The following is a 57,671-nucleotide window of genomic DNA, read 5'->3' on the forward strand; positions in this document are numbered from 1 at the left end:
CAAATGGTGTGTTTTCAGGAATGCGAGTTTCCATGTTTTATCTCCTTGAATATGCTGGAGATACAATGCCTTTTTGCAAATTATGTTCCAAAAGTGAATAGATATGCGCCAAAAAGGAATAGGAAAAATCTAAAGCTAAGATCGAGATCATCATGGTGGGGCATTTTCTTTTGAAACTTTTGTTTAAAGCGCGTTCATAGAGAGTTTTTGTTGATCATAAAAAAGGGGGGTGAAAACGACAAGGCATGCCTATAGGGCTTTATGAGGTCATTATAATATAGATGCTGTTTTGTTTATATTCTTTCATAAATTTGAATTTTTATCTCATGACAACGTCTTGGTCGATAAACATATGATAAGCGTTACGAATGGGAATATATTTATGTTTCATAAATAAAAGCACATTTTGTATAGAGAGCTCTTTCTTTGTGTTTGCGCTATTGTATTCTTTTGACAAATGCTTTTCTTTTTGATTGTATCAAAAAGTTTAAAGAGAGACCTTGTTAGGATATAAAATGTTTCGTTCAACTTTTTTTAAAAATCGTGAAATCTATGGACCTCTTTGTATTGGATTTGATCCGAGCCATAAAGTTTTGCAATCGTGGAAACTAAGCTTTGATTATAAAGGTCTAAAAGATTTTTGTGATATTCTCTTAACAGCAGTTGTTGGTAAAGTAGGTATTATAAAGCCGCAAGTCGCATTTTTTGAATTATATGGTGTGGAAGGTCTTCAAGCTCTCAAAGAACTGATTGAAAATGCACACGAACAAGGCATATTGGTTCTGGCGGATGCAAAAAGGGGGGATATTGGCTCTACTGCTGAAGCCTATGGTAAGGCTTGGCTTGGTCCAAGTAGTGCGTTCAAGGTGGATGCCATGACAGTTAATCCTTTTTTGGGTTTTGATGCTCTTATTCCTCTGATAAAGGTTGCAGAAGAAACAGGAGCAGGGGTTTTTGTGGTTGTTCAGTCTTCTAATCCAGAGGGGAAACAAATACGAAATGCCCTTATTGGTGATCAGACACTCTCTCTTCATCTTGCACAGTGTATTTGTGATTATAATAGTCAGTCTTCGGTTATTCATCATAATATTGGCCCCATAGGTGCGGTTATAGGAGCGACATTAGGATCTGAATCAAAAGACACAATCGAGCAGTTAAAAAATAGTCTGTTTCTCGTTCCGGGTATTGGCGCTCAAGGTGGAACAATGACACAACTAGCAAATCAATTTCCACAAAGACTTTTGCAGAATGTTATTCCCTCTGTATCACGCTCTATTACAGATGCTGGACGAAATATTGTTGATTTAAAAAATGTTATCAATCATTTTGCAGAACAAGCGCAAAGCACACTGATGTCTTGAAGATTTTTGCATCTGTAATAAATCTGAAGAATTCTGAGAGGGAGGGGTTTTGAGGGGGATGCTTTCGATTTATCAAGAATCAACTGTCGCTTTGAGGTTTCTTTCAACAAGCACAGATGTCTTTTCATTGAATGTTAAGCGGGCATTTCATGTTGAGCGGGAGGCTATGTTCCTATTGAAAGTACAAATATTTTCAGTAGATTGCCTTAAGGGTAAAGGTTTGCATCTTTTAAAAGCAAAAGCTTATGCATATTGTTACCAGTTTCCAGTTGATAAAGTTATTGCAGCGTTTGTTTCTATAAGATAGACACACGTTATCGGTGAATATATATTGTTGTTAGAGAAAAACATGTCATCAAAACAAGAAAAAACCAAAGCCCGTTTACCCCGTGGGTTTGTTGATCGTACAAGTGCACAGTTGTATGCAACTGAAACAATGATTGCGCAAATTCGTGAAGTTTATGAACTTTACGGTTTTGAAGCGCTAGAAACTCCAATTTTTGAATATACAGATGTGCTGGGTAAGTTTTTACCGGATTCAGATCGTCCAAATGCGGGCGTTTTTTCGCTACAAGATGATGATGAGCAATGGATGTCTTTGCGCTATGATCTTACCGCGCCTCTTGCTCGTTATTTTGCCGAGAATTTTGAAATTTTGCCAAAGCCTTATCGCAGTTATCGTCTTGGCTTTGTTTTTCGCAATGAAAAACCAGGTCCAGGGCGGTTTCGGCAATTTATGCAGTTTGATGCGGATATTGTTGGAACACCAATGGTAGCAGCTGATGCCGAAATTTGTATGATGGCAGCTGATAGTTTGGAAAAACTAGGGTTTCAGCATCATGAATATGCCATTCGTCTGAACAACAGAAAAATTCTCGATTGCGTTTTAGAGAAAATTGGTTTGGGGGGAAATGAGCAGGTTGAAAAGCGCTTAACTGTCTTAAGAGCAATTGATAAACTGGATAAATTTGGTTCTGAAGGGGTGTGTTTGCTTTTGGGAAAAGGGCGTTTGGATGAAAGTGGTGACTTTACAAAAGGGGCGGAGCTTAAGGATAAAGAGATTGAGTGTATTCTTACCTTAACTGCTGCTGGAGCTGAAACAGCAGAAGAAACGCTTGAGGCTCTTAAAGAAGTGGTTGGTGATCATGTTCAAGGGCGTGAGGGAATTCGTGAGCTTGAGGAAATGCAAGCAATTTTTGCCGCAAATGGCTTTCAGAATCGTATCAAGATTGATCCATCGGTGGTGCGTGGACTGGATTATTATACAGGTCCTGTTTTTGAGGCTACGTTGCTGTTTGATGTTTTCAATGATGATGGGCAGAAAGTTGTTTTTGGCTCCGTTGGTGGTGGTGGGCGCTATGATGGATTGGTGGCACGCTTTCGTGGTGAAAACATTCCAGCAACAGGTTTTTCAATCGGGGTCTCGCGCTTGATCGCTGCTTTGCAAAATCTTGAAAAGTTGCCTATGAAGGAGACAACAGGGCCGGTTGTGGTGCTGATGATGGATAAAGAGCCAGAGGCGGTTGCTGGTTATCAAAAAATGGTGATGCAGTTGCGTAGTGCGGGAATTCGTGCTGAGCTCTATTTGGGGGCATCGGGGATAAAAGCGCAGATGAAATATGCAGATCGACGCCAAGCGCCTTGTGTGGTTATCCAAGGCTCACAAGAACGTGAGAGCGGAAAAATACAGATTAAAGATTTGATTGAAGGGGCGCGTTTGTCTCATGAAATTAAGGATAATCAAACATGGCGTGAAAGTCGACCAGCACAAGTGACGGTTGATGAAGATCAATTGGTCAAAACAGTACAGGATATTTTAGCCGCCCAAAAATGATAATGGTAAAAGTCTTTATCGAAGTGATTGTTTGAAATATTTTGGAAATTTGAAATTCAATTTTTAAAATTTGTGCTTTGCTCGTTTATACGTGTTGGTGCACGCGTTCAAAAGCGCGGTTTTGAAGTGTGTGCGGCATAAAAGAGAGATTTTTTAAGAGATAAATAAGCGCTATTTGCTATAAAACGTGCCCTTCTGAGGATGCGATGGTAATGCGTTAAAATGAGCAAAAAAAATTGTAACGAACAAAAACTCTGAGAAAATTAAAGGGTTTCACGTAACGCTTCTGAAAAAGTTTATAAAAATATTGACAAGTTCATATTGGCTTCATCTTTGAATTCTCATCTATGAGTATCAAATCCTTTGATGTTCTCTTCTTGGACATTACAAAATCTAGCCTTATTGCAAAAGGAGGGAGAACTAGAGCGTTTTATCCTAAAAGACTTTTTAAGCTTCAAAAAACAATGGAATGACTTAAATCGAACAATTTTTTACAGGAGCATGTTTGGATGAATTGTAAGCTGCCATAATGGTAACTTACTGATAATATGCATTTTTCATAAAGTCAATTCTTTAACGGAGAAATGAAAATGGTCCAATATGATTTTACTCTGCTCTATGAACGAAATCCCTTTATTCTTGAAAGACCTGAGAATATTGGAAAATCATTTAAACTTCCTCCTTCAAATTTCGGATTTGAAGATCTTCCGCAAATTACCTTTTCAGGCGCCTCGTCGTGTCGGCGTATGATTTTTGGGCTATCATTTAGTGGTATGAAAGCATTTTTTGTGATGTTGTGGCAGGTAGGGAAAATGTTAGATGAGGGGGATGATGTGGATTTATGGTTTGATCAGATAACATTGGATCATGATATTCTTGAAGAATTTTTGACTTGCGATCTTTCAATTCAAGAACCAGAATATCTTAATTTTGAAAGTTTTAAAGAAGGTATCAAAGAATTAGAAAAGAATAAAATTGTAGCGAAGGGGACAAAAAAAGATTGTTATTTCATCAATCCAGATATTTTTGGTCTTCCTGAATGTGATGAAGATTTTGAGTTCGATGAAGAGGAAGAGATAGAAGCACACTTTACGATAGAATACCCGAATAAACAACTCCTTTAACCGTTTTTCTCTTAGAGAAAAATAAAAGCTTAGAATAAATGGCTATGAGAACAGCAATGAGTCTGTTTATGGTATGTGAATTGGAATGTTTGCGGGATTTTTTTTGATTTAATATTCTCTATGAATGGTTCTTTATGCAGGGCGGTTTTTATGCCATATTTTCTTCTTTTTATGAGACATAAGTTAATTTGAACTGTGCACCTCTTCAAACAAATGTTTGATCTGTATTTTCTTTCTTGGTACTTTTGTGAACTTTGCAGTAATGATGTTCATAGCTCTTGTATTTTGGCGCGTTTACGAGAGGTATTTTTACTCTTTTTAATCGTTTATTCATATGCCAATCCCACTTGCTAATGAGCAAGAAAATAGTTTTAAGGGATTCAATATAAGAAGGGATAAAATAAAACAATCTTATGATATTCGGCTCCTCTCATTCAATATGCAAAATTATAAATTATCTTTATAAATCAAAGTATTGTTCGATACAAAGTTTTTCTCAGTATGAGAAATTTAGCATTGATCTTGCATATTTCATCAATACGTTAGTCCTTGATGTTTCTGAGAGAGTTTTGCATGAATTTGCGCATTTGGCAATTGCAATCCCATTTTTTGATAGCGTGCAACAGCTTTTAACTCTTTGATTTTTTAGCGCTACAACGGGATTTTTCATCAGCAATTTTCCAAGCTTTTGCAAAGCCATTAAAACATGAAAGATTTATTGAAAAATTATTGTTGGAATATTTTCTCACAGAAGGCGCACAATCAACTTATCGTGTCTGTTTTCACGAATAGATGTTGTAAAAAGTAAACGACACAAATCTTCCTCCTCAGAAAATTTGTGTCGTAAAGTTTTATTTAAATGGACGATTGGGGAAATTAGCTTTTCAAGGCTTTTAAAACATGTTGTGGTGAAGAAACTTCGTAAGGATCTGTTGCACAATTATCTGAAAAACCCGCTTCTTCGAACCATTGTTCAACCACACCATCATCAATAACAGCAGCATAGCGCCATGATCGCATGCCGAAACCAACATTGTCTTTTGCAACCAGCATACCCATTTTGCGCGTGAATTCACCAGAGCCATCGGGAATTAATTTCACATTTTTGATATTTTGTGCTTTTCCCCAAGCATTCATGACAAAAGCATCATTGACGGAAAGACAATAAATTTCATCAATACCCGCTTGTTTAAATTCATCATAGAGTTTTTCAAAATCAGGCAGCTGAAAGGTTGAGCAAGTAGGGGTAAAAGCTCCAGGAAGAGAAAAAAGAATAACACGCTTTCCTTTAAAGTAAGCATCGCTGTTAACTTCTTGCCACCGATAAGGATTGTCTCCAGCCATTGATTCATCGCGTACACGTGTGTGGAATGTTACATTGGGAACTGTTTTTTTCATCATCATGATGCTCCTGTATTCTTTTACGAAAATTTTGTTTTAAAACAGCCTTCGTATTTAAAAACATATGGGAAAGATTGTTTTAAATAAAAGGGCTTCTTAAAAAATTCTTACTTCTAACGAGTGTGCAAATATTTCACACTTCCGTCAAGTAGAATTAATGGTCGACTTTGGATACTCTTCACCTTAAAATTATAGGAAATCATATAAAGGTATTGATATGACCATAAAGACAGTTTTAACCACGGCTTTTGAGGGGCAAAAACCGGGAACGTCTGGTTTGCGCAAAAAAGTGTCTGTTTTTCAACAACCCCATTATGTAGAAAACTTTATACAGTCTCTTTTTGATAACATTGGGCCTCTTGAAGGAAAACTGTTGATTCTTGGGGGGGATGGGCGCACTTTTAATCGTACTCTTCTTCAGATTGTGTTGAAGATGGCGGCGGCGCATGGTGTTTCTTGTATTAAAATGGGAAGGGGCGGTATTCTTTCTACACCTGCTGTTTCGCATCTTATTCGTAAAACTCATGCCCATGGTGGACTTATTCTTTCTGCAAGCCATAATCCTGGTGGTCCAGAGGGAGATTGTGGTATCAAATACAATGTTTCCAATGGTGGACCGGCTCCTAATTCTTTATGTGATGCTATTTTTGCAACATCGCAACGTCTTTCCTTTTATAAAATTCTTGAAGCACCAGATATTGATTTAGATAGGCAAGGTACGGTCTTTATGGGAGCCATGCGGATTGATATTATCGATCCTGTCGCTGATTATGTTGCTTTGATGCAAGAGCTTTTTGATTTTGACTGTATTGCTAAGGCCGTTGCTCGAGGTCTTACTTTACGGTTTGATGCCATGCATGCGGTAACAGGGCCTTATGCCCATGAAATTTTTGAAAAATGCTTAGGATTTTCTGAAGGGACGGTGGTTAATGGTATTCCTTTGCCAGATTTTGGAGGCGGTCATCCAGATCCCAATTTGGTTTATGCCAAGGCTCTTTATGATTTATTGATGTCAGAGCAAGGACCAGATCTTGGCGCAGCCTCTGATGGTGATGGAGATCGTAACCTCATTATTGGTCGTGGGCAATTTGTCTCGCCTTCGGATTCTTTGGCTATTATGGCTGAACATGCACACCTCATTAAAGGATATCGAAAAGGTGTTGTGGGGATAGCGCGTTCTATGCCAACGGGGCGTGCTGCTGATTTAGTTGCGGAAAAACACGGATTAAACTTTTTTGAAACGCCAACGGGATGGAAGTTTTTTGGAACCCTTTTGGATGCGGGGAAAGTAACCTTTTGTGGTGAAGAAAGCTTTGGAACTGGCTCTCATCACATCCGCGAAAAAGATGGTTTATGGGCTGTCCTATTTTGGTTAAATCTTTTAGCGGTAACAGAAAAAACTGTCGCACAGATTGTTCAACAGCATTGGTTCACCTATGGGCGTTTTTACACGTTACGGCATGATTATGAAGAAGTCGAAGCAGACAAAGCCTTGGCACTTATAGAGTATTTGCGTGCGCACTTACCACATGCAGGAACTGAAATTGCTGGATTTTTCGTCAAAAAAGCAGATGATTTTACATATCATGATCCCGTTGATCAGAGCGTTAGCACGCGGCAAGGTATACGTATTTTTTTCGAGAATGGCGCACGGTTGGTGGTTCGTTTGTCGGGAACAGGGACGCTAGGTGCTACTTTACGACTTTATTTTGAACAGTATGAAAGTGATCCGCGCAAACACAATTTTAATCCGCAAGAAGTTCTCCAACCTTTGCAACAGGTGGCACTAAAACTGTTAAACATACAACAAGCATTGGGGAGAGATCACCCTGATATTATCACCTAAGATCATTGGAATGTTTTTTTGTAAAGGTATGATGATTGATTACATGGGTGTGATTTTAGGGGTGTGATTTTATGTGCATAAGGGAGATCTTCCATTTTCAAGCTCTCTTTGTTTTTTCCTCCCTTACATATCAATCGGATTCCTCAAACTGCCGGATTCTTAAAACTAAATGCTGTAGGAAATTATAATCGAGCATAATCGGATCATTTATGTCCAATGGGTTTGCTCAATGGCTTGATAGCAATTTTTGTTTAATAGGGGAATGTTTCTCATGCAAAATAAAATACGATCATTGTTGCACATTTCATATGTTTGTTTTAAAGAAGCTTCTCTCTCAAGACGCTAAAAACGCATCTTATGCGTGTTGCTTTGAAAGGTATAACCGGCCATCCATTGAGCAGCAGCATTTTTACGCTTATGAGAGAGTAAGACGGCACCATCATTCACTTTGCCCGCTTTCAATGTTGGCTCTTATATTTGAGAGTGTTTAGTATTTTGGATAATCGTTTTACACGGATTTTCCTACTTGTAACATGCAAACAAAAGGCTTTGGTTGTTTCAATGTAAAAGGGGTTGAGAGAATCTCAGCTTATTTATCGGCTCTCATTCAATATACAAAACCATTAACTATGATCATAAATCAGTCTGTTCTCTAACATTATGACTGTTATCTTTACTTAAATAAAAGGTTAAGTTGGGGACATCATTTTCTTGTTTCTCAATGCTGCAATAGTTTTTAGCTCTCTGAGAACGTTTTATTCAGAGATGTTCCTTTTCTAATTGTTTTGTTATCCATTCGTTAATTGCATTGGTGATGTATAAGAAAATGATTTTGATTAATTTATTAGAGAGAATGCAGTGAGTAAATTTTATGATATGCGGGGGGCTTATTTGAGTTGTATAATGATCAATCATTTTTATAAACTTGTGTATAGTATGTGATGATAGCATTCATGAATACAGTTGGCAGATGAGGATTGAAACAAAGGGAAACATTTTTCTAAAATAATGGACAATAAGCACTTCTTGCTTTATGACCAGTCATAATGAATGTTTTTTCTAAAAAAGGGAAATTTATGACCCAATATCCCAAATGTCCTCGTTGTGATTGTCTTTATACTTATGAAGATGGTGAAAATTTTGTGTGTCCTGAATGCGCGCATGAATGGCCACAAAAAAACGATGATACGGTTCTTGCCAATACTGTTTATGATGCCAATGGTCAGATTTTAACAAACGGAGATACCGTTATGGTGATAAAAGATCTGAAAGTAAAAGGCGCTTCATCTGTTTTAAAAGGGGGGACGAAGGTAAAGAATATTCGCTTGGTGGATGGGGATCATAATATCGATTGCAAAATTCCTGGGATCGGTCAGATGAGTTTAAAGTCGGAGTTTGTGAAAAAAGTTTAGGCATTTATCTTCTTGCAATTGTTTTTGCATTTCGTTGGTTTTCTATTTTTACATTCTTCTCTAATTGGGCATATTTTTCTCCAATGGGCTTCTTTTCTTGTTTCATAGATTACACCAATCAGATAGGAGCAATATGTTTTCCTTTATTGCAAAGCCATGTATCGCAAAGAAATAGCGACTCTTTCTTTTCTTTTAATATGCGGTTATGAGGGGACTGGATGTTGACTCATAAGCAACAATAAAAGTGTGCGTTTTATGAGAAAAACAACGCCGTAAAGTAGACAAACTTATTCCTGCTGAATTGAAAAAATATTCTCATTTTTTTTATCAGATAATTTCTCAAACAACCATAATAGATCTGGCTTCAATGTATTTATTTCTTATGGGTAGTTACACCTTTTGCGTCATATTTATGGAAATGAGATTGAAAATGATAGAGGAAATTCTTGATTTTAAGAATGGAAAAAGGACGCTATGATCTTGATAAGGTCTTATTGCCATGCATTTTCCAGCTCTTAGTACTGCAACAGTCTCTTATAAAAGTGTACATAAGAGCTATTAAAAATAGTTTTTGTTATTATCCAGTTTGTGCTGTGTAAGCGGACGATTTTGATTGATGCAATAAAAACATAATTGAAATAAGAAGAATGTCAGAATTCTCATTGCAAGTTGCAAAATGTGATCTTTGTCGAGTGTCTGAAACAACATATTGATTTATAATAATAAATTAGCGTTATTCATATTGAATTAGAACCCCGAATAACGTGGGATTCTCTCATTTCAAATCTGTTCCATGTTGAATCAATTAAAATCACTTGCTTGCACACCACACGCGGGGCTGGCGTGTGGGTAAAAATGAGGAAAGAAAGGATTAAAAATGACTCTTATGAATCGTCTTAATGAAAGAGCTGTCGCATCATTAGGGGCTGGCAGATATGATGATGGTGCCGGCTTGCTACAAGAAGTATTTTGCGTGATTTGTCGTTGGAAGCACTGAGAAAGATAGAGCAAATGAGCACTCTATCTTACAATGTTTTCTTTTTTGGGTTTTCTTTTTTTAACGAGGTCGTGTTTTCCTCGTTAAAATTGCATGACAAGATTATAAAACAAAATAAATTTAAAGTGCACACCCATGCATTGTACTTCTGTGTACGATTGGTTTGTTGAAATAACTTATGCTTCTTAAAGGGGGCTTTGAAATCTTTTTAAGGCATATGTGGAGGTGAAAGGTGAGTGAAGGTATCATTATTGGACAGATTTTTTTAACAGTACTCTATTTTTATGACTGCATGGCTTACTTCGAAAATTTCAGGAATAAAATGACGTAAGATTTTTGCACTCCATGTTTGAGCGCTGTTGAAGAGGGGCAATCGGTGTGGTTATTTTACCTATTGAGGTCAATATTTATTGTGGCATGGCTTCAACATTTATTGTGGCATGGCTTCAACGCCTAAAACTTCAGGGATAAAATGGCGTAAAAGATTTTCAATACCATGTTTGAGTGTTGCTGTTGAAGAGGGACATCCAGCGCAGGAGCCGCGCATATTGAGATAAACAATACCATTTTCAAATCCACGAAAAGTAATGTCTCCACCATCGTTGGCAACTGCGGGGCGGATACGTGTTTCAAGGAGCTCTTTAATGGTTAAGACAATATCAGCATCTTTTTCGTCATAAAATTCTTCGTTAAGGGCATGGGTTTGTGCTTGTGTTGTGGCGTTGGTGGTGATCACTGGCTCATTGGATAGAAAATGTTCCATAATTGTGCCTAAAATGACGGGCTTAAGATGTTGCCATTCCCCTTCTTTTTTGCTTACGGTGATAAAATCATAACCTAAAAAGACACCATTGATATTGGGAATATTAAACAGTTTAGCCGCTAAAGGTGAGTTTTTAGCTGCTTCTTCACGGTCACGAAATTCTAATACGCCCTCAGAAAGAACCACGCGTCCTGGCAGGAATTTAAGTGTTGCAGGGTTTGGGGTGGTTTCAGTTTGAATAAACATAGATTCTCCTTTTATAATGAAGGCTTGGGAAGATCTTACATTGTAGAATATTATATTTTTTAGGCAATAGATCTAATATCTTCATCGGCAAGATTGCTAGGAATAACAATGACAGGGATTGAAAAAGCTGTTCCTTTATTCCCGATTAATTGAACAAGGGGTCCTGGTCCTTCTGTATGTCCACTGGCTGCTAAAACAATCAGTGCAATCCTTTTATCTTCGTCGATCAGTTTAGAAATCTCATCAATTTTTTTTCCTTCACGCACTACTATTTCTGTTTCAAGCGCATGGGTGGTGCGGACTTCACTGGCAATGTCTCCTAATATTTTATGAGCACTTTGCTTTGATTCTGTACGCATAACGTTGTTTACACCCAGAAAATGTTGAAATTCTACACTATCAACGACACAAAGTAATACCAATGTTCTACTGGTATTTTGGGCATGCTGTGCGGCAAACGCAACGGCACGCCGACACTCTGGTGTTTCATCGATAATAACTAAGTTTTTTTTCTTTGGTTCTTTTTTCGGATTTTGGGGTTTGGAAATCATGCACTTTCTCTATTTTGTACAAACGATTTTTTTGCTCTCTACAGTTTTTAGTTTTATTATTTTTATGTATCTTGCAAAAATCCAATAATTTCACGAATTTTTTTCATATTTTCTTCTGCGAGCATACTAGCACGTTTAGCGCCATCATGCAAAACAGAGTCGATATAACCGCTTTCTTGATGAAGGCGACGTAATTCTTCTGTTATAGGGGCAAGCTTATGGACAACAAGGTCGGCTAGAGCTGTTTTAAAATGCGAAAATTGTTGACCAGAAAATTCTAAAAGAATCTTTTCTTTGCTAACTTTGGCAAAGGCGGCATAAATACCAAGCAGGTTATCTACTTCTGGTCGTTCTTTTAAAGCGGCAAGGGTATCGGGAAGTGGAGCTGAATCCGTTTTGGCTTTGCGTATTTTTTTTGCGATAAGATCAGCGTCATCGGTCAAATTAATGCGTGAAAAATCTGAAGGATCTGATTTTGACATTTTTTTCGTCCCATCGCGCAAAGACATAACGCGTGTGGCTGTTGTTCCAATCAGTGCTTCTGGAAGAGGAAAAAAGCCTTGTCTTTTTTCTTCATCTGTTTGCATAGAGATGCCAAAATTTAATTCGGCAATACGCTGTGCATAGTCGTTGTTAAATTTTTGTGCAATATCGCGTGTGAGTTCAACATGCTGTTTTTGATCTTCGCCTACTGGAACATGCGTTGCACGATAGACTAAAATATCAGCAGCCATCAAAGTGGGATAGGCAAAAAGCCCGAGGGATGCTTTTTCACGATCTTTTCCCGCTTTATCTTTAAATTGTGTCATGCGTTGAAGCCAGCCAATGCGGGCAACACAATTTAAAATCCAGGCGAGTTCAGCATGTTGAAAAACACGTGATTGATTAAAAATAATATGTTTTTGAGGATCAATACCGGCGGCTAAAAAGGCTGCTGTCACTGTTCTGGTGGATTCGCGTAAAGTAAGGGGATCTGGGTTGACGGTGAGCGCATGCATATCCACAACACAATAGAGACAGTGATGAGAGTTTTGTAGTTCAACCCAATGCTGAATGGCTCCAAGATAATTGCCAAGATGTAAGTGACCACTCGGTTGTATGCCGGAAAAGACAAGTGGTGTGAAGGTATCCATAGGAGTGCTCTTTCTTCAATTAAGGTTATTCATTTTATTGTTTTTGACAAAGTATAGATATTATGAGCGTTTTTTCAAATTTTTAAGCGTGTGAAAAAAGGAACGGGTGTTGAATAAAAAATAGGCACTAAAATAGATCAAGAATATGCCGAGCATAATCCCTACTAAGGTGATCGCGCGCAAGAAAAAGGATGCTTGTGAGGATAAAGGAAAAGACAAAAAACCAAGCACATTCAATCCGTAATAGAGGGCTAGTGCACTCAAAAGAGTTGCCATCATGAGACATAATGTTCGCTTTATCAGTTGGAAGTCGTATTTCCAATAACCGCGTTTGATAAGGACCCCCCAAAGCAACAGTGTGTTGACCCATCCAGAGGTAATTTCAGCAATAACAATGCCTCGTGCAGATAGAATAGGAAATAATGTTAAGGCGAGACCGATATTGATAAAAACGCAAATACCTGTAAAAATCATCGGTGTTTTGGTATCTTCATGGGCAAAAAAATTAGGAATAAAGACCTTAATAAGAACAAAAGCTGGAAGTCCTAGTCCATAAAGCTCTAGTAATTGTGCAACATGGTGTGTTGATTGACTGGTAAATTGTCCTCGCTCAAAGAGTAAACTGACTATGGGAGTGGAGAGCAGCAAAAAAGCGATGGATGCTGGAAGTGTTAAAAATAGCGTTAATTCAATAGAGCGGTTTTGTAAATGGTGGGTTTCTTCATGCTTTTTACTTCGCAAAGCGCGTGTTAATTCTGGTAAAAGAACGGTTGCAACGGCAATGGCGATTACGCCTAAAGGCAATTGATAAAGACGATCAGCATACATCAAAGAAGAGACAGCACCCGATTGACTAGAAGCAATATTGGTATTAATAAGCAAATTAATTTGCGTGATGCCACCCGTAATGGCTGCGGGGAATGCTAAAGTTAATAGCTTACGAACATTAGGACTTAAATGGGGCTGGCGGAAGGAAATTTTCATGCCACTTTGACGCAAAGCAAGGGCAATTAAGGTGAGTTGAATAAGACCTGCTGCCAATACACCCCAAGAGAGATTTAAGCCGATATGCCAAGCGTCAAGTTTATAGATCCAAGCATAGGCAAGCACACCAATCAGAATAATGTTTAAAAAGAGTGGGGCAATGGCGGCAATAAAATAGCGTCGCAGCGCATTAAGCATGCCCCCCATCATGGCAGCAAGCGACATGCAGGTTAAATAGGGAAACATGATCGCCGTAAAATGAATTGTGGCGTTAAGCTTTGTTGCATCTTCGGTAAAACCTGGGGCAATAATGGTTCGTACCAAAAAAGGCATACTGAGTTCCATCGCAATCGTTAACAGTAAGAGCAGTGAAAAGAGAACGCCAAACACCTCTTCTGCAAACTTGCATGCCGTTTCGTGACCATCTTCAGTGATTTTTTTGGCAAAAAGAGGAATGAAAGCAGCATTAAAGGCACCTTCAGCAAAAAAACGGCGGAATGTGTTGGGAAAACGGAAAGCAGCATTAAACGCATCAGAAACAGGACCAGTTCCTAGTGCTGCTGCCATAAGCATTTCGCGTACGAAGCCAAAAATACGGCTCACGAGGGTTCCGGAAGCAACTGTTGCAATTTTTTTAATCAATGTCATAAAGATATATCAACTTTGTTGTAAAAGAGAAGCGATGACAGGAGAAATAAACCGTTTTAAATCGTAAAAATCTGATCTCTATCCTAATCAAGGATACTTTTTGAAAGCGTTTTACGACGGTGTTTATCTTTCTGTCAACAATGGTGCTTGAAGACTTTTTTATGTTCCTTGTTTACTGTTGCATTAAAATTTTTATTGTTGCCATAAAATAATTAAAATTTCTTTTTCAAACTGAAATATGGGAGTGATATCATAACAGTTTGAAGAGACATGTAGGGATATATAATGATAATTTCTCTTTATGGTGTGATGTCGTGAATAGTGCAACCCAATGCCGTTCTGTTTTATGTGAGGGGTGTGACCCTATTAAAAGAATGCAAATAAAATAAAAGCGTGGAGCAATACGTAATTTCCATTATTTATTCATTATTTAAAAAAAAAACAGCGCTTTAGATGTTTTAAAAAGTCGTAAGGCTAAGCTAAAAGGTGATGGTAAAACTGGTGATTACTTTTCACTTTTACGGCTTTATGTTCTCCCCAAATGTGGCTGCCTTCCCATTTTAGAGATTACATAAACAAGAGGATAGGAAGACATGATCTTTCAACAGCATTTTTCTTGTTCAGGTTTCTTTTCACAGTTGATGAGGATAAAATCTGAGAAAATAAGATAAAGTTGCTCTCTCATGGTTTCCATTCTCGTTGAGGTGCGATTGATTTGCCGATGAAGGCAAGGGGATAAAGGCTATCATTTTTACCAGAGGGGGCGAAAAAGTTAAAGTTTATGAACCTTTTAGACATTCATTGCCATTGCTTTTGCGTGCGCCGTTTTGTGAGGTTGAATATTTTCTTGTCTTTTGGGACTTTGATTGACGTTTTCTGTCATTTTTTGCACTTTAATTGCTTCTTTATCAGGCGTGTTGGAACATTTTTTTTCATTGTTTTTCTTTATAGATTGATGCTGGTTTGGTGCGAAGCGCTCATCGAATTTATGGTTATAAAAATACATGGGTTGTATATGCGGTTCTATCTCTTTTATCTGCTTGATTATTTCCATAATCTCTTTTGCTTTAATGGTTGATGTGCCAAGACTCTTCGCAAGGTTTTCAGGATTATTTTCTTTTATAACTTCATGCTCGTTTGAAGATAAGCGCTCATTGATTTTTTTGATATAAGTCCTTATCTCCCCCCTTAATTCAGGAGAGTTTGATAACATTTCTTGCTGTTGTGCTTTTGACAAGGAAAGGAGATTTTTCATCCAAGCCTTAGGCATTTCTACCGACTGTTCACACCGCCTTTGTTTTACATGATGGGTATGGAGAATGTCTCTTTCTGTTTGTTTAGAAATATTGATATAACGATCAATGGCTCTACAGAGGGGCAAAATATTTTCTTCAGCATGGGCGCGTGCGTTGTTTTTTATGCCAAATACATTGCTACCAGAAAGCTTAGAAATCGATTGGGGAGAGGTGGCAATTTGATAGGTGAGCTGTTCTCCCACAGTATGATTTTCATGGATCATCTCAATTCTTTCCCGCAAAATATGACGATTGCCATAAATGATTTGGCACAAAGTTTCTATTTCTTTTCTTCTTGCTTGAATGGAAACGTTGTTTTTTATCCTTGTGGCAATTTCATTGTTGGTAAGGGGGGCTATTGTTTGTGCGGGGATAAGCACTTCTTGCTGGTTTTGAATTTTTGGTGCTGTAAAGGAGAGGGCGTCACCGATTTTTAATGTCTGTATTTGCTCTGGGGTGAGATCTTTTTTATTTCCCAAGATGAAAGTTCCGTTAGCATCAAGCATAAAGCCATTGGGTCCACTGCCTCTGTAAAAGCCTTTATAGGTATGACCTTCTTTTGCTGTTATAATAAGATGATGATGAATACTCTCAAGCCCGATATGTTTCATACTGTCCATGAATTCTTTTAAAATAAGTATTTTTTCTGGATTTGAGATATCCTCAAGCAGATGTTTCATTTCTTCTTTATCTTTATGTTTTAGCGATGCAATGCTGGCAAGATTCATGCGTTTTTCTGTTACAAGAGAAAAGTCGAGTGTGTGGCCAGCAACTTGCCCAAGTTTTTCAAAAAACATTCGTTGTGTGCGTCCATTACCTTCTCTGAAAGGATGCGTATAGTTGAGTTGTATCAACATTTCAGTGACATGTTCAATAAATGTTTCGCGGGTTAAGCCTTTTAAACTATTCGTTTCAGCAAGTGTTTTATCTAAATTTTCTAGACCCTCCTGTATCTGTTTTGCTGAGGCAAAAGAAATACCAGCTTTTTTCATCATTGGCATATAAGCAACGGTACCATCTTCAAATGTAAATGGTTTTTCGCGTGTTTGTCCGGCCCATTCAAAAGTATTTTTAAATAGGGTGTGATGAATATATTGGAGATATGTGGAGGTTAGTTTTTGTGGTGGTGCTTCTTGGCGCAGATGAATGATTGCTTTTGTTGTATCATGGGCACATTGCACTTTTAATTTTCCGTAGTCTTTTATTCCATATTTATTCTTTAAGGTGATACTATTGGGGTAAAAGAAATTACGGTGTATTGTCTTATTTTCTTCGGTTTCAGGTGGTGATGATAATTTCTCCTGTAAGGTGAGAGGGATGGTGTCCGTTTTTCTTGTACCAGTATCCCAGTATGCCATTGCTTTTTTGATAGGCTGTTTTTCTATTTCTGGATGATCAGAGCGTGTTTCCTTTGTCATTTTGACAGATATTGGATCATTTGTCGCTGTATTACTGCTCTGTAAAATATTTTTTTGAAAATCTTTTTGCATTTGCCTCATAGCGGAAGCCGATTGAACAATTGGTTGTGCCATTTGTTCTTTTTCTTGTGCTTGCAAACTTTTGGGCATAACTTCAACGCTGTCATGTAAAACATGAGAGGCAATCCATGGTGAAAAATAGGATTTTCCCTTTTTCTTTGTTTGAATGGATGTTTTGTCTTTGCTCTTTTCAGTTATTTCATCGTTTTTAAGAGTGGCTCTTTTTTCTTCTTTTTCTTCTGGAAGCAATGTTTTTTTCTGGGTTTTTTCTGGTTTTTGAACTTTTGGTGCTGTAAAGGAGAGGGCGTCACCGATTTTTAATGTCTGTATTTGCTCTGGGGTGAGATCTTTTTTATTTCCCAAGATGAAAATGCCGTTGGCATCAAGCATGAAGCCATTGGGTCCACTGCCTCTATAGGTACCATGATAGGTTTCTCCTTCTTTTGCAACGACAGCGAGATGATAATTTTTTTCATCTAATCCAAGCTCTCTCATAGAGTTGGTGAATTCTCGTAATAGGAGCAATTTTTCTGGATTTGAGATATCCTCAAGAAGATGCTTCATAGGCTCTGGGTTGCCATGTTCCATGGCAGCGGCGCGGACAAAGTCTTTACGTTTTTTGCTCACAAGAGAAAAGTCTAGCTCATGTCCTGCTGCTTGAGAGAGTTTTTCAACAAACAGTCTCTTTGTGCGCCTATTGCCCTCTCTGAAAGGATGCAAGTGGTGCAAATCTATCATTATACCAGCTGCTTGTTCAACGAATTCTTCGCGCGTTAAGCCTTGTAAATTATTCTTTTCAGCAAGCGTTTTATCTAACTTTTCTAGTCCCTCCTGTATTTTTCTGCCAATCGCAAAAGTTTTTGTAAACTCTTTTCTTTTCAAAATGGGCATAGAAGCAACAGTGCCATCTTCAAATGTAAAAGGCTTTTCGCGTGTTTGTCCGGCCCATTCAAATGCATGGGAAAAGAGGCGTTGATGAAGGTATTTTAGATAAGAGGCATTAAACTGCTCTGGTAGAGGTTCTTGGTGCAGTTTTATCATTTCTTTTTTTACATCATTAGAACAGCATTCTTTTAATATTTCGTTATCTTTGATGCGGTATTTATTTTTAAGCACTTTGCTATTGGGGTAGAAAAAATTTTGCGCTTCTTCATTGATTTGCTTTGAAATGGCTGCATTAATTGCAGAGTGTTGTTCTTGCAATTCTTCCTGTGTAGAGGAGGCACAATGTTCTGTGTTTTCTTTCATGCATATTTCCTTTCAAATGGTAACATTATTTTTGAAATCTTCTTTGTTTACATTTTTTGCCTTATATTATTTTCATAGCGTTTTCTTCAAAGAAGAATGCCTATTTGAATGATTGAAAAAATTGATCTTATTCGCATGGAACCAAGTTAATCATGGAACAAAGTTAAAATTTGTAATTTTTATGAAGTATTATCGTGAAATTTTATCAATGAATTCTGTAAAATAATGGGGTGTCTTATTCAAAGTTTTCTGTATTTCATACACCGTTTTTGGTGCAATCTTGGCAAGATAATTGCACCAAAGTTTTGTATGAAAAGTCAACGATGATTAGACTGTCACGACAAAGCCATTGCTTTTGATGTTTCGGCTCTGCGCAGTCGAATAGGCGGTTTCTCTTCTTGTCTAGATGTTTCTGTAAGCTCCTGATGTTGCTTTGCTGTTGAGCGTTCAGGTAGCTTTGATGGCTGCGATAAGTTTTGCTGCTGTTGCAATTTTTTATCGAGATCGTTAAGCGGTTGATGACGTTTTTGTTGTTCTGCCTGATGGTTTTGCACAATGGTGTCTCTTAACTGTTTTATCGTATCAGCATAATCCTTAATGGCGGTACAAAGGGTAGGAAGATTTTCTTCAGCAGCTTTTCGTGCTCCGTTTTTTATGCCAAGGACTTGCTTACCAGCAAGCGGAGCAAAATATGTACAATCCTTTTCAATTTGAAATACAATTTCTTCTCCTATCTCTGGAATTTTGTGCATATCTTCTATTCTATATTGCAAAATAAATGGATCCTTATAAACAATTTGGCACCAATATTGGATCTCTCTTTGACCATATTGAACCGATGGATCTTGTTGAACTCTGCGAGCAATTTCCTGATTTGAGAGAGGTTTTATTCTCTTTTCTGAAGTGAGCGGATTTTGTAAATGTTGATTTGTTAGCTCTTCCTCCTGTGCTTGTCGCTGATGTTGTTGTTCCGTGTGAGGACCTTGGGAAATATTTTCACTTTTTGTATATTTTGAAGTATACACATAACCGTTAATAGCAGCACGTAGGGTAGGAAGAGTTTCTTCAGCTTGTTTGCGCGCATGATTTTTTATGCCAAGAACTTTTCTACCAGCAAGCTTAGAAATAAACTTAGGCCGTTCTGTAACATCCCATAAGAGCTGTTCTCCCATATCGGGGTTTTCTTTGATTGCTTCTATTCTTTCACTTAAAATAAGCGGTTCGCCATAAACCTTTTCGCTCAAAAATCGTATTTCTTCTTGATATGCTACGAGCAATAGCTCTCTTTCCATTGTATTAATAGATGGTTTTTGTTCGTGAGACGGTTTTGGTTGTTCAATTGCTGTGTGTGGAGAGGAAGTTTTTGGGACGACAGTATCGCTTTGTTTTCTGTTTTGTATACGGTGCGGTTTTCTTGAAGGCGGGACGGCATATGTTCCACTGTCTTGTGATGATGAACTGCTTTGCTGCCTGACTTTCATATGTGATGATGTTTTGGGTCTAACACTTGGTTCGTGTGTTTCAGGATTTTGAATTTTTGTGCCGTTTTGTGCTCTTTCTCTCATGCGTGGGGGAAGGGGCGGAGCCACTTTTGTCTGTAGAGAAGGGGATTCTTGAGCAGTTGGTTTATTTTGTTCTCTATCTTTTGCACGCGGTGGTCTTTGTGGGGCCATTTTTATGCGCGTGGAGGGGCTTTCTTGAGTTTCATGCTTTTGGATTTTTGCGTTGGCTTGTGTTTTTTCTCTCATACGTGGGGGCGGGGGCGGAGCCATTTTTTTTTGCGGGGAAGGGGACTCTTGAACTGTTGGTTTATGTTGTTGCCTCTCTTTTGCACGTGGAGGTCTTTGTGGAGCTGTTTTTGTGTGCGGAGAGGAGTTTTCTTGGATTTTTGAGTTGTAGATTGTTGTGCTGGTTTGTGTTTTTTCTCTCATGCGTGGAGGAGGGGGTGGAGCCACTTTTGTCTGTAGGAAGGGGGACTCTTGAACTGTCGGTTTATGTTGTTGTCTCTCTTTTACACGCGGAGGTTTTGGCGGAACTGCTTTTTTTTGTGGGGGAGGTGTCTCTTGGTTTTTGGCGTTAGGAGGCATTGTGCTGGTTTGCACTGGGCTTTTCATCCGTGGGGGAGGTGGTGGAGCAACTTTTGGGTGGTGGGATAAATTTTCTGGGCGTTTTTCTACAGTTGCTTTTGGCAAACTTTGAGAAACTTGGGGAGGGGGGGGGCTGGTGGGGGATTGTTCAGCCTGTTGTTGAAATTTTTCCATCATTTCGGTGATAAAAGGGGAGGGATTTCTTTTTTTCATGCATATTCCTTTCAAACTCTTTCAATATTGTTTTTAAATACTATTTAAAAATGTACGTTGGTTTTTATTCTGTTTTATGCTTTTTCACTTACTCTAATATGAAAGAGAATATGAAACTGAGAAGCTTCACAAGATTTGACTCTCATGGTTCAGATCATAATCACTCTCTAAATATTGTTTGATCAATAGCTGAGATTAAGTAGCGGAGGAATGAATTTCCCCATTTCTTGGCGCAAATCACCTCTGCTATGGTTGCGCCAAGACGTTGGATTCAACGTGAAAACTTATGTCTGTTTAACTGGCAAAAGCCATCGCTTTTGGGGCGGCAGTTTTGCGAGGACGAATATCTGTTTCTCTTTGTTGCGTAGAGGTTGTTGCTCCTTCATGCGTTACCGTTGAAAGCTCAACGCGTTGAGCAGACTGTGAGACGCTTTGTTGTTGATGCAAGATTTGCGCTCTCTCAGAAGATGCTTCATTGTGTCCTTGTTTTGTCTGCTGAGTTTTTGAAAGGCTCTCTCTTACTTGTGTTACAGCTGTTGCATAATTGTCAGCGGCGTCAATGAGGTGAGAAAGACCCGCTTCAGCATGTCTGCGTGCTTTATTTTTAAAGCCACAAAAGTTACGACCAGTGTATTTGTTAAAAGACTGAGGATTTCCGGCAAGTTGCTGTGCGAGTGCTTCTATTGTTTCAGGGTTTTGGAAAAGCTCTTCTGTTTGTGATTGCAAAATGTTTGTGTTGCCAAAAACAACTCCGCACCAATATTGGATTTGGGCATGGTGTCTTCTGACTTTTGAATGTTGGTGAATTTTGGTAGAAATTTCTGTCTCTGAAAGCGTTTCTTTTTCGCGTTGATCTGATTTTTGTAGAAGTTTAGTGACAGCTTCCTTCCCCATTAAGCGTTCATAGTTTTTGAGTTCTTGCTCTGGAGATTGTAAGAGGCTCTCTCTTGCCTGTTTTACGGCTTCTGTATAACAATCAATAGTAACGCATAGAGCGGAAAAACTTTCTTCCGCTTGTCTACGCGTTCGATTTTTAAAGCCCAACATGTTGGTTCCGGAAAGTTTAGTGATGCTTTCAGGATGAGCTGCCATGCGCCATGAGAGCTCCTCTCCTGCAGCGGGATTTCTTTGAATTTCCTGCATTTTTTCTTGCAAAATGTTTGGGTTACCATAGGCACTGACGGATAAATGTTGGATTTCTTCTTGATAGGTTCTAATTAATGAATGGTGTGGAAGCAATAGAATGATTTCTTCCTCTGAGAGAACTCTTGTTGTCCTTTGGGTAACTTGTGAAGTAACTGTTGCGTGTGTCGTTTCAGGTTTTCTCTGCCTTTTGGTAGAGCCGCCTCTTGTTAACGAAGCTGTTGGATTTGTTGATGCATATACAGTTTCTTCTCTTAAAAGAGATTGTCTTTCCTCATCTTCTTCCGGTATGGATGACAGTCTTTTGCTTTTTGAAGGCGTTTCTTTAGGAAGGGGGGCTGCTGCGCCTGAGACTTCTGCCGCTGCTTGTTCATAGAGCTTTATAAGTTCTTGTATTGAAGAGGATGGAAAAGGATGAGGGTGGGTTTTTTTCATGCATGTTTCCTTTCAAAAATTGTTTTAGAAAACCTCTTTGGTGCATTCTTGCCTTTTATGCTTGGATCGCTTTGAGACAAAAGAAATATCGAGCTGAATGAGCTTCCAAAGATCTGCGCTATTTGCAATCAGCTTAATGGACATTTGTGTCTTTTATACAGTTTTTTTGTGAAATATTATCAATAAGTTATCAATAGTCGGCATGAATTACAGGCGCCATTTTTAGGGCTATTTTTTGTAACATTCTAAAACAATTCTTGGCGCAATCGCGATAAAATGATTTGCGCCAAGAAACTCACTGAAAAAAAGATTACATGAAAAACAAAAAATATCTGTTTTTATGTTTATGCCCCCTTACATGGCATAAGCCATTCCTTTTTCTCCGTGTCTTTGTCGTTGAGGGCTGTGCTCTGGACTATTGTGTTCTTGTCCTCTTGTGTGATGATGACGATGATGATGGTGTCTCTCAACTTGCTGAGAATTTTCTTGACGACGTCTTTGTTCTGCCATAGGGGTTTGCGATAGTCTTGTTGTTGCGTCTTGTACAGCTTTTGTATAACCATCAATGGCATCAATGAGCGGTTTAAAACCGTCTTCAGCTGCTTTGCGTGCTTGACTTTTTATGCCAAGTGCGGAATGGCCAGCGAGCTTATGCATAGATTCAGGATTTTCAGCAAGTCGATCTGAAAGCTCTTTTCCTTTACTGGGATCTGTAAGTATTCCTTGCAAGTGTTCTTGGAAAAGCTTGTCATTGCCATAAACAATCTTACCCCAATGCATGATCTCTTCTGCATGTGCTTGGACGTGTGGATTTTTTAAAAGCATGACACTTATTTGTTCCGTTGTGAGGGAAGATGAAGATCTTCCTCTTTGTTGTGGAGAAGCAACCGTTGTATAGTCAGTTTCAGGATCTTCTGTCCTTTGATGTTTACCTCTTGAAGAAGGGGTAACGCTGCTAACTGATGCGTATAGAACATCAGTTTCGTGTCTTGGAGAAGCAACCGTTGTATAGTCGGTTTCAGGATCTTCTGTCCTTTGATGTTTACCTCTTGAAGAAGGGGTAACGCTGCTAACTGATGCGTATAGAACATCAGTTTCATGTCTTGGAGAAGCAACCGTTGTATAGTCGGTTTCAGGATCTTCACTCCTTTGAGCATGATGTCTGTCTCTTGAAGGAGGGGAAGAGGTGCTAACTGATGCGTATAGAACTTCCTCTTCTGGGGTTGGACCGCGCTGGTTTCCTCTGGTTGGTTTATTAACTTTTGCATAGAGGGCTTCTGGATTTGCAGAAGGGCTTGGATGATGTTTTTTCATACATGTTTCCTTTCAATATTTTTAGAAAACCTCTTTGGTGCATTCCCCACTTTTAGTTTTGATAACTTTTATATAAGGAAGATATCCAACCGAATGACCTCCAAAGATTTTGCGCTATTCATATTGATATGTAATGAACATTTATGTCTTTTATACAGTTTTTTTATGAAATATTATCAATAAGTTATAATAAATTACAGAATCCATTTTTAGGACTATTTTTTGTAATATTTTAAAACAATTCTTGGTGCAATCACGATAAAATGATTTGCACCAAGAAACTCACTGAAAAAAAATTACATGAAAAACAAAAACTATCTGTTTTTATGTTTATGCTCCCCTTACATGGCAAAAGCCATTCCTTTTTCTCCATGTCTTTGTTGTTGTGGGCTGTGCTCTGGACTATTTTGTTCTTGTCCTCTTGCATGACGATGATGGTGGTGATGTCTGTGTTCTGGGTCTCTTTCTGGACTTTCTTGTCTTTGACCTCTTTCTCTTTCATGCTCCCGTGTAAACTGTTTATGGAGCTTTTGTGCCGTATGTATATGCCTTTCAAGAGCTGAGCAAAGGGGAGAAAAACCATCTTCAGCTTCTCTGCGGCTTAGAGATTTTACACCAAGTATTTTGTGACCTGCAAGCTTACCAGCGCTTTCAGGATTTTCTGCAAGGCTCCATAAGACTTTTTCTGCATTTTGAGGGTCGTCAAGAATCTTAGCCAGTTGTTGATTCAAAGCATGTTCGTTACCATAAACAACTCTGCACCATTCTTGCGTTTCTCTTACACCATATTGAAAGTCTACGCTTGTTAAAAGCTTTGTTGTAACCACATCTTTTGGGGTTCTGGGAGGGGAGATTCTGCCTCCGCCAACGCCTTGATAGATGGGATTTTCTAGTTGTTCAGATTCTTGCCCGCCTTCAGCTCCCATGCCAACCGTTGCATAGACGGATTCGAGTGGTCTTTGGGGAGAGTGCCTACCATTTTCACCAACTTCAAGCTCTGCATAGAGATGTTCTGGTTCTTGGGGATGTCGTCCACCCTGTGCACCTTCACCAACTGTGTCGTAGGGTGTTTGCCAATTTTGTGCTGCCAAATCCGTTATTGAATAGGGGTTTACGAGTTTGTCGGTGCGTCGCCCATCACTTGGTCTTTCACCAAGTCTGTCATAGGGATTTCCTAGTGGCTTTTGGGGAGCATAGGCCGTTTCTGATGGTTGTTGAAGTGTATATTGAGGTGAGGTGCGCTGTTCTTTGGGTGGCTTATTAACCCTTGCGTAGAGGTCTTCTACATTAGAAGCTCCTAGGTTTTGTTGGTCAAGTGGCTTTTTGGGAGCATAAACCGTTTCTGGTGGTTGTTGAAGTGTATATTGAGGTGAGGTGCGCTGTTCTTTGGGTGGTTTATTAACCTTTGCGTAGAGGGGGGCTTGGCTCTGGGGTTGTGGGTTCTGGGGGGCTGGTTGTGGGTGACTTTTTTTCATGGCTGTTTCCTTTCAATATTTTTAGAAAACCTCTTTGGCGCATTTCCCACTTTTTGATATTTTTTAAGACAAAAGAAGAATATCAAACTGAATGGTCTCCAAAGACTTCGCGCTATTCATATTGATATGTAATGGACATTTATGTCTTTTATACAGTTTTTTTATGAAATATTATCAATAAGTTATAGTAAATTATAGGATTCATTTTTAGGACTATCTTTTGTAACATTTTAAAACAATTGGTGGGCGCAATGGAGATAAAATGATTGGCATAAAGAGTTCTGTTGGAAGGCAAAAGTTTACGCGTTTTTAGCCGGTAAGAGCCAGCGATGAGGAACGACTAACTTTCAAGCTGCGAGCTTGGCATTGTGCTTCTTGGGTGTTCTTTACTGTATTCGCAATTTCTTTTGCTTTGCTTTCCGATGTCCCAAGGAGGCACGCTAGTCTGGTATGGTCTTTTTCTTGTATGGCTTTACGATCTTCTGAGGATAGACGATTGTGTAGTTGTCGTGAAAAGGTATGGAGTTCTTGTCGCAGTGAATGAGAATGCAATAAAGCTTCCCTTTGTTGTTCTTCTGGTAAGGCAAAAAGGTTTTGTAAATTTTTTCTAGGTTTTTCGACAGTGTGGTTCAGGCGATTTTGTTCTCTTTGGTGTTGCTCTAGAATTGCATCTTTTGTTTGTTGTGTTATTGCGCCATAATTTTTAAGGGCTTGGCTGAGTTGTGGAACAGCCTGTTCGGCTTGTCTGCGATTTGAACTTTTCATGCCAAGTATTTTACTCCCTGCAAATTTAGAAATTGATTGAGGGTTTTGTAAAATTTCATCGGCAAACTGATTTCCTAAGTTTGGAGCTACCGTTATGATATCTAATGTTGTCTTTAAGGTGTGGGTTTTACCATAAACAGTCTTTGATAAATTTTCGATTTCTTTTCGACTCCCTTCAACATAAGCGTCATTTGAAATCCTTTCAAATAACTCTTCATCGGTAAGAGGGGCTAATGTTTCTTTTGGGATCAGTGTTTCTTTTAAGCTTTGAACGTTGGTTTTTTGAAAGCAGAGGCGGGCATCGTTTTGTAATGTTTTGACTTGTTCTGGGGTGAGATCATCTTTGTGTCCGACGACGAAAGCCCCTTCTATTTCCATGACAAAACCTTCTGCTGAAAAACCTCTAAAGACGCCTTCATAGGTTACATCTTCCTTTGCTGCAACAACAACACGATCGTTAATTTCATCCAGTCCAGCGTTTCTCATTTGGGAGACAAATTCTTTTAAAACAAGGGATTTTTGCGGATGGGTGATATCTTCAAAAAGATCTTTCATCGGTTGGGGATTGCCATATTGCATGGCTTCAATACAGGCTGCTGTCATGCGTCCTTTTGTGATGAAAGAAAAATCAATGGTATATCCTGCTGCTTGTCCAAGTTTTTCCATAAACATTCGATTGACGCGCCCATTCCCTTTTCTAAAAGGATGTGCGTGCTCGAGCGCCATAAAAACTTCAGCGGCATTTTCAGCAAATTCTTGGCGCGATAAACCTTTTAAATTGTTCTTTTCATTAAGTGTTTTTTCGAGTTGTGTGAGTTCTTTTTGAATCTGCGTTCCAATAGCAAAAGGAATTTCATAACCTTTGGGACGCATCGCCGGCATATGGGCAGAGGTGCCGTCTTCAAATGTAAAGGATGTATCGCGGGTGTGGCCCGCCCATTCAAAAGTTTTGTAGAAGAGGCTCCAGTGGATTAGTTTTAGATAGGAAGCATCAAATTTTCGTGGGGGTGGTTCATGGCGAAAATTGACGGCTGCTTTAGTGACGTCATGGGTACTGCGTTGATACAGTTTTTTAGGGTCTTTGATGCCATATTTATTTTTGAGTGTTTTGGTTCCTTTATATAGATAATTTTGCTCTAACATGTAATCTCTCCTAAGTAGGTAGGGTGGTGGTTGATGAGCGTCTTAAACGCTGCATGTGAAAAATTCCCCTTCGCGTATTCTTTTGAGATTTTGGTTGTTATGAGAGGGAGCACTTTTCCCTCCAGTGTATGGGATGTATCAATCGTTTTGTGATGCTTTTGAAAAGCTTTTCTGATGTTTCCTTTGTTTATTATCTTGTACTGTAAAATGCTGGTATTTAGGACGCTGATATGAATCCCATAAGTAGTCAGAAAATGGATTTTCTATAAATTGACTCTGGGTAAAGTCTTCGTTTTTTGAGGTGTAAGGAAGAGGTCAAAAAGAAAAATGTTGCTTAAAATTGTTTTTTCCTTTAACAAAGTTGTTTGCAAGAGCGCTTTGATGAGGAGCGTGGATATAGCGGGTGTAATCGCTCTTGGTTAGCGGATGGTGCTGGTACTTTTCATACACAGCTCTCAGATTGGTGAATCTATGGGTAAAAGCAGTCATCAAAAATTTTTCTCCATTATGTTTTTCTTATTGTTCCATATGAATATCTTGCCATACGAACATCTCTTTTGTGTATTTTTGCAACAAAATGTTTTTTATTTTTGTATTGTTGCTCTTATTATATTGCGCTGCTTTAAGATCCATAAGAGAGGAAACCCTTTCTTTGGTTGGGGAGAAAAGCCTTTTTCAGCGCTTTATCATTAAAATAGAACACTTTATGATATCGTAAAGAGGGAAAAGCTTGTATAAGAATGATTTATTCATTTTGATGTATATCTTAAATATTTTTTGGGAAAAATCGATGTTCTTGAGTGTAGGTGTTTTGAGAGTTGTTGTCTCAAAGATCAACCGTTTTTTTTTCTTAAGTCTTGATATTGGTGATTAGCGTTGTGAAATGTTTTTGCTTGTTTGTAGGGGATAAATTATAAACAAAAAGCTTTGTAGGAATGTATTTTCAGGACGCTCTCAAGTGGAAATGTTGGTTTGGTTATAGGTGATTTGAGGGGGGGGACTTTCTTGTAAAGACGATGGGTATTGGTAAAACGATACACAAAATACAAAAAGGAAAAAACACGGATTTTTTATCATGTTTTCCTTATGTATGAAGAAGCGGTCAAAAACTTTTTGTTAACGGGTTTTAAAAAAATAGAAATGTATGTTTTTTTTGTGGTTGGTCTTTTCATAGTCAAGATCTCATAATAAGAAGTTAGTTTTTCTTTTGTGGAGCAACGCGGTTTTTTGCAGCTGCGGCTAACATTTCTTTCCTTCTGAAATAGATGGCGCAACCACATCGCGAAGGGGAGCCTTGCATCAGAATAATTTGTTCATCTTGACGCATTTCTCGAATAACTTCGTGGGGTAAAATGAGTGCTCTTTTTAAAATATTCATATAACCACGAAAATCGACTCCATCTAAGACAAATAAAATAGGCTTTTGTAGCTTTCGTCGGTAGTAATCATGACGTTTAAAAGGAATTAACAATTATCCTGTCCAATTGCTTTGGATATGGTGTATATGCTATGTGCAAAATTGGTGGTAGGGCGCTTAAGTAGTCTGTTTTTTGCATGTATGATAAGAATATTAAAATATCTCTTTCACATAGGTGTTTAAATCAAAAAAACAAAGTTTCATATTTTTTAGTTGGCCATAGCAAGTGTATTTGAACGATTTTGTGTGCGTGTGTAGAATTGGCTATGAGTGTTCCTTGCTTTTTGAACAATGTCGGTAATTTCTCGTGCTTTCTGTTCTGATATACCAATACTTTGTGCAAGTGTTTCATAATCTTTGTTTGTGATCGCACTACATTCGTTTGATGAGAGACGATGTTCTAAACTGTTTATAAAAGTACGGAGCTCTTGGTGTAATTGAGGAGATTGAGACAAGATTTCTCTTTGTTTTTCCGGTGATAAAGCAAAAATATTTTGCAAGTTTTGACTGGGATTCTCTACCGCTTTTCCAAGGCGTTCTTGTTTAATTTTATGGTCTCGAGTGACTATATTATAGGTAGCTTCTACAGTATACACATAATTCTCAATTGCAAGAGAGAACACATCAAGATAATTTCGAGCGTGTACACGTGCCGGATTTTGTAGACCGCATATACTAAAACCTGCAAGAGGAGAAACAGAGTGCGGTGCCTGTTTAATCTGATTAGCAAACTGTCTGCCTAATTCTGGATTTTTAATAATCTCTTCTATCTGTTCGTTTAATACGTTTGCGTCACCATAAACAGCTTTTGCGTAAGCTCGGACTTGCTTTTGAGCTTTGAGAACGTAACTATCTAGCGCAACTGTTTTGGCACATTCACTTTTTGTGAGAGGCGCTAATGTTTCTTTTGGAATAAGCGTGTTTTCAAGCTCTTTGCTGTTGGGGGCGGTAAAGGTAATGATATCACCAGGTTTTAGTGTTTTTAATCGTTCTGGTGTGAGATCATCTTTGCTACCAATGATGTAAGTTCCTTGCATATCGAGTATAAAACCTTCTGAATAACAACCTTTATAAGTTCCTATATAGGTTTCTCCTGCCTTTGTTGCCATAACAAGGCGATCATCCACGTTGCGTCCCGTATTGTTTATGTGGTCCATAAATTCTTTTAAAAGACGTATTTTGGGGGGATTGGAGATATCCTCAAAAAGATCTTTCAACAGTTGTGTATTGCTATATTGCATTGCTTCGCTACAGGCAGCCATCATACGTTTTTGTGTGACAAGCGAAAAGTCAAGCTGATGTCCTGCAGCTTTGGCAAGATTTTCAAAAAAGACTTGTTCTGTGTGCTCATTGCCATCTATGAATGGGTGGATTTTGTGAAGAGTATAAAATAGACTCGTTGCTTCCTTGACAAATTCTTCGCGTGTTAAGCCTTGCAAATTGTCTTTTTCGGCAAGCGTTTGATCTAATTTTTGTAAGAGTTCAGGGATTTCTTCACCGGTTGCAAAATTATTGCCCCATTCCATTCTTTTCATTTCTGGCATGGCGGCAATGCTATCGTCTGTAAATGCGAAGGGGATATGGCGCAGATGTCCAGCCCATACAAAGGTATTTTTAAACAATTGTTGGTGGATATGGCATAGATAAGTTGAATTAAAATATTCTGGCAGGGGTTCTGCACGCAGATTGATCATGGCTTTTTGCCTATCATGTGAGCATTTTTCCAGAAAGCGTTTTAAATCTGTTTCTCCATATCTATTTTTGAGAATTTGGGTACCAAGATAGATATAATTATGGGGTGAGGGAATTCCTTTTGTTTTTTCTTTTGCTTTGGGCATTGTTATATTCCTTATAATGTTACATTGTCTATGAGAGTGTGTTAAACTTTTTGTTTGAAAATCCCCCACGCATATTGTTTTGAGATGTTGAGACTTGGGTGAGGAAAAAATCCCTCAAATTCGTAGGTGTTTTTGAGTGTATCAATCTTTATCTTGGCACTTTTTTCTTTTACTGAGAGAGAATGGTTCATTTGGGTTGTTTTCATGCATATTGTCTTTTAATTTTTTTGTAGAAAAATTTCCCTATAAAAGCGGTGCCTTCAAAAGTTTCCTGATAGGATTCTCAAGGCATAGATATGATTGGTATTTATTATTTGGAGATGAGGAGAGTGCTTTATAAAGAAAATTGGCATTGGTAAGCACAGGCATAATACCATCATTTAAAGACTTTTCCCCATATTTTTCTTGTTGTATCAAGCGGGAATTCCTTCTTTATAGGCTTTTATGAGATAGAATCTCTGCTTTTATCCTTTGATGTTTTTGTTTTGATGCATGGCCTCCATTAGAGGGTGTTTTTTAGTTTTTCTTTTGTGGAGCAAAGCGGTTTTTTGCAGCTGCGGCTAACATTTCTTTTCTTCTGAAATAGATGGCGCGTCCACAACGTAAAGGGGGTTGTCCTTGCATAAGAATAATTTGTTCATCTTGACGCATTTCTTGAATAACCTCATGGGGTAAAATCAGGGCTCTTTGTTGGTAATTGACGTTGTATGAACTTTTTCCTAAAGATAAGCCTCTTGATTTGTTCGTTCCGGTTACTTCAACGGTCATTTGACCACAGCGTTCTGAAATGTCTTTGGCAGTTTGGAGATCTTTAATGGCAGCATAGCTGACAAAGGAACAACTTTCAAACCATGAACGTGCTCCTGCTTCTCCAAAGTGGTTGACCAACTGGCCAGAGGATTGATAGAAGAGCATCAAGGATGTACCGTATTTACGTCCACGGTCGCGGGCTTCTTCTAAAATATTCATATAGCCTAAAAGATCAACTTCATCTAAGACAAATAAAACACGCTTTTTATAGTTACCGTCTGCTGTAACCATGGCATTGAGAAAGGCGCCAATAATCACACGTCCAATAGCTGGATAACTGTTTAAAATGCTTGCGGGGAGATTGAGAAAAACATCTGTATTGCCATTGGTAATATCTGAGGAAAAAAAATCATCTCCGCAGACAAGATCTGCATAATTGGATAAAGAAAGCCATTGGGTGTCTTTTGAGGCGGTGGTATAAACCCCTGAAAAGGTTTGTTCTGCCATTTCTGTAAAAATACCAACCATTTCACGAATAAAAGGAGAAGGTGTTGTTTCTTGAATCATGCGTAATTGATTAACAACAGCTGTTTCTGATTGAGAGAGAATACCACGCAATGTTTTTAAATTGCGCTCGCTGTCTTCATATTCATCAGAAAATACAACATGAGCAAGAAGAGCTGTTAATAGATTATGGGCTTGTGTTGAGAAATATTCCGCTGAAGAATTGTCTGATTTTTTATCTGTAAGAAGCAACTTTGAAAAGCTTACAATATTCGCTTCGCGTTGTGTGCGTGGTACGCTGTCGTCTAAAAGCCAATCGATGACATTAAAGTTTTTTGTTAACAATGAGTTGGGATCGAGAACAATGACATTTCTATTTCCCATTTTTTGACGCGCAAATTTGACCATTGGGGCAACTTCTGTTGAAGGATCAAGACAAATAATAGACCCTGGATAGGTTAAACACGTGGGAACTACTGTACTTGTTGTTTTATAGCCACCAGAACCAGCAAAAAAGATCATATGAGTTGAACCAAAATCAAGATTAAAGGTTAGCAAAGGGGCTGTTCCACCCTTTCCCCATGTTGTTTTATTGCTAGGTGCAAAGGGAATGTTGCACACATTATCTTGATCGACACGGTATCTTTCACCCACAACAATTTGCCCATTGGCAGGAAAGATTTTTGCTGCCTCTCTTAAATTCATCCAAGCGGCCTCACCAAAAATACCTTTTTTTGCACGCTTGACCTTACTTTTAGGGGGAAGGGTTGTTACGAATTGAATGATGGAAAAAAAAACACCAATGATGATGCCAAAAACAACCATGGGGTCCATGAATTGAAGAGCATAGCCCCATGTTATTCCTTGTTGGCCAACATAGGGACTTAAACGTTTTATTTCACCACTAATATAGTAAAGAGCGGTTGTTCCAAAAAAGACAACGGAGACAAAAGTGATCATTTTACGCAGGTGCAGTTTTTGCGAGAGACTATACAACAATGAAACAGCAGCCGTTAGTGCTAAGACTAATAAAGGCTCAGAACGAAGTGTCCAATAAATTTGATCGCTTTTTAGTCCATTTGTTATAAACAATAAAAAATGAGGGACAAGGAATATCGTTAAAGCACCTAAAGCGATCGGTGTTAAAATGAGTACCATTTGTGTTTTGGTATATTTCATTGTATTTTACTTTCAATTCTGTCAGAATATGTTGCGAAGTGCTCTTTTCCAGGTGTGTGATATGAACTCTCATCTCTTTTTGCAAAGGTGCAGATAACGCCAAACAGTTTTCGTTTATGAGCCTTTCTCATTAAGGAGGAAGCTTTTGTCTATTCTTAGCAGGCCATAGCGAATGCTTTGGAACGGTGCATTGTGCATACTTGTGCTTGCTGGTGTACTTCTTTGGTTTGCTTAATAATTTGTGTAATTTGTTTGGCTTTATTTTCTGATACACCAATGCTTTGAGTCAATGTTCCATAATCATTATTTTGAACTGCGTTATGTTCATTTGGTGAGAGACGGGTGTTGATCTTTTTTACAAAGTTGCTGAGCTCTTTTTGACATAAAGGATTTTTTGCTAAAGCTTCTTGCTGTAATTCTTTTGGCAAGGCGAAGAGGTTTTGCAAGCTTTGACTTGGCATTTCTACCATTTTTGCAAGGCGACTTTGTTCTGTTGCATGTTCTTGCGTAATTTCCTTTTCAGCATGTCTCACTGCATGGGCAAAATTTACAACGGCAGTACAGAGCATCTCAAGATGATTTTTAGCGTTTGCACGTGCCTGATTTTGTAGTCCACATAAACTGAAACCGGCAAGATGAGAAATAGAGTGCGGTGCTCTTTCAATCTGGTTGGCGAGCGGTTGGCCTAAGTTTGGATTTTTGATGATTTCTACCATCTGTTTGTCTAATATTTTTGTACTACCATAAACAATTTTTGACAATTGCTGAACCTGTTTTAGGCTTGCGTGGACACAAGAATCTTCTGCAACCATTTGGGCCGTTTCATTTTCTGTCAAAGGGGCTAATCTTTCTTGTGGAATGAGAATGCTTTCAAGCTTTTTTGTTTTGGGAACGGTAAAAGTAAATCTATCACCAGGTTTTAATGTTTTGAGTTGTTCTGGCGTGAGCTGTTCTTTATTGCCGATGATGTAAGCGCCTTTCACATTGAAAGCAAAGCTATCATAACCAGCACCCCTATAGGTACCTGTGTAAGTTTCACCTTCTTTTGCAACCATAACAGGACGATCATTAACATTGCGCCCAAGTTCTTTCATGTTGTTCATGAATTCCTTTAAAAGAAGTATTTTATTGGGATTAGAGATATCTTCAAACAGATGTTGCATTGGCTCTAGGTCACCATTTTCTGCTACAGCAACACTGGCGAGCATCATGCGTTCTTTTGTAACAAGTGAAAAGTCAAGCTGATGCCCTGCGGCTTTGGCGAGATTTTCAAAAAAGACCCGTTGTGTACGTCCATTTCCTCCCCTAAAAGGATGGAGTTGGTGAAGGAAGTTAAATAAGCTTATTGCTTCAGCGTTAAATTTCTCACGTGTTAAGCCTTGCAAATTATCTTTTTCGGCAAGCGTTTGATCTAATTTTTGTAAACCGTCTTGGATTTCATCGCCGAGTGCAAAAGGATTTTCCCATCCTGTTCTTTTCATTTCGGGCATGGCGGCTGTGGTGCCATCTTCAAATGTAAAGGGGAGATGGCGCAGATATCCAGCCCATTCAAAGGTATTTTTAAATAAGTGGTGATGAATAGAGCATAGATAGGAGCTATCAAACTTTTCTGGTAAGGGGGCTTCACGCAGATTAACCATTGCTTCTGCTGTATCATGTGAGCATTTCTCCAGAAAGGATTTTAAGTCTTTTATTCCATATTTATTTTTGAGTGTTGTGGTGTTTGGGTAGACATAATGATGGGGAGAAACTGTCTGTATATTTTTTGTCTTTGCTTTTGCTTTTGGCATTGTAGCTTCCTTATAATTTTACGTTATCCATAAGAGTGTTAAATTCCTCGAGTGAAATATTCCCCTTTGCGTATTCTTCTAAAATTTTGAGTGTTGTAGGATGAAGCGCTACTCCCTCTATCGCATGGGTGCTGATGGCTGCTTCAACGGCTTCACGGCGTTTTTTTAATTCTTCTTCTGTCATCGATAAAAGGTTTTCTCTATTTTCTGTTTCGTTGATTTTCATGCATTTTTTCTCTTATTTGCAATCGTTGCTTTAAAAGAACCTTTGGCAGCCGGTGTGATCTTCTTTTAGTCACCTCCAAAGATGTTTCGTTGTTTGAAGGGATCGTAATAAATTTCTGTGACCTTAAATTTTCCTTCAATCCGTTTGCATTGGATGATGATATCAATCATTGAAATCAACAGGCCTCGAATATCATCACGCTCTAAATCACCACCGCCTTCACTTTCTTTGACCAAAAGGGTCATCTGCTCAAAGGCTGCAAGGGCTGTTGATGCGTGAACCGTCGTAATGGAACCTGGATGGCCTGAATTGACATTGCGGATATAATAAAAGGCTGTACCATCTCGAAGTTCTTGCAAAAGAATACGATCAGGACGCATCCGTAAAGATGATTCAAGCAACTCTTTGGGGCCAACGGAGGCTAAGCCTTGTCCATCTTTTGAATAGAACATTGAGACATGGTTAGGGTGTGGTATCACCAATTCTTGCGTGTCTTCAATGGTGATAATACGCTCTTCTTGAGGGATTTTGGCGATTAATGCTTTTGATAATGTTGTTTTACCCGAACCGGTTTTTCCCGCAATTAAAATATTTTTCTGGCATGCTACAGCTTGATTTAAAAAAGAGACAAAGTCTTTATTACAGTAGGCATGAGCTAAGTTATGCTCGATGATTTTGAGTTCGTTAAAACGAGAATGATAGTCATGCAAGGGCGTGAAAGAGACCTGTTCACAGAGCGAGAAGAGGCCCTTATTTGCGAGCTCTTCGAGAGAAAAACTCTGCGATGACGGTTTGCGAATTGTCATACTAATCGTGTCTTTTTCGACAGCGGGTGGAATGACAATTTGAATACGCTCATTGCCTGGTAGCGTTGCAGATAATATTGGGTTTTTGTCCGATATGTTTTGCTTGGAATAGGATGCTACAACTTTCGCAATCCCCATAAGCTCATTAAAAGAGAGCCCCGGTGCTTCTATTGTTTTCCATCCATCAAATCCTTCAATCATGACTTGATAGGGACGATTGATAACAATTTCAAAGAGTCTATCATCTTTCAAAAAAGCACTGATGGGTTCAAGTTTTGTGAGAACAATCGCAACGGTTTCATCGCTCATGGTATGTAAGTTTGAGTTCATTCTAAAGTTACCGCCGAATTTTTGTAAAAGTTTCTTGAAACAGCTCGATTGATAATCTGTTTTTTGTTTTCGATGACTTTCAATTTATAAACGCTGGAAAAATCTAAATCGCGGGCAACAAAGATATTCACCATTTCCCCTTGGTTTTTGGATAATGTTGGAGGAATATTGGCGTAATTTTCTACGAGAATGTTTGCGATGTTTTGTCCTGAAGAGATTGTTTCAGTTTCTTCTTTTTCCTGTTTTTTTGATAAACGTTTATTGGCATAGTGTGTTGCATCTTTTATTAGTGAGACAAGAAGCGCAGACCCAATCCTCTCGAGCCAATGGTTATCAATATCTCCATCCATACCAGAACGCCCTAAAGCATCCGTTGCCGGTGAAGCTAAAGATATAATGATACCATTGGGGGTTTTTGCTCTATTCCATAGTACAAAGAGACGTGTTTGGCCTTTTTTCAATCCGGCGCGATATTCACCAACAATTTGGGTGCCTTTATCAAGAAGCACAACACGACCATTGTCTGATAAGATATCTCTGGAGATGATACAACTGGCAAAACCTTGTTGATCACTGTTGATGGCTGTTTCTAAAATACAAGGAATAGAAGTTCCCATCGCGATGATGTAGTTTCGATTGCCAAGGGTTGAAGCACGAATACCTTCAAGCACTGTGGGTTTGAGAAGATGATTAAAACGTTGTGTCGTTTCATCAGGTTTGCTTTCAAGTTGGTGAGGCAAAGCACCATTATTTGTTTGTGAATCTATTTTGCCTTGTTGTGTACTTGCATAAGCTAATACAGGAGCACGTTGTGCTGCCTCCAGCAGTGAGTCATCAGAATTTAATTGATTGATGTTTGGTGTTGGTAGCTCGACTTTTGGTAATAGAGCGTTATTTCGTTGAGGCTGTTCAAAGGGGGGAGGGGTAGGCTTTGCAGGATGAAAAAGCTCTGTTTGTTTTATAACTTTTCCTTCTTTTGAAGATTCAATTGGTTGCTTTTTGTCTGTAACAAGTGTTGAATAGGCTAAATAAAGACAGACACTGAAAAGAATAATAAGAGCAATAGCTTTCCCCACATTGTTCTGTTGACTTTTCCCTTGAGCATTTTTTATTGTATCGCGATCATTAATGCTTTTTTCATCCACGGTGTTATTCATGGCTGCTTCCTAGGTTCACTTTACGTTGTACAGATGGTGATGTCGTACCTGTTTCAGGATTAATTCCTTTTGGTACGAACCTTTTGTTAAAGATGCACAATACTTCATTCCCACGTCGTAGCGTGAATTGTGCAGCTGTTGCATGAACAATAACCTTGTTGCCTTTAATCGATTTGGGAATAAGCGCTTCTTGCCCATCAGGCGATACAATGTAAATGGCAGGGATTTCAATGTTGCCTAAAAAGGTAAAGGTTGTTGTTTTCCCATTATCATAGACAGAAGCAGGTTCAATAAGAGATGAGCCTTGAGCTTCATAAGCCCAATTGCGTGGTCCAAAATCTTCATGGATATTTAAAATATCATTGACAAAGTTTTCTTCACGTTGTTTTTCTTTTTCTGCTTCGGCTAATTTCTTACGTAAGGCTTCATCTTCTGGATAACGAAACTTTACCAAGAAATACGTCTCATTGCCGGCTGAAACATCGCCTTCACGGACTTGTAGCTCGAATTGATAAGAGCGTTGTGTTCCATCTTGGCGGCTTGTGACAATTTGTAAATTTGTCACAGGCTGAACTTCACGTGGTTTGAGAAAAACAAAGTGTCCAGCCGGTGCAACTTGCCAAGCAACCGAATTTCCAATTCCTACATAGGTTACTTCTTCATCAACGGCAAATTCTAGTTGAACCGAAGAGCGAATGGAGCCAATGATTTGTACGACGTTGTAGGGGTCATAATTGACAAATCTGATGCGGTTATCTTTACGTGCACTGACAGGCGCTGTTTCCGCAAGTGAGAGAGCTGTGTGAAAGCTGACAGTGATCGTAAAAATTAAAGAGATTGTTTGTAAAAGTCTGATCATTTTATTACCTCTGGATCAGATCTATATTCCGATACTTGAAAACCAAGAGGGTTGATAAGACGATCAGACGTTGAAATGTGTGCGTTCACGTAGGAAAAATTTAAGATTGAAATCCAATGGGAAATATTTTCTTTTTCATTCAAGTCTCTGATCGTTTTATAGTAACGAACTTGGATAAGATCTTTACTTATAAAGGAGATTGATTTGATTGTGATCGTAGCAATCATGTTATGATAAATATTTTGCGGACTTTCTGGATTATTGCCCGCGTACCATTTTGCAAAACGGTTTTGTTCTTTTGGAGAAGATAAAAGAGAGACTAAGCGAAAATTGTTTTCTGCTTCTGATGCTTGAAAACCTTCACGAGCGCGAACATATTGGCTGGCAAAATAACGCGTTATCGCTTCATCATAGTCGTTAGGGGATTCTTTTAGGGCGCTTACAGTATCAATAATACCTGTTGAGTTATCAACGCGGATAACAAAAGGCTCTACCGTTTTCAAAGGTGTCAAAGCTGCGACAGCTAAAGCCAGCGCAATTGTCATCAATCCAAAAAGCACTGTTAAAGCCATGGAGATTTTCATCCGCACGCGCATGCTATGCATGCGATCAATGTCAAATGAGCGCGCTTCTTTTATATATTCTTCAAGGGCATCACTTTTCACGCATAACCTCCACAGTTTTATCAGATCGTGCTTCATGAATAACCGGCTTTAATAAAGCTGAATTGGCTGTTACTTTTTCACTTTCCAAAGTATTGAGAATGATGGGAGTGGTAACAGGCTTTACACTCTTTTCTGGGTAGACAATGTTTTTATTGTCCCAATTCCACTTATCTTTATTTAAAGCGCGTGTATGTTTGCCATTACAGCGTGGTGGTTTTTTAGGGCCACTCAAAGAGGCACAACCAGTAAGAGCGATTGTTAGGACCATAACAAAAGTTATTTTTCGTTTCATTTTTTGAACTCACAAATATCTTGGAATACAATGCATGAGAGCCTTTGTTCTGAACATTTTTACAAGTTTATGTGATGCAAGGTTTTGATTGGTTTTATTGTTAGACCCAAGATGTTAGATCTTATCTGGAACAGGATCATGGCGTGTACGCCAAAGGGCGCACACAAGGCAAAAACAAAAATGCTTATTCTTTTAAAGAGGTGTTTTATCTTAAAATCGACCACGACCGCCTCCAGATTTACCTGCTTTTGCTGCCGCCCCTGCCGCACTTCTAACAGCGTTACCGGCAGCTCCTGAGATTTGTGAAGTGGCACTTTTTACTGCATTGCCACTCGCTCTTGCACCATTGGAAAGCATTGTAAAAATCTGTCCTCCTGAAGAGACACCAGCGTTAAAGTATGGTCCGCCAGAGGCCAGCGCTGTTGCAATACCAGGAAGCGCACGGAAGATAATAACTCCTATGATCGAAATGACGATGACAGGGGGAAAAAGAACGTAAATTGATTCATATGAAACTTTGAGAACCTGTAGGATAACTTGACATATAATGGTTCCAAGCATGATTACGAGAACTTGTAAAATGGTAAAATTGATCAAAGTTGTAATCCATGCATCGGAGTATTTTCGCGTTGCATTGAACAAATACAAACTAATGAATAGAGGCCCAAGACCTATAATCATGACGAGTGCAACTTGTGCAAACATTTGCACAATAAAACCACCTATACAAAAAAGAATAACCGCGAGAAGCATGATAGAACCAAGAAGACCCACAATGATCTTTTCAAAAAACCAAGCATTGTATAAGACTTCTTGATAACGCGAACTTGCCTTTAACAAAATATAATCAAAAACATTGGAGCTTGCAGGATTACTGTTAAGCGCATTCCCAATAGCATTGGATAAATCATTGAAGAAAATATCCTTGACATAAGTATTAAATGTATCCGCATTTGTTGCCATTGTTGTAACAACAACGATTTTAACAACATTATTGAGAAGACTATGCATGGAAAGCGCAACGCGACCTGTCATAACATTATAGCCATAAAGAAAGATAAAAATGATTGCGGCGAGATTTAAGGGCGCTGAAATAGCAGAAGACAGCCCACTCACCGTCGTGTCCATCACATTATCAAGGGGTTTTAAAATATACCCAGAAACGCTTTCAAAGGGAGAAAAACTAAAGTCTGACATTTGTACTTGTACTTTCAAGTTTTTCTTTTAATTCTTTTTCTTTTTCTTTTAATTGTGCCTCAAGATATTTATGCTTTTTTTGTTCCTTTTCTTCACGTAATTCATCTTTTGTCTTCGTATCTCTTGCTTGAATCATATCAAGAGACTGAAGTTTTAAAGAAGCTACTTGAAGATCGGCTTGAAGAAGAGAAAGCTTTACTTGAAGATCTTGTCGAAGGGCTTGCAATTCTTCTGGTTTTGTGTCTGGTTTTGATTTAATATTTTCAAGTTGTTGACTTATGTCTTTGATTTTTTTTGCAGTTTCAGTTGCGCTTTTATAAATGTTTTCAGCTGTTTCTGATTTTGCAGCATCTAATTTTTGTGTGTTCTCGAGTGCTTGTTTATAATATTCATCCACATCAGATGTTGTTTGCGCTATTGCATGAGAAATAAAAGAAAAAGATAACAGTGTAACTAAGCCATATTTTTTCATTGATTTTTTCTCCTTTGATAAAATATGGGCAGCCATTTGTCAGGGGCAGCTCCATATTCGTTGATAATTTCATTCATGAGTTCAATGTTTTTTGTTGTGCCGCTTAAAACGGCGATCTCATCATTCATTCCACGTAAGTTAAGTTCTGCAACGACGGAACTTTGTCCTTGTTTGATGAGAAAACGACGGGATTCTCTGCTTAACTCTGACTGTATCAGTTCAAATTCACGCTCAGTAAGTTTGAAAGCTTCGACATAATCATTGTAATTTGCTTTTTGATTTGGAAAAAATATTTGGGTGGGGCATTGCTCAATGATTGTGTGCGCGATTGTTGAGTTCAAAGCATCTTTAGGGCTTTGTGTTGCAAAGAGCATCATGCCATTTTGTTTACGAATTGTTTTTAGCCGATCTTGCGCAAAAGCTTTAAATGAATCATCTTCTAAAGCTTTCCAGAATTCATCAACGACGATAATGATGCGCCGCCCATCAATCAGATCAAGAATGCGGTGAAAGAGATACATCATTAAGGGGCGCCGAATTTCTTCATTATCTAAGAAATCGGTCATGTCATAGCCAATGAACTGCGCATTTAAATTGAGATCATCTTGGTCATTATCAAAAACCCATCCTAAATCATTGCCTCTAATCCAGCGTTGCAGCCGTATGGCAATTCCTTCTTTGGATGTGTTGTCAAAAAACAGTTGAAGGGCACCAAGAGAGCGCTGGGTTGGGGGTAAGTTTTCCAAGGAATCAATGGCTTTGGCGATATCTTGTCGCTCTTCTTCTGTTACGATTTGCCCTTCAGCGGTCACCAGCTTTAAGATCCAATTACGAAGAAAGATTTTATTTTTTTCGGTGTATTCCATGCCCTTTAAGGGAGCAATACCCGTGGGCTGCCCATTTTTTAAAGGTTTGTATTTCCCTCCTCCAGCCCGTACAAAAATCTCTGCTCCTTGATCTTTATCAAAAAAAACCATTGTTGGATTGTGTTTTTGTAATTGTGCAAGAAGAAAATTAACAATCACTGTTTTACCAGATCCTGATGGACCACAAACAAATGTGTTTCCAAGATCGCCATAATGAAAATTAAAATAGTAAGGTGAACCAGCCTGTGTTTTTAGCAATGCGACAGCAGCTCCCCAAACATTATCGTTCAGTTTGCCAACAGGGAAAGAATGGAAGGGCGATAAAGCGGCAAAATTTCTGCTGGTAATGGCGCCTGAACGCGCACGATAGCTAAAGTTTCCAGGAAGCTGTGCCCACCATGCTGCTTCCAATCCTAAATCTTCTCTGGCAATCACGGCTCCTCCATTGGTTAAATGGGAACGTGCTTTTGATAAGTTTTCAGACAATATTTTAGGATGATCAGCAAAAACAGCTAAAGAAATGTGGTGTTCTCCCAAAACAAAACGGTTTGATTCTAAATCATCTAGCGCTTCATCCAGTGCATCGATTTGTGAGCTAGCACGGTCAGCTGCATTGATCATTTGATTTTGTTTGCGGCTCATAATCGCACTGGCGGCTGCCTTACTTTTAAAGACAAAGGATTGTGTTAAGATGAATTCAAATGGCACCGTAAGCAGACCATCAGTCATACCTGGGCGTGTTTTAGAAGGATACTCTTTCCATCCAAACATGCCCACAAAGCGTTCATTGCTTTCATGGCGAATTTCGATAATTTCTTTCCCAAAAATAACACGATCCGAGTAAATTGTTGAAGCAATAGTTCCAAATGTGAGAGGAATACGCTCACGTCTTCCCCCTACTAGCTGGTGGAGAAATTCACTTTGTTCGGCAAATAAAAGTCCTTCATGTTCATAGATGGATAGCAGACGGACTTCATACTCTTCCAAACCTTGCATAAGATCTTGACTTAACTCTTCGAGTTTACGAATAGCTTCCTCGTCGGGCTCAGATTGTGTTTTCTTGGCTTTGCTCAAGCGCTGAAAAAATGAAACCAGCTTTTCTGTTTTATCCGCGGCCGGATTCCAAAGCAGTGAAATAAATAGATCATTTCTATACAGTTCTTGCGAAACCATTTTCTTTTTATATTTTTCATCTAATGTTGTTGCAAAAGATGAAAGAAAATGACCCTCTGGGTATATCGTTTCACGGCGGCGGATGATGTGAGAATATAAAGCAAGCCGCTCATCTGCGATATTTTTTAAAAGGGTGTTTAATTGGTTGTGTAAAGAATTTAATTGATCAATATCCGCAGTGTCGAAATTTATACCTTCAACAGCCATCACAACCATTAAACAGCGTGAATTTAAAGCAACGACATGTTGGTTGATGTAGCGTATATAGGGAATATATTCTTCAGGCAAAGTTTCCCGTTTCATTATTGACATCTGTTTCACCAGTTTCGTTCCTTCAGCTTAGTTCCTTATACGTGCGGATAAGGCGTAAAGGGGAGGTAGAACCTCCTCCCCATCTGTTGAGGTTTTTTTGTTTTCCTCGGGTATTGAGCCATGCAAATAATACGCGAAATTGATTGTGATCGTACTTTGTCACTTCTCGCAAAATAAAGTGCATCCCAATACCAAGACCAAACATGGTAAAATCACTGGTCAAAATGAAAAGAATGGATGTCGCCATGACATTGATCGCCATCGCTTCCATTGTAACACCAGCAAACATGGCCGGGCGCGTACAGGCAAGGAAAAGAGTATCTTCGTTCATTTATGTTGTGCCCGCTAATTTACCGACGAGAGTGGGGGCACCAAAAACAATAGCAATCCCCAGAACACAGTAAGCTGCTTTGCGTAAATCAATAAAGCCGTACATCCAACCAATCCCCACAGCAGCAACACATATAATAGCAATGAGTCTTGCCGTTGGACCCGTCATCATTGCGACAATGTTGCCTAAAACACCATCGAGCTTCCCGAAACCACCTCCACCAGCAGTAGAAGCAGCATAAGAAGGATCTGATACAAGCAATGCTGTAAAAAGCAGCATGGTCACGATAAAAATGATGTTTTGGAATCTATTATCTGTCATTTTACCTCTCTTTAACAAATAATATTTGTTCATATGTCGACATTCCATTGCCTCTAACAAACTAGAGAGTGCTGTCATTTGATGACAGTTTAATTCTTCTCGTTTGTTTGTTTTAAAAGCCTTGATCGCGGATCTGTTCACTCTCAAGCTCTTCTTCGTAAAGAGACAGAAGTCTTTTCAAATTGAGATTGTGTTACATGAAAATGGCAATTTTAAGTTGTGTATATTGGTAAAAATAACAATATTAAAATAATGAAAGAAAGAATATCATTCTTTACAAAATGTAGTTAATCTGCAACACTTATATTTGGATTTTTTCTTTAAAAACAAGGGGATTGCTGATCAATAATCTGACATGATAGGAAAAAAACGAATTTTTTGAGCGAGCGTGTTAAGAGATGCTATTTAAATTGATTGTTATTATTTACATTATGGGGGCCACAGTGTGGGGATTAAGCCAATATAAAGATAAAATGGATTTCAGCATTCTTAAAACATTTGAGACGCAAGATATCCAAGATATTGTCGATCTCTATCGAGAAGAAAAAAAGTTGGGTAGATCTATCACCAAACAGCAATTAGAAAAAAATGAACCAGCTCTCGATTTGCAGAAGAGTGTTTCATTAAATGATGTTGCAAATAATGCTGTTGTTTTTCATGGTAAGGCTTCTGTTACAAGTGGGGTTACATTTAAATTACTGACGCCTGCTGCACAATCTTGGCGCTCACATATCTCCCGTGATATTCATCTTTATGGTGTGGACACATGTGCACCCCGTCAAAAAGCAAGATTAAATGATCAAGAATGGCCCTGTGGTGCGGTTACAACGGCTTGGCTTGTCACCAAAACACTTGGGCAGGATTTATCCTGTAAACAGGCTTTGATGCACAATGGTGTTTATTATGCACAATGTTTTGTTCAAGGGGTTGATTTAGCTGAGGAAGGTCTTAAAGAAGGTATGTTGGTACTCTCAAAAGAGGGGAAAAATTCTATTCCAGCCCAGTATCATCATGCGGAAGAAAAAGCACGTGGCAATAAGATTGGTCTTTGGTCGAGTGATTTCACTGAACCTTTAAAATGGCGGCGAGATAATGGATCCTATAACCCCTTTGCTAGTCCATGATTGGTTTTAACGAACATATTTACTTAAATTTTTATAGAGAAAACTTTATCAATAAAATTGTACCAAATCGTAGAGCAAATTTGAATAAACGGTGAGATTATTTTCGTTTAGGAAGTAAATGGATGGTAATTCCCTTTTCAAGGTAGGGTTGCTTTCAAAATCACTTCTCTATTTTTACTTATGTGTTTTATAAAAGCAGGAAAATGTCATTGTTGGTGGCAAAGCATTTTTGAGTATTTGTGTTTGAAGGAGAAGTGAGGCGATAAAAAACGCTCAAGAAACGGATTTCTAGAGCGGTGTTGATAAAAGTAAAAAATAAACAGACCCAAAAATGGTGTAACGTTTGATATAATGGATAAAATCTTTCACAATGCCTTAAAAGAATTCATAGCAAAAGTTTTTTCATCAGAATTTTGTCTTCAGGATTGGATCACGTTTTTTACTTCTTTAAAAGTGATCAATCTGTTGCATTCCTTGAAAAGCTTTCATAATTATCTGCTTTTAAATTCAGACTTCCAAATGATGGATGGATTTCAAATAGACTCTACACGAAGAAATCTTCGTAAAATGATTTGCATTGCTGATTGTTTTCTATATATCACAAAACGTTTCTATTTAGGCCTCGATGGAGGAACAATAATCAACATACAAATAGGTAAAAAGAGCTCATACTTTTTTGTTATGGCTGCATAGTCCATTGATCGTGAGATTTAAGTATTATAATGCTCATAGGCTTTCTATAGGGCTAGGGGCGATGCCTATTGCAATGTAACTATTTGAAATCAGTTGAACAAAAGCATTAATGCGCCTTCTGATTTCATCGTTTGTATTCAGTTTGGGCTCTTTCCCTTCTTATTGTATTTTATGACAAACTCATACGATGGCTATTGTGAGCTCTTCTTGCGTCACTTTACTCAGAGTGTTCACTTTGAAAGCAAGCAAGTGGATAGTGAGGCTGTATTCTCATACAGTGTGAAAATTCAACCCTCATTTGGGGGGATAATATTAACAGATAAGGTATTTAAAGAGGAGTAAAATGAAAAAAATTATTTATTATGCATGACTCTATTATTCGTCTTGGGGTGTGAAAAAACTATAGCCTAGAAGATTTTAAAAAAGATGCAAAATTAAGAGAAGAATGGGGAACGAAGTGTTTTCTTTCAGGACAATTTGTTAAGGAATCTAAAAATTGTCAAAATGTCTTACAAGCAGATACTGAAATGTTTTTCTCGCCAAAGCTTGATGCTCTAGACCGTGGTCATGTATTTTAATAAATACATATTACTCAACAGTAAAGTGTGATATAAAAATTCTAAAATAAAGAAGTTACGGCTCAACGAATGCTCGCTTCTTCAATTGTTATAGCGGATTTTTTATCATTTTTCATCTTTCAGATGAGCTCCCCAAATCATATTCGCAATCTTATTGTTTGTTTCAACTTTATCAGATTGAGGATTATAATCATGAGAGAATTGGATAGCATTGTCTTATAGAAATATCTCTCAAGGTATCCAAGCCTATTTTGCGACGCTGTTCGTAAATGGTATAAGGGTAAATCCATTGAGCACCTCCATCTTTACGCTTTATAACGGAGTAAGCCTTGCACCATCACACAGTTTGTCAGCTTGTGGGTGTTGCTTACAGCTCTTGGTAATTGAGACGGTTCGTTTGAGGCATTTTTAATTCTTACTTAATAGTTTTTATCCATACGCCTCTTCCCACTTGTAACCTGCAAGAGATATAGTTTTGGTTGATTCAACATGGAACAAGTCTGAAATGAAAGAATCTTACGATATTCTGGATTCTCATTCAACATGTAAAACAATAAATTGTCTTTATAAATCAATGTTTTGCCTTATGATAGAGTTGGTGTAGCATTGAGATTTTAGAGGGAAAATATGCCTTTAAGACTTTATAACAGATACTAAGTCTTTAATAGCAGGTATATTAAATGTACATCATTTAAAATAAATAGAGCGTCCATAGCGAAAAGGTAGTCCCTTTAAATACAGATAAATACTTATTCTGTTGTGCTGTAAAACGCTATTGTTTGCGGGTGTGGTGATATAAGACATAAAACTTTATACATGGGGTGTTTTGATAAGAGAGTGTGATGAATATTCAAGGGAGGGCTTGTTTATATAATTTTGTGAAAGGAACCATATGAAATGGGAAGCTGAGAAGGAGCTATTTTTGAAAAGGCGGATCGTTTATCAACCGGTTTGAGGAGGGGGGCATCCTTTTGGGGTGTGGGGAGAAAGACAAGAATAGGGTGTGTAGCACTTTATAGCTATGCTTTTAAAGCGTTTTAATTTTGATCACAAATTAAGTTTAAAATCGCTTTCTGCTTGACAGCTGTGAGGACTCTAAAACTTTTTAAAAGCAAATATTCCTCTTTGCTCGAGGCGATTTCATCATAATGGTACGGGGTGTTGTCTTTTTTGATGATATCAGTGTAAAAAAAGGCAAGTGGAACATTCAAAATATCGGAAATTTCCTTTAAACGTCCTGCGCTCACGCGATTTAAGCCTTTTTCATATTTCTGGATTTGTTGGAAAGTGACACCTAAATGATGCCCTAATGTTTTTTGAGACATTTTTAGCACTTTTCGCCTAAAGCGAATTTTTTTGCCTACAAAAAGATCAATATTAAGATTTTGAGCTTGCATTTTCCCCCTCCAGGTGCGAGCGCCCTCGCATTGGTATTCCGGGAGCTTGAAAACACTGAACCCTAGTCAGCATTTTGCTTTTAGTGCTTGGAGCACCTGGACATAGCAAAATCTCCCGGAATTCCGGGATACCCACATAGTGGGTTTATTTTTACGCTAGGGTTTCGGGTTTTCAAGACCCCTTTTGATCGTTGCGTATGCGATCAAAACATTTTTCGATTCATAAAGTAATTTTAGGAGATTGGCAATAAAAATAGTTTTTCTTGAGACGGATAGATTTTTTTAAATAGGAGGTTGTTTGCCTTTCAAAGTTTTAAGGTTTGCTTACTCAACTCATGACATCAGATATGCATTTTACGAAGGTAAACCTTGGTTTTTAAGCTCAAGTTACCGCTTACGGTGCTGTCCTTAACCAATAATCAAAATGATTTGTTTTGATGCGTCTGAGATATCATGATGATAGGGGAAAGCTTTTATGAGTAAAGAGCCCTCATGCAAAATAAACTCAAAACATTATAGATCTTATTGTTGTATATTCACATGTTTGTTTTAGAAGATATTTCTCAATGTTAGCGCCTATTTTACAATGGTGCTTCGTAAAGTATATAGCGTAAAAGCCTCTATGAATGGGATAAAAGCTATATTGCTATCTTTACTGAAAAAAAGATGCTCGGACGGCACATACTCTCTGCCAGTTCAAAATATTACGACAGTTTTTGCCTTTGAAAGGGAGCCTAAGAGCTATTTTTTCTTTCTTCACGTGTTTTTATCTGTACGCTCTCTGCTTATAATATGTAAGCGAATAGGTTTTGATTGATTCAATATAAACAAATTTGAAATGAGAAAATATATTGGGCTTTCTCATGATGCATGTTTTTAAGAGGGGGATACGTTTATTTTCTCAGTGAAGAATTTGAGTATTTTAGATAAAAAACTCTATCAACGTCGTTGTTGTTAGAATTAAAATTTTTATGAGAAAAATAGCATTGGGGAATGATAAGCTTTTGCTATCAAGCATTTTAGAATTTTGCACAACTTAATGATAACTTAGTTATTTTATCATTTCTTATGATCTCTATAGACGATAAAAAGTTGGGATATGGTTTGAGAAAGCAGATGACACAAGTATTATCTTTCGGTAAGTAGTTTTGAAGTAAAAGACAGCTTTAAATGACAAATAGAGATAGGTGCTCCATGAATGAACTTACCCATATTGAGACTATTATAGCGCATTATGATGCTGTTTTTTGTGATGTGTGGGGTGTTGTGCATAACGGTGTACATGCATTTGAACCAGCGTTGAAGGCGTTGTATAAAATCCGACAAATGGGAAAAACTGTCATTTTATTAACTAATTCTCCTCGGCTACGGGAAGATGTTGCTGCTCAATTACAAAGCATGAATGTTCATAGCGACTATTATGATGCCATTATCACTTCAGGGGATGTAACGCGCGATCTCATTCAGACTGCTCCACGTAAAGTTTTTTTCATTGGTTCACAACGTGATTTGGTGCTGTTTGAAGGGTTAGAGTGTGAATTTGTTGAAGAATGGGAGGCTTCTGTTGTCGTCTGTAGCGGTTTTCTTGAAGATTTTGACGAAGAACCCTCTGCTTATGAGGAGATGTTTCGTCGCATGCGGTCGCGGAATTTACCTTTTATTTGTGCGAACCCAGATGTGATTGTCCATTATGGAAATAAAGAATTTTGGTGCGCTGGTGCATTGGCTCGTCTTTATCAACAATTAGGGGGGGAAGTGCGCATTGCTGGAAAACCTCACGCGCCTATTTATGAATGTGCCTTTGAAAAACTTCAAAAAATACGGGGAACAGTAGAAAAAAGTCAAGTTTTAGCTATTGGTGATGGTCTTTTAACGGATATTAAGGGGGCGGCTCACTTTGGTCTTGATGCCCTTTATATTATGGGGGGGATTCATCATTATGATTATACGCAAAAGGGTGTGGTTGATAAGCAAGCTTTGCATTCTTTTCTTGAACATCATGGTTATAAACCACAAGCAATCATGTGGGCACTTCAGTAATGACTAATTTTTTGCGTCTTCAGGGAATTCATATGTTTCCCTCGGCTTGGCGGGGAGCAGTGTTGGCACTTGGAAATTTTGATGGTGTTCATTGTGGGCATCAGGTGGTGTTGCAAAAAGCACTTGATTTCGCGCGTATAAAAAAGAAACCATCTGTTGTTTTAACGTTTGAACCCCATCCAAGAAGTTTTTTTCAACATTCAGCTCCTGTCTATCGTTTGACAGAGGCAGCTGAAAAAGCTGAAATTTTTAAAACCCTTGGTTTTGACGGCGTGATTGAACAGCCCTTTGATGCACAGTTTGCCGCTCTTTCAGCGGACGAATTTATTAAGTCGTTTTTAAAGGAAGTTTTTGATGTTTCAGTTGTGGTGACAGGCGAAAATTTTCAATTTGGTCATCAGAAAAGTGGAAATGTACATCTTCTTTGCCAAAGGGGAGAGAAATATGGATTTGAGGTTGTGCAAGTTCCTTGCGTTGCTCGTCCTCAAGAGTCACAATCTTTGATCATTTCCTCGAGTTTTATTCGGCAACTTCTCTCACAAGGGGAAGTGGACAAAGCAGCCCATTTGTTAGGGTATCACTATCGGATACGCTCCAATATTATTCAAGGTGAAAAACTTGGACGTCTTTTGGGATTTCCTACCGCTAATCAAATGTTGCCTCCCCAAGTTCGTTTGGCTCATGGTGTTTATGCGGTACGTTTGCGTCGTGCGAACGGTGTTTTGTATGATGGTGTTGCAAGCTTTGGTTGTCGTCCAACGGTTGTTAAGGATGGGGCGCCCCTTTTGGAAACCTATTTGTTTGACTTTAACGACGACCTTTATGGGGAAAGCTGTACCGTTTCTTTTTTCCAGTTTTTGCGAGGACAAGAAAAATTTGATGGGCTTGAACCTTTGATTGCGCAAATGCATCGTGATGAAAAAAAAGCAAAAGAAATTTTAAAGACAGTACAACCATTATCAACGTTGGATAGGCTGCTTACTTTTAAAAATATGTCCTAAACTGATCTGAAAAAGAGAGAAGAGCCGTAAAAATAGCACTTAAAGTGATTATAATCACAAAGATATATTCCAAAACATCGTCGAATATATGTTTTTTCCGTTGTTGAGAGGGAGAATCGAATATCTGAAGATCTGATTTTGGCATCATTTTTTTCAAAGTTAACGTTATGGTTTTTGTTGTCATTCAAAACTTTACTGCTTGTTTCTTTCTGATACGTTAAAACTTATCATAAAAGATGCAGTAAAGAATAAGCAACCAGCCTATTTAGCACTAATAGACGTGAAGAAGGAGAAAGGCTGTTTTTAAAATTTCTTGCGATCTTAAGCTTATAGTTTGATAAAATTTAATTGATGACTTTTTTTATTTAAAAGTTTATTGTTTCTTTTTTCTAATTTGGCTTATTATGTCATTTATGCTGTATCATCGTTTATGATGAGAGTTGGTTCGTGTAACCTTACGCATGTGATATTTTGTATTATGTAATGAATATTTTTAAAAAAGTTTTGTTTGTCGAGTCTTGTGAAGAAGATTAGTGGTCAGCAGCAGTTTTCGTGCTGACCAATCACGTAAACGAGAATGAAGCTGCTGGAAAATGCTTTAAGTTTCGTTTCTCTTGTATATTGTGATGGGGAATGCATATTAAGGAGACTGCGATTGATTGTAGATAAAAGAAATCATTGCGAGAAAGCAGGTGTATTGTTTCAAAATTTCTAATGCTTTTGATGGATAAAGGCACAATTTTGTTGTCGTAACACGTCAATCTTTCAGATTTTCAAGTTAAAAACTATCCATATATTTCCTTTGTCTTTCACAAATGTAACGCCCATAATGAAAAGGAAAGACAGTCTTGTAAGGATATGAAAATACAAAGCCAATAATGTTTTGTTGTTTTTTGATAGAAATATTGGATAAAAGTTAGAACATCTTTCCAATCTATGTTCGGTCTATTCGTGACTGTATCGTATTGTTTTTCTTATAAAACTTTTTCTTTAGTGTTCCTCAACGCGAGCAGTATGTTTGAGACAAAGATTAAAACGCTTTAGTGCTCTCTCTGCTGTTACAGCTTTTGTATACCAGATGGGGAGAGTCTATTGCTATATTCATTTGGATAATCTCTGAAACCGGTTTACAGCCTTATTGGGGAAAAATATGAAGTTATAAAGGGGAAAATCAGTCCAGATGACAGTCTTTTTTAAATTAGGCTTTGCTACTTTCAAAAGGGTTCAGAGCAATATCTCTTAAATCATGAAAATAACAGCTTCAGGCTTTTGTTGTTCTTTGAATAGGATATCACGCCCTACAGGTAAAATAAAATGCTGGAATATCCTTGTTTTGCTAATTTATGCACTTCTTTTAAAGAAATATCTCTCAACGCTTCTCATATTCATTTTCATGATGGCTCTCATGAATGGTATCTTGAAAGCTCCGTTGAGCGCTATCATCTTTATGCCTAATAAAAGAGCAATCCGACACCATCCGTTATATTGACAAGCCTTTAGTGTTGTACAGTCTTAGCTATTTGAGAGCGTTTATGAGAGTTTGTTCTTAACTCGTTTTATTTCACACGAATATTTCTTGCTTGTGACATGCAAGAAACACGCTTTTGATTGATTCACTATAAATAGACTTGAGAGAATCTTACGGTATTAGGATTTATCACTCAACGTGCAAAATAATTAATTGTTATAAATCAATATGTCGCAGTTAATCATAGATTATGGCTTACGGCTTTTTTATAAAATACTCTGCATGCCTTTTATTCGGAATATGGGTTTTCTTAGTGGTTTTACTGTCGTTTCAGGTGTCTGTGGCGTACGAATGAGCTCGTATTGGTAAAGGAAGAGAAAAAGAAGGTGGAGCAGTGATAAAAAGTGAGGTGAAAATAATTTTCTTTGATCATCATATGAATTTTCATGCATTTTTATGGCTTCGGGTGTGCATGCTTGTTGTATATTGAGGAGCAAAGCTTGCTCATAGAGTTTTATGAAATGTGAAGCCTGAGTGGAAAGGTGCAAGACAAAGATTATTGACTGATTATTTTTTTACAGATCGATGTATATTTAAGAATCTTCGTCTTTTAAGGCGAGGAGGAAGTGTGCGAACCCTCTGTTTAAAGACGCGCTAAGCGATAAAGATGCAGCGAGCGTGATCCGTGATGACAATAGGCAAGAAGAGGCAGAGAGGCTGTTTTTAAAATTGTTTGCATGGCTTCAACAGCTGACTTTTCTATAGTTGGAGGAGAAATGGGAATGTGATAGGCTTTTATGCCATATTCATTTGCGACCGTTTTAATGCTAGAAAAGTCAGGTTGATGGAGCTCTTCGTGATCGGGGCGGTTACAGATAATTGTTTTAAAACCAGCTTGTGCCAATATTTTGATATTTTCTATGCTAAGTTGGGCGCTGATAAAAATATCAGGTTCAATTTGTTGTAAATTCATTTTTATTTATTCTCAATTGCACGATCTTCACGATACCCTCTGGTCTGGTATATAGAAAGAACATAATGAAGGTAAGTTTTTCAGTGGCATCTTAACAAAAATATTCTTTTTGTCGAGAAAATCTATTTGGGAAAAATGAGCTATAAGATGCAAAATATCTCACTTCGCAACATGTTCGTTATGCGATTTATGAAAGACGGATGTTTGGTCTTTGTGGATAATCTATAGTGTTTACTAAACATAGATATTTCATTGTGTTGCTTGTTTACGCGCTTGCTAGAGGCCCCCTTATTTCTCTTAAGCCCATTTTACTCTGTCGAGCGTCAAAGAGTATAAAATTCATGGATCACCACCCTTTTTACGCTTATGAAGAAGGAAGTCGGCACCTATTATATTTGCCAACCCCCAATATTGTAATAGTTCTTGGTACTGGAGATTCTGCATAAGAAGCATTTTAAATCCTTTCTTGTGCAGTTTTTGCCCACACGCCAATCCCGCTTTTAACGTACAAGAGATATGATTTTGATTAATTTAATATAAGAGGCATGAAATGAGAGAATCTTCCTGATTTCAGCTCTCTCATTCAACGCGTAAAACAATGAATTCTCCTTATAGTTTGTTGTATATTCAGAGTGGAGCTTGTTTGTAGAGTTGTATTAAGTGGATAGCATGAAGGGAGAAGCCCAAAAGGCCGGCGCAAAATAAGAAGCTGGATCATTTACAGCGCATTGTTTACAGATCGACATGGATTTAAGAATCTTCGTTTTAGGGAGGGGGAAGAAGAGCATGCCTCTTTTAAATTTATTTTGTTCTTTTCAAGAATATCATCTTCATAATGTTTTTGCTCATGCTAAAAGAATATTATAAAAAATTGCGGGCTATTGTTATTTATCCTAAAAATAGGAGAAATGGTTATTTTGCACGTATTGGATGCTTGTTTCTTTTATTACTTTCTGTATAATCGTAAAAACGATAATGCTGAAAGGCGTAATAAATGATTATTGGACTTTTGAATCAAAAGGGAGGTGTCGGAAAAACGACGTTGAGTGTTAATCTTGCGGCCAGTTTTGCCCGTACCGGTCTACGGGTATTGCTTATTGATGTTGATCCACAGGGAAGCGCATTGGATTGGGCTGCTGCGCGTGAAGATGCACCTTTGTTTTCGGTTATTGGTTTACCGCGTGCAACGGTTCACAAAGAGATTACACAGATTGGTCATGGTTATGATCATATTATTATCGATGGTCCTCCGCGTGTAACTGATCTTGCTCGTAGTGCTCTTATGGCTTCGGATTTGGTGCTTATCCCTGTTTTGCCTAGTCCCTATGATATTTGGGCTGCGGATGGAATTGTAAAGCTGATTGACGAAGCACGTGTTTATAAAGAAAATCTCAAATCTGCTTTTGTTATTAATCGTAAAATAGTCAATACAGCGATAGGGCGTGATGTGAACGAAGCTCTTGGCATATACCCTGTGCATGTTCTTTCTTCTAGCGTTGCGCAGCGCGTGATTTTTGCAGAAGCAGCAGCACAGGGGAAGGCGGTTTATGAAGTTGATAAGCAAGGACCAGCAGCAGCAGAGATTGAAGCGGTTGCAGCCGAAATCAAGGAGTTAGCGCGATGAATAAAAAAATTAAAATTGGCACAAAACCAACGAATAAATCAATTCCTTTAACAGCGGATGCATGGGTAGGAAGCCACAAAGGGAGCATGAGTGGAGGTATGAAGCGCCTCACGATTGATATACCAGAAAGTTTGCATCGGTTGATTAAGGTCAGTTGTGCAAGTCGTGGAACTAAAATAGCTGATGAGGTCCGCGAATTGCTTTCACAAAAATACGGAAAAGTGTAAAAAATGATACGATAATTTCGTTGGTTTGAGTGCTTTTTCTAGAGATGATATCGATTGTTTTTATACGAAGTTAATAATAAAAGTGCTCTTCCTTTTTCACGATGGTTGCTTCATTCAAGTTGTTTCTCATAAGGTTCTGTATCATCGCATGAAAGAGCTATGAGTTTGCGAAAAATTCTCCGTTTCAAACTTTTCCCTATAAATGTGATAATCATCATACTACTTGTGATCTTATCCGCTAGATGAGTAGATAAGTTTATTCTTCCATAAAAATTATCTTGATAATGATTTTAAACATCAGGTTATTTTTTTGTTTATTGTACTTAATACATGCGTAAATAATGTAATTAAGAGTAGCGTTGATTATTTTTTTCTGTTATGCAGCAATCCGTTTTATTAAATTATATTCATGTTTATAAGGGGGGGGATAAAAATAAGTAAAATTTACTGATATTGACGCGCTATAAGTTTTCCTAATAAACAAAAGAAGTCATTGAGCATATTATAGACAATATTTCTTACATTTATATGATTTTATAGTCTTAAATAGTTAATGCCAGCTGTAATGGTAAGCAAGGCAATAGGCTTTTTTCTTCAATTGGAATGTATAAGATTGCTTTTTTAGCATTTCTATTGGCTTTTAAAAAGTGCAGGGGGACTTAAAGCTTTCTTTCTTTTCCGGTGGTTTAGAAATGATAAGAGCGCAATTAGTTGACTAAAAGCTGTATTCTTTCGTTTGCAGGGAATTTGCAATGGGTATAGGCATGACGAATTTGGGGTAAGATATCGTGCTGCTTCTCGTTACCAAGAGGTTCTTGAAGGAAAAGAAATGATTAAAAAGCTTTTTGAGAATGTCAAGATATCAGAATTTTTGCTGAAGTTTTAACACTTCAAATACAAAGAGCTGCCGTGCAGATAATGTTACAAATGCAAGTCTGATAAATGAAAGCGGCTCTCATGATTTAACATGTTTGCGTTGAAAATGTGCGTATTTGCAAAGGAAAATTAGACGCAAGGTCACAATATAGGAGGGGATGTGAATCCAAAGATATTGTTAATAAAATATAAAACAAAGAGAGGGGTTAAATCATGAACAAGATCATTATAACAGTGCTGCTGCTTTGCGTGGGACTTGTCGTTTCTGGTTGTGAAAAAACTTATAGCGTAGCGGAATTTAAGAAGGATCCCAAATTACTCGAGCAATGGGCAATGAAATGCATGATATCAGAGGATTTAGATTCTCAAAATTGTAAAAATGCAGATAAAGCGTATCGTGAAGTTCATGCCCGAGATTGGCCTGGTTCAAGCTTTGTACATGATGACGAGAAAAAAACTGAAGATAAAAAGGAAGGGAATTAAATCATGAATAAAGTTATTATTACAGCATTGCTGCTTTGTACTGGACTTGTCGTTGCTGGTTGCGAAAAAAACTACAGCGTAGCGGAATTTAAGAAAGATAAAATATTACTCGAAGAGTGGGCAAAAAAATGTGAAAAGCTGGATCAATCTTCTATAGAGAAATCTAAAAATTGCCAACATGCCAGACAAGCATATATGGAACTTATGTTTGGCATTAATTAAAAACATACAGTTCAATAAATAAGGAATTGTTTAGTTCTTGATTCTATTGCGTTTTTAGGCTCTCTCTAACTTTTAGAGAGTCTTTTTATGGCTTCAAGAATTAGTTGTTTACGATCAGTACTCTTTGTGTAAACGTATGCTATACTGTCATTTGTTCAGCCCAAAAGTGCTTTTAATTGTAGATAGTATTGCCTCCCAATGAGTTGTTACGTGTTACTGCTAATTTTTTAATGTTTTGGTTACATGTATTTAAAATATGAGATTAAATCTATCTTTGGGGTGTTTTTTTGCCTTTATCACAAATAAATGTTTCATCACACTAAGATCGTCTTTAAGTGTTGCGGCTAATTTCGGAAAAATTAGGAGGAAACATTTGTTCGGAAATTACTTTCTCTGTTTTAATAAAGAGAAAAACATTCTGAATAGAATTATTATCGTTTCATACTCAAATGTTTTTCTCAAACTATTTTTAAAAAATTTCTTTTGGTTTGAGAATATTATAACATTAGTTAAGTTGTGAGACAGTTTTGCTAGGACGGTTTTGCTGGATGTGTGAGGAATTGAGCGCTCTCCACATCTTTTCATTTTTCTCCTCTCTCTTTTCTGAGTTTACAAGGGTTTTCCTTGTTATTTTTTTATCTTAATTGTGTTGTGATATTATCATGTTGAGCGGTGGAGCGCATATAAAACTTTACGTATGAGGTGTTTTTTGTTCTCGAGTGTGTGATGAATGTTTTTCTGAATAACACTTTGATTTATAAAAATAATTTAATTATTATTATGTTGAATAAGGATCTCGAATAACGTAAGCTTCTCTTATTCCAAATCTGTTCTCGGTTGAATTAATTAAAACCATCTTCTTGCATGGTACAAGCGGGGAGAGCCGTGTGGATAAAAACTGTTGAAGAAAGACGTAAAAATGCCTCTTATAAATTATCTCAAGTGCTAAAGGTTTGTTGGCAACATTTGGGGCTGAAAAAGTGTGTGATGCTGCTGGTTTATTCTTTCATAAGGGTAAAGATGGTGTTCAATAGATTTATCATAAGTTTCATGAAATATTATTCTTTAGAATTGTGATATGCCCTGAAGGGGAAATTTACTCAATAAGGAGACAAATTATTTACAGACCGGATCTGATAGAAAATTTCGTTTTTTAAGCTGGGAGTGAAGTTGAGATTCAAGATAGCGTGAAAAGACGGGCACTGATGGTTAAAAATGCATACAAAAAGCAGAGTTTATACTCAAATAGTTGCAAGCGATGTTTGAAATTGGGTGTGTGGTTTATCTGTAGAATTAAAATTTTTCTTTGCTCTTATGTGAAATTAAGATGCTTATTTGCACAGATTATAAAAAGCCAAGAGAGTATGCTTAGTATATTTCTATTACGAGAACTAAAATAACAACAAAAGCATTGATGGTGATAATCAAGGTTGAATAAAGCATAGCGGCTTTTACGAGATCAGCCATAAAAACCTCTTTCTGTTCTTTTTGAGGTGATTTTATGAATAACAATATGTTACAATCTGTAATATATGCTGATACAACATATTCGGCAAGCTTAAAATCGTTCCTTTTTTATAAAAG

The 57,671-nt window shown here is 37.9% G+C and carries 40 protein-coding genes and 3 pseudogenes; 15 read left to right on the top strand and 28 right to left on the bottom strand.

The features are described 5' to 3' along the window. The first annotated feature begins 515 nt into the window (after positions 1-515). From pyrF to ACFIM6_RS06610, 4 genes are all read left to right on the top strand, one after another. On the top strand, positions 516-1,361 hold the full coding sequence (gene pyrF, locus ACFIM6_RS06595; RefSeq protein ID WP_375612171.1) for an orotidine-5'-phosphate decarboxylase: 846 nt from the start codon (positions 516-518) through the stop codon (positions 1,359-1,361). A 49-nt stretch (positions 1,362-1,410) separates the two neighbouring features. Continuing rightward, the gene (locus ACFIM6_RS06600; protein ID WP_375612172.1) at positions 1,411-1,668 is read left to right on the top strand and encodes a hypothetical protein; all 258 of its coding nucleotides are present in this window, start codon (positions 1,411-1,413) and stop codon (positions 1,666-1,668) included. A 42-nt stretch (positions 1,669-1,710) separates the two neighbouring features. Continuing rightward, positions 1,711-3,195 (top strand): histidine--tRNA ligase, encoded by a 1,485-nt coding sequence (gene hisS / locus ACFIM6_RS06605; RefSeq protein ID WP_375612173.1) that lies wholly within the window; start codon positions 1,711-1,713, stop codon positions 3,193-3,195. A 590-nt stretch (positions 3,196-3,785) separates the two neighbouring features. After that, the gene (locus ACFIM6_RS06610; RefSeq protein ID WP_375612174.1) at positions 3,786-4,319 is read left to right on the top strand and encodes a replication protein; all 534 of its coding nucleotides are present in this window, start codon (positions 3,786-3,788) and stop codon (positions 4,317-4,319) included. A gap of 876 nt (positions 4,320-5,195) precedes the next feature. Here the strand turns inward: ACFIM6_RS06610 and ACFIM6_RS06615 are convergent. Continuing rightward, positions 5,196-5,720: a peroxiredoxin gene (locus ACFIM6_RS06615; protein WP_375612208.1), complete on the bottom strand. Its 525-nt coding sequence runs from the start codon at positions 5,718-5,720 to the stop codon at positions 5,196-5,198. 217 nt (positions 5,721-5,937) lie between these two features. On the opposite strand from ACFIM6_RS06615, the gene ACFIM6_RS06620 reads away from it, so the two are divergent. From ACFIM6_RS06620 to ACFIM6_RS06630, 3 genes and pseudogenes are all read left to right on the top strand, one after another. Then, a complete protein-coding gene (locus ACFIM6_RS06620; protein ID WP_375612175.1) occupies positions 5,938-7,566 on the top strand; it encodes an alpha-D-glucose phosphate-specific phosphoglucomutase in 1,629 nt (542 codons plus the stop codon). A gap of 1,076 nt (positions 7,567-8,642) precedes the next feature. Next, the gene (locus tag ACFIM6_RS06625; RefSeq protein WP_273790940.1) at positions 8,643-8,978 is read left to right on the top strand and encodes a zinc ribbon domain-containing protein YjdM; all 336 of its coding nucleotides are present in this window, start codon (positions 8,643-8,645) and stop codon (positions 8,976-8,978) included. Between the two features lie 877 nt (positions 8,979-9,855). Further along, positions 9,856-9,936 (top strand): annotated as a pseudogene (locus ACFIM6_RS06630) (DUF4102 domain-containing protein); the annotation flags it as partial. A gap of 469 nt (positions 9,937-10,405) precedes the next feature. Here the strand turns inward: ACFIM6_RS06630 and ACFIM6_RS06635 are convergent. The 25 genes and pseudogenes from ACFIM6_RS06635 to ACFIM6_RS06755 all read right to left on the bottom strand — a co-directional run bounded on the left by ACFIM6_RS06635 (position 10,406) and on the right by ACFIM6_RS06755 (position 43,381). After that, positions 10,406-10,984 carry a NifU family protein gene (locus ACFIM6_RS06635; RefSeq protein WP_375612176.1) on the bottom strand — a complete coding sequence of 193 codons (579 nt, stop codon included), beginning with the start codon at positions 10,982-10,984 and terminating at the stop codon, positions 10,406-10,408. 59 nt (positions 10,985-11,043) lie between these two features. After that, positions 11,044-11,535 (bottom strand): universal stress protein, encoded by a 492-nt coding sequence (locus ACFIM6_RS06640; RefSeq protein WP_375612177.1) that lies wholly within the window; start codon positions 11,533-11,535, stop codon positions 11,044-11,046. A gap of 62 nt (positions 11,536-11,597) precedes the next feature. Further along, positions 11,598-12,668, bottom strand: coding sequence for a tryptophan--tRNA ligase (trpS, locus tag ACFIM6_RS06645; protein WP_375612178.1), 1,071 nt, complete (start codon positions 12,666-12,668; stop codon positions 11,598-11,600). Positions 12,669-12,728: 60 nt separating this feature from the next. Next, the gene (gene murJ, locus ACFIM6_RS06650; protein WP_375612179.1) at positions 12,729-14,300 is read right to left on the bottom strand and encodes a murein biosynthesis integral membrane protein MurJ; all 1,572 of its coding nucleotides are present in this window, start codon (positions 14,298-14,300) and stop codon (positions 12,729-12,731) included. A 790-nt stretch (positions 14,301-15,090) separates the two neighbouring features. Then, a complete protein-coding gene (locus tag ACFIM6_RS06655; protein ID WP_375612180.1) occupies positions 15,091-18,321 on the bottom strand; it encodes a BID domain-containing T4SS effector in 3,231 nt (1,076 codons plus the stop codon). Between the two features lie 335 nt (positions 18,322-18,656). Next, positions 18,657-20,621 carry a BID domain-containing T4SS effector gene (locus tag ACFIM6_RS06660; protein ID WP_375612181.1) on the bottom strand — a complete coding sequence of 655 codons (1,965 nt, stop codon included), beginning with the start codon at positions 20,619-20,621 and terminating at the stop codon, positions 18,657-18,659. Between the two features lie 294 nt (positions 20,622-20,915). Then, the gene (locus ACFIM6_RS06665) at positions 20,916-22,199 is read right to left on the bottom strand and encodes a BID domain-containing T4SS effector (protein WP_375612182.1); all 1,284 of its coding nucleotides are present in this window, start codon (positions 22,197-22,199) and stop codon (positions 20,916-20,918) included. A gap of 354 nt (positions 22,200-22,553) precedes the next feature. Continuing rightward, entirely contained in the window at positions 22,554-23,513 is a 960-nt protein-coding gene (locus tag ACFIM6_RS06670) for a BID domain-containing T4SS effector (protein WP_375612183.1), read from the bottom strand. 341 nt (positions 23,514-23,854) lie between these two features. After that, entirely contained in the window at positions 23,855-24,988 is a 1,134-nt protein-coding gene (locus tag ACFIM6_RS06675) for a BID domain-containing T4SS effector (protein ID WP_375612184.1), read from the bottom strand. A gap of 309 nt (positions 24,989-25,297) precedes the next feature. After that, entirely contained in the window at positions 25,298-26,896 is a 1,599-nt protein-coding gene (locus ACFIM6_RS06680; RefSeq protein ID WP_375612185.1) for a BID domain-containing T4SS effector, read from the bottom strand. Between the two features lie 1,195 nt (positions 26,897-28,091). Further along, a pseudogene (locus ACFIM6_RS06685) lies at positions 28,092-28,274 on the bottom strand (type IV secretory system conjugative DNA transfer family protein); the annotation flags it as partial. A 248-nt stretch (positions 28,275-28,522) separates the two neighbouring features. Continuing rightward, on the bottom strand, positions 28,523-30,151 hold the full coding sequence (locus ACFIM6_RS06690; protein ID WP_375612186.1) for a BID domain-containing T4SS effector: 1,629 nt from the start codon (positions 30,149-30,151) through the stop codon (positions 28,523-28,525). A 516-nt stretch (positions 30,152-30,667) separates the two neighbouring features. Then, a complete protein-coding gene (gene traG / locus ACFIM6_RS06695; RefSeq protein ID WP_375612187.1) occupies positions 30,668-32,584 on the bottom strand; it encodes a Ti-type conjugative transfer system protein TraG in 1,917 nt (638 codons plus the stop codon). A 155-nt stretch (positions 32,585-32,739) separates the two neighbouring features. Next, positions 32,740-34,374, bottom strand: a complete 1,635-nt coding sequence (locus ACFIM6_RS06700) for a BID domain-containing T4SS effector (RefSeq protein ID WP_375612188.1) — start codon at positions 34,372-34,374, stop codon at positions 32,740-32,742. Positions 34,375-34,384: 10 nt separating this feature from the next. Next, positions 34,385-34,600, bottom strand: a complete 216-nt coding sequence (locus ACFIM6_RS06705; RefSeq protein ID WP_375612189.1) for an antitoxin VbhA family protein — start codon at positions 34,598-34,600, stop codon at positions 34,385-34,387. Positions 34,601-34,665: 65 nt separating this feature from the next. Then, positions 34,666-35,736: a P-type DNA transfer ATPase VirB11 gene (virB11, locus tag ACFIM6_RS06710; protein WP_375612190.1), complete on the bottom strand. Its 1,071-nt coding sequence runs from the start codon at positions 35,734-35,736 to the stop codon at positions 34,666-34,668. Next, positions 35,733-36,893 (bottom strand): type IV secretion system protein VirB10, encoded by a 1,161-nt coding sequence (gene virB10, locus ACFIM6_RS06715; protein WP_375612191.1) that lies wholly within the window; start codon positions 36,891-36,893, stop codon positions 35,733-35,735. The genes virB11 and virB10 overlap by 4 nt, the downstream gene beginning before the upstream one ends. Then, entirely contained in the window at positions 36,886-37,752 is an 867-nt protein-coding gene (virB9, locus tag ACFIM6_RS06720) for a P-type conjugative transfer protein VirB9 (RefSeq protein WP_375612192.1), read from the bottom strand. The genes virB10 and virB9 overlap by 8 nt, the downstream gene beginning before the upstream one ends. Continuing rightward, entirely contained in the window at positions 37,749-38,453 is a 705-nt protein-coding gene (locus ACFIM6_RS06725; RefSeq protein WP_375610599.1) for a virB8 family protein, read from the bottom strand. Before ACFIM6_RS06725 ends, virB9 begins: the two co-directional genes overlap by 4 nt. Then, on the bottom strand, positions 38,407-38,709 hold the full coding sequence (locus ACFIM6_RS06730) for a type IV secretion system protein VirB7 (protein WP_375610598.1): 303 nt from the start codon (positions 38,707-38,709) through the stop codon (positions 38,407-38,409). The genes ACFIM6_RS06725 and ACFIM6_RS06730 overlap by 47 nt, the downstream gene beginning before the upstream one ends. A gap of 210 nt (positions 38,710-38,919) precedes the next feature. Continuing rightward, positions 38,920-39,906: a type IV secretion system protein gene (locus ACFIM6_RS06735; RefSeq protein WP_375610597.1), complete on the bottom strand. Its 987-nt coding sequence runs from the start codon at positions 39,904-39,906 to the stop codon at positions 38,920-38,922. Next, positions 39,893-40,378, bottom strand: coding sequence for a type IV secretion system protein VirB5 (locus ACFIM6_RS06740; protein ID WP_375612193.1), 486 nt, complete (start codon positions 40,376-40,378; stop codon positions 39,893-39,895). Before ACFIM6_RS06740 ends, ACFIM6_RS06735 begins: the two co-directional genes overlap by 14 nt. After that, complete coding sequence (locus tag ACFIM6_RS06745; protein ID WP_375612194.1) at positions 40,375-42,729, bottom strand: VirB4 family type IV secretion/conjugal transfer ATPase; 2,355 nt, start codon at positions 42,727-42,729, stop codon at positions 40,375-40,377. Before ACFIM6_RS06745 ends, ACFIM6_RS06740 begins: the two co-directional genes overlap by 4 nt. Positions 42,730-42,751: 22 nt before the next feature. Then, positions 42,752-43,060 (bottom strand): type IV secretion system protein VirB3, encoded by a 309-nt coding sequence (locus tag ACFIM6_RS06750; protein ID WP_375610595.1) that lies wholly within the window; start codon positions 43,058-43,060, stop codon positions 42,752-42,754. Continuing rightward, a complete protein-coding gene (locus ACFIM6_RS06755; RefSeq protein WP_375610628.1) occupies positions 43,061-43,381 on the bottom strand; it encodes a TrbC/VirB2 family protein in 321 nt (106 codons plus the stop codon). A 398-nt stretch (positions 43,382-43,779) separates the two neighbouring features. Between ACFIM6_RS06755 and ACFIM6_RS06760 the strand changes: the two genes are divergently transcribed. Both ACFIM6_RS06760 and ACFIM6_RS06765 read left to right on the top strand, forming a co-directional pair. Then, positions 43,780-44,505 carry a hypothetical protein gene (locus ACFIM6_RS06760; protein WP_375612195.1) on the top strand — a complete coding sequence of 242 codons (726 nt, stop codon included), beginning with the start codon at positions 43,780-43,782 and terminating at the stop codon, positions 44,503-44,505. 1,148 nt (positions 44,506-45,653) lie between these two features. Further along, positions 45,654-45,776: pseudogene (locus ACFIM6_RS06765) on the top strand (hypothetical protein); the annotation flags it as partial. A gap of 1,037 nt (positions 45,777-46,813) precedes the next feature. On the opposite strand, the gene ACFIM6_RS06770 reads toward ACFIM6_RS06765, so the two are convergent. Next, a complete protein-coding gene (locus ACFIM6_RS06770; protein ID WP_375612196.1) occupies positions 46,814-47,173 on the bottom strand; it encodes a helix-turn-helix domain-containing protein in 360 nt (119 codons plus the stop codon). A 1,194-nt stretch (positions 47,174-48,367) separates the two neighbouring features. Here ACFIM6_RS06770 and ACFIM6_RS06775 point away from each other — a divergent pair. Next, the gene (locus tag ACFIM6_RS06775; RefSeq protein ID WP_375612197.1) at positions 48,368-49,213 is read left to right on the top strand and encodes a TIGR01459 family HAD-type hydrolase; all 846 of its coding nucleotides are present in this window, start codon (positions 48,368-48,370) and stop codon (positions 49,211-49,213) included. After that, positions 49,213-50,214, top strand: coding sequence for a bifunctional riboflavin kinase/FAD synthetase (locus tag ACFIM6_RS06780; protein WP_375612198.1), 1,002 nt, complete (start codon positions 49,213-49,215; stop codon positions 50,212-50,214). Before ACFIM6_RS06775 ends, ACFIM6_RS06780 begins: the two co-directional genes overlap by 1 nt. Positions 50,215-52,325: 2,111 nt before the next feature. Here ACFIM6_RS06780 and ACFIM6_RS06785 read toward each other — a convergent pair. Next, positions 52,326-52,655, bottom strand: a complete 330-nt coding sequence (locus ACFIM6_RS06785) for a TIGR01244 family sulfur transferase (RefSeq protein ID WP_375612199.1) — start codon at positions 52,653-52,655, stop codon at positions 52,326-52,328. 994 nt (positions 52,656-53,649) lie between these two features. Between ACFIM6_RS06785 and parA the strand changes: the two genes are divergently transcribed. The 4 genes from parA (at position 53,650) to ACFIM6_RS06805 (ending at position 56,087) form a co-directional block, all read left to right on the top strand. Beyond that, positions 53,650-54,279, top strand: a complete 630-nt coding sequence (gene parA / locus ACFIM6_RS06790) for a ParA family partition ATPase (protein ID WP_375612200.1) — start codon at positions 53,650-53,652, stop codon at positions 54,277-54,279. Next, on the top strand, positions 54,276-54,506 hold the full coding sequence (locus ACFIM6_RS06795) for a plasmid partition protein ParG (protein ID WP_273790969.1): 231 nt from the start codon (positions 54,276-54,278) through the stop codon (positions 54,504-54,506). The genes parA and ACFIM6_RS06795 overlap by 4 nt, the downstream gene beginning before the upstream one ends. Positions 54,507-55,595: 1,089 nt before the next feature. After that, on the top strand, positions 55,596-55,865 hold the full coding sequence (locus ACFIM6_RS06800; RefSeq protein ID WP_375612201.1) for an EexN family lipoprotein: 270 nt from the start codon (positions 55,596-55,598) through the stop codon (positions 55,863-55,865). 3 nt (positions 55,866-55,868) lie between these two features. Next, entirely contained in the window at positions 55,869-56,087 is a 219-nt protein-coding gene (locus ACFIM6_RS06805; RefSeq protein WP_375612202.1) for an EexN family lipoprotein, read from the top strand. Positions 56,088-57,671: the final 1,584 nt, after the last annotated feature.

The organism is Bartonella sp. AA9NXGY, assembly GCF_042196845.1.
Lineage (GTDB): Bacteria > Pseudomonadota > Alphaproteobacteria > Rhizobiales > Rhizobiaceae > Bartonella.

What these genes read in the sequence shown, in the direction of transcription:
- pyrF (WP_375612171.1), top strand. Translation starts at nt 516, where the DNA reads ATGTTTCGTTCAACTTTTTTTAAAAATCGTGAAATCTATGGACCTCTT.
- hisS (WP_375612173.1), top strand. Translation starts at nt 1,711, where the DNA reads ATGTCATCAAAACAAGAAAAAACCAAAGCCCGTTTACCCCGTGGGTTT.
- ACFIM6_RS06610 (WP_375612174.1), top strand. Translation starts at nt 3,786, where the DNA reads ATGGTCCAATATGATTTTACTCTGCTCTATGAACGAAATCCCTTTATT.
- ACFIM6_RS06615 (WP_375612208.1), bottom strand. Translation starts at nt 5,720, where the DNA reads ATGATGAAAAAAACAGTTCCCAATGTAACATTCCACACACGTGTACGC.
- ACFIM6_RS06620 (WP_375612175.1), top strand. Translation starts at nt 5,938, where the DNA reads ATGACCATAAAGACAGTTTTAACCACGGCTTTTGAGGGGCAAAAACCG.
- ACFIM6_RS06625 (WP_273790940.1), top strand. Translation starts at nt 8,643, where the DNA reads ATGACCCAATATCCCAAATGTCCTCGTTGTGATTGTCTTTATACTTAT.
- ACFIM6_RS06635 (WP_375612176.1), bottom strand. Translation starts at nt 10,984, where the DNA reads ATGTTTATTCAAACTGAAACCACCCCAAACCCTGCAACACTTAAATTC.
- ACFIM6_RS06640 (WP_375612177.1), bottom strand. Translation starts at nt 11,535, where the DNA reads ATGATTTCCAAACCCCAAAATCCGAAAAAAGAACCAAAGAAAAAAAAC.
- trpS (WP_375612178.1), bottom strand. Translation starts at nt 12,668, where the DNA reads ATGGATACCTTCACACCACTTGTCTTTTCCGGCATACAACCGAGTGGT.
- murJ (WP_375612179.1), bottom strand. Translation starts at nt 14,300, where the DNA reads ATGACATTGATTAAAAAAATTGCAACAGTTGCTTCCGGAACCCTCGTG.
- ACFIM6_RS06655 (WP_375612180.1), bottom strand. Translation starts at nt 18,321, where the DNA reads ATGAAAGAAAACACAGAACATTGTGCCTCCTCTACACAGGAAGAATTG.
- ACFIM6_RS06660 (WP_375612181.1), bottom strand. Translation starts at nt 20,621, where the DNA reads ATGAAAAAAAGAAATCCCTCCCCTTTTATCACCGAAATGATGGAAAAA.
- ACFIM6_RS06665 (WP_375612182.1), bottom strand. Translation starts at nt 22,199, where the DNA reads ATGAAAAAAACCCACCCTCATCCTTTTCCATCCTCTTCAATACAAGAA.
- ACFIM6_RS06670 (WP_375612183.1), bottom strand. Translation starts at nt 23,513, where the DNA reads ATGAAAAAACATCATCCAAGCCCTTCTGCAAATCCAGAAGCCCTCTAT.
- ACFIM6_RS06675 (WP_375612184.1), bottom strand. Translation starts at nt 24,988, where the DNA reads ATGAAAAAAAGTCACCCACAACCAGCCCCCCAGAACCCACAACCCCAG.
- ACFIM6_RS06680 (WP_375612185.1), bottom strand. Translation starts at nt 26,896, where the DNA reads ATGTTAGAGCAAAATTATCTATATAAAGGAACCAAAACACTCAAAAAT.
- ACFIM6_RS06690 (WP_375612186.1), bottom strand. Translation starts at nt 30,151, where the DNA reads ATGCCCAAAGCAAAAGAAAAAACAAAAGGAATTCCCTCACCCCATAAT.
- traG (WP_375612187.1), bottom strand. Translation starts at nt 32,584, where the DNA reads ATGAAATATACCAAAACACAAATGGTACTCATTTTAACACCGATCGCT.
- ACFIM6_RS06700 (WP_375612188.1), bottom strand. Translation starts at nt 34,374, where the DNA reads ATGCCAAAAGCAAAAGCAAAGACAAAAAATATACAGACAGTTTCTCCC.
- ACFIM6_RS06705 (WP_375612189.1), bottom strand. Translation starts at nt 34,600, where the DNA reads ATGAAAATCAACGAAACAGAAAATAGAGAAAACCTTTTATCGATGACA.
- virB11 (WP_375612190.1), bottom strand. Translation starts at nt 35,736, where the DNA reads ATGAACTCAAACTTACATACCATGAGCGATGAAACCGTTGCGATTGTT.
- virB10 (WP_375612191.1), bottom strand. Translation starts at nt 36,893, where the DNA reads ATGAATAACACCGTGGATGAAAAAAGCATTAATGATCGCGATACAATA.
- virB9 (WP_375612192.1), bottom strand. Translation starts at nt 37,752, where the DNA reads ATGATCAGACTTTTACAAACAATCTCTTTAATTTTTACGATCACTGTC.
- ACFIM6_RS06725 (WP_375610599.1), bottom strand. Translation starts at nt 38,453, where the DNA reads ATGAAGCACGATCTGATAAAACTGTGGAGGTTATGCGTGAAAAGTGAT.
- ACFIM6_RS06730 (WP_375610598.1), bottom strand. Translation starts at nt 38,709, where the DNA reads ATGAAACGAAAAATAACTTTTGTTATGGTCCTAACAATCGCTCTTACT.
- ACFIM6_RS06735 (WP_375610597.1), bottom strand. Translation starts at nt 39,906, where the DNA reads ATGTCAGACTTTAGTTTTTCTCCCTTTGAAAGCGTTTCTGGGTATATT.
- ACFIM6_RS06740 (WP_375612193.1), bottom strand. Translation starts at nt 40,378, where the DNA reads ATGAAAAAATATGGCTTAGTTACACTGTTATCTTTTTCTTTTATTTCT.
- ACFIM6_RS06745 (WP_375612194.1), bottom strand. Translation starts at nt 42,729, where the DNA reads ATGTCAATAATGAAACGGGAAACTTTGCCTGAAGAATATATTCCCTAT.
- ACFIM6_RS06750 (WP_375610595.1), bottom strand. Translation starts at nt 43,060, where the DNA reads ATGAACGAAGATACTCTTTTCCTTGCCTGTACGCGCCCGGCCATGTTT.
- ACFIM6_RS06755 (WP_375610628.1), bottom strand. Translation starts at nt 43,381, where the DNA reads ATGACAGATAATAGATTCCAAAACATCATTTTTATCGTGACCATGCTG.
- ACFIM6_RS06760 (WP_375612195.1), top strand. Translation starts at nt 43,780, where the DNA reads ATGCTATTTAAATTGATTGTTATTATTTACATTATGGGGGCCACAGTG.
- ACFIM6_RS06770 (WP_375612196.1), bottom strand. Translation starts at nt 47,173, where the DNA reads ATGCAAGCTCAAAATCTTAATATTGATCTTTTTGTAGGCAAAAAAATT.
- ACFIM6_RS06775 (WP_375612197.1), top strand. Translation starts at nt 48,368, where the DNA reads ATGAATGAACTTACCCATATTGAGACTATTATAGCGCATTATGATGCT.
- ACFIM6_RS06780 (WP_375612198.1), top strand. Translation starts at nt 49,213, where the DNA reads ATGACTAATTTTTTGCGTCTTCAGGGAATTCATATGTTTCCCTCGGCT.
- ACFIM6_RS06785 (WP_375612199.1), bottom strand. Translation starts at nt 52,655, where the DNA reads ATGAATTTACAACAAATTGAACCTGATATTTTTATCAGCGCCCAACTT.
- parA (WP_375612200.1), top strand. Translation starts at nt 53,650, where the DNA reads ATGATTATTGGACTTTTGAATCAAAAGGGAGGTGTCGGAAAAACGACG.
- ACFIM6_RS06795 (WP_273790969.1), top strand. Translation starts at nt 54,276, where the DNA reads ATGAATAAAAAAATTAAAATTGGCACAAAACCAACGAATAAATCAATT.
- ACFIM6_RS06800 (WP_375612201.1), top strand. Translation starts at nt 55,596, where the DNA reads ATGAACAAGATCATTATAACAGTGCTGCTGCTTTGCGTGGGACTTGTC.
- ACFIM6_RS06805 (WP_375612202.1), top strand. Translation starts at nt 55,869, where the DNA reads ATGAATAAAGTTATTATTACAGCATTGCTGCTTTGTACTGGACTTGTC.